Below are 57,671 nucleotides of genomic sequence, written 5' to 3'. Positions count from 1 at the left end.
TGTTCGTTTGTCTCATAATCCGGGAAATCAATGTGTTTGGAAATGGACCCGATCACATCCATCCGCCAGCCGTCAACGCCTTTATCCATCCAATATCTCATCAGATCGTATACTTCCCGGCGGACGGCTTCATTTTCCCAGTTTAAATCAGGCTGCTTTTTTGAAAAGTAATGCAAATAATATTGACCTGTCCGCTCATCAAACTCCCAAGCCGAACCGGAAAAGATCGACCCCCAGTTATTCGGCTCTCTGCCGTCCGGCTTGGGATCTTTCCAAAAATAATACTCGCGGTATGGATTTTCCTTCGCCTTTCGGCTTTCCATAAACCATGGATGCTCATCTGACGTATGATTCACGACCAAATCCATGATGATTTTCATCCCGCGTTGATGGACCTCATCTATTAACTGACACATATCTTCGTTTGTCCCAAACTTTTCGTACATCTTTCGGTAGTCCCGGATGTCATAGCCGTTGTCATCCTGCGGAGAGTCAAACACCGGGCACAGCCAAATGACATCCGCCCCGAGATATTTGATATAATCCAGTTTTTGAATGATCCCCTGCAAATCTCCGAATCCATCGCCGTTAGAATCATAGAAGCTGCGCGGATAAATTTGATAAACGACAGCTTCTTTCCACCATTCACCCATCAGTTGTCCTCCTTTCGCATCGGCCGTTCAGCAAAATCGGTTCATCATATACGGCCAGCTCGAACGGCTCTCCTTTCAACAGTTCAATAACGGTTTTTTCCTCTGTCACATTGATGCTGATTAATCGGCCCCGAAAATTGATGGCGAACGTATAGCTGTCCCATTCTTTCGGCAGAAACGGAGCAAATGACAGCGTCCCGTTCAAGACCCGCATTCCTGCAAACCCCTGCACGAGGGCGAGCCAGCTCCCCGTCATTGATGTAATATGAAGCCCTTCTTCCGTGTCATGATTATAATTGTCAAGATCAAGGCGGGCTGTGCGCTTAAATAATTCAAGCGCTTTCTTTTCCATTCTGAGTTCGGCTGCAAGCACCGCATGGACGGAAGGTGAAAGGCTAGATTCATGAACGGTCATCGGTTCATAAAATTCGAAGTTGCGCCGTTTTTCTTCCAATGTAAAACGGTGATGAAAAAGATAAATGCCTTGCAGAACGTCCGCCTGCTTAATAAAACTGGAGCGGAGAATTTTATCCCATGACCAATGCTGATAGAGCGGCCGTTCAGCCGGATTCAATTTGTCCGCCGTTTGCAGGTCTTTGTCCAAAAATGTATCATGCTGGATGAAAATATTCAGTTCTTCACTGTATGGATAGTACATCCGCTCCATGATATCCTTCCATGTCTCCATTTCATCTTCCCGTACATTCAGCTGTCTGCGCTTTTCCGCCGGAAGGGTTGCGAGGTTTTCAAGTGTGTATTCAAGCGTCCAAGCCGCAATCAAATTCGTATACCAGTTGTTGTTGACATTGTTTTCATATTCATTCGGCCCCGTGACGCCGTGGATCATATATTTGTTTTTCCGCTTGGAAAAATGAACGCGGTCAGCCCAAAACCTGCTGATTTCGACGAGAACGTCTATCCCGTATTCCCTGATATACGCCCGGTCGCCCGTATAATTGACATAGTTGTAGATCGCATAGCAAATGGCACCGTTGCGGTGAATTTCTTCAAAGGTGATCTCCCATTCATTGTGGCATTCATCACCTGTGAACGTCACCATCGGATACAGGGCGCCCTTCAGGCCCAATTTGGCGGCATTGCGTTTGGCGGCCTCCAAATGGTGGTAGCGGTACAAAAGCAGGTTTTTCGTCACTTCCGGATCTGCGGCGGCCAAATACATCGGAACGGCGTATGCCTCAGTATCCCAATAAGCGGCCCCTCCATATTTTTCGCCTGTAAATCCTTTCGGCCCGATATTCAGCCGTGAATCTGCCCCATAGTATGTTGAGAACAATTGAAAGATGTTGTAGCGGACGCCTTGCTGAAGTTCATCATCACCTTTAATTTCTATATCCGCTTTTGTCCACCTTTCCTTCCATTGTTCAGTGTGCCTCCTTCTCGCTTCTTCATAGCCCTGCCGGAGAATACCGGCCAAAAGCTCCCTGCCTTTGGTGACAAGCTCGGTCTCGGGAAAATCGCGGGAAGTGGTCACAATAATAAATTTTTTCAGCGAAACCTTTGTTCCAGCCTTTGTTTGATAGGTGTAGCGGTTTTCCGCATACATGCCGGCTGTTTGAAAGCTTTCATCGGCAAAGCCTTCTGTAACGTTTGCCATTGCGGCAGAAACGGTAAAACGCGGCGTTCCAAATGGATTGTCAATCGTTTTTGCCACTAAATGGCCTTGGTGGGAAGCAGCTCCCTTCGCTTCTTCCTGCCAAAACCTTTCCTGATAGTTGGCGTCTTCATTTGCGACATTTCCGTCCAGATAAGGGACAAGCGTGATGACGGCGTCATCTGTCAGGCACTCTGCTTCATAATGAATCGCGCAAAGCTTGTCGACGGCAATGCTGAGAAATCGCTCCGAGCTGATCCTGACGGTTTTGCTATGAATGCGGAAAACCGCGCTTCGCCGTAAAATCCCTTCTTTCATATCCAGTTCTAACTCAAACGATTCGATCTCGTTTTGATAGAGATCGACTTTTTCACCGTCGATCCATACATCAATGCCGATAAAATTCATCGCGTTAATCACTTTGCCGAAATATTCAGGATAGCCGTTTTTCCACCAGCCGACACGCGTTTTATCAGGAAACCACACCCCGGCGATATATGTGCCTTGATGGGTGTCTCCTGAATAGCTTTCTTCAAAATTGCCCCTGATTCCCATATAGCCGTTGCCCAGCGAAGTCAGACTTTCCTGCAGCCGTTTATGCTCCTTTTCGAATGTATTCGTTTTGATTTTCCATTCATCTATCTCAAATAGCCGCTGATTTGCCATGGTTTCCTCCTGACTGTAGTTTCCCGTTATGGTGGCGGGTTTTGTACAAATGCCTAAATGTAAATGAAATCATCAAGATGACGCCGCAGGAATGGATCAACAGCACGGCCGTGAAGTCAAAATGGATTAAACCGGCCGTTGCTGCGGCAAAAACCGGAACGGCTGATCCGCTTACCGCAGCTGCGGCTGCTTCCTTGAACGACGCAATGCCGGACATGTTTGATGCTTTTGTGATCCATATGCCTCCTGCGATGACAGCCGTCAACACCAGCTGGATGATGAATATCGCCGAACATGCCAGCATCATGATCATCGGTTTATACTGAGCAAACCACAATCGCCCGATAAAAGCCTCCATATCGGAGATGTCCAGCTTTCCGTCCTTTTTGCCATAGCGGACGGAAAATCCCGTCCCGTTTTGATCACTGATGATCAGATAATCAGGCTGAAAGATGACGGCGTTTTCATAGCCGTTTACCTTGAGACGCCCATTCTCACCGCTTATGTTGTACTCGCGCTTCATATCGACCGCAAGCAAAGTCCGTCCTTTTTCGATCCGATAAAAACTTTTCCCGCCGGTCAGCTTTCCATTCGTTAGTTGATAATCTTTTAATTGGCCGGCAAATCTTTCATTGCCGGCTTGAATGGCCGACGGCATGAGGGATCCGATATGGAACCGATCCATTTTCAAAAATGAAATGGTAAACGGCACCATTAAGCAAGACGTCAAAAAAACAAATAAAAAAAAGATTTCGAACCAGCTGAATGTCTTTCTGTAACGGCAGACGCCGGCCGGCGATACTGCCGCTTTAAGAAATCGGGCCATAAAACGATCATTCTGCAAAGCTTTCATTGGCTTATCCCTTCGTTCCGCCGGTTGTCAGACCGGACACAAAGTTCTTTTGGAGAAAAAAGAACAATACACATATCGGCAGCGCCGCAAGTATCGCTCCGGCCGCAAACAGCGCGACTTTTTGCTGCTGCGGGTTGGATATAAAGGACTGCAATCCGACGGCGATCGTCATTCGTTCAGGCGAACGGAGCAAAAACTTGGCCAGCAAATAATCGCCGAACGGCCCCATAAACGCCCAAAGCGCCTGCACAGCAAGCATCGGCTTCACCAGCGGCAGCACAATCGAGGCGAAAATCCGCAAATGTCCTGCCCCATCAATCCGTGCAGCTTCATCAATTTCTCTCGGCACGGTATCAAAATAGCCTTTCATCAGCCATGTGTTCATCGGAATTCCTCCGCCGATATAGATTGCTGTTAAAAACCAGTACTGATCGAGAGCGCCGATCAGCATGGCCAAGACGTAAAAAGCTGTCAGCGCCGCCATCGTCGGCACCATCTGAATGATCAAAAAGAATATTAAACTCTTTTTTCTGCCCGCAAAGCGATAGCGGCTGTACGTATAGCCCGCAAGCGTCACGACGGTAACCTGCAGCACCATGACCGACAACGCGATTATAAGTGTATTGCCATACCAATGAAGATAAAGCGTTTCTTCAAACAGCCGCTTGAAATGATCCAATGTCCATGAACCGGAAAAATCAAGCTGAAAAGACGTCACATTTCCCACACGAAACGCGGAAGAAGCCGTAATCAGCAGCGGATATATAATGACAATGCTTAAAAGCGCCAAAAAGAAATAGGTGCAGATTTTGGTAAGGATCCTGGCGGTTCGCGCATTCATCACATGACCTCCTCATTGCCAAACGCATTCGATTTCTTAAAAGCAATCAGGGAAACTCCAATGACAATGAAAGAAATTAACAGCGTGACAGCGGCAGCGACGGAATATTGCGGCGAAGTCCCGGTTGTCAGCTTATAGATCCAGGAAATTAATATATCGGTTGACCCGGCTCCGGCTCCCGCGCTTCCCGGTCCTCCTTCATTAAATAAGTAGATGATCGAAAAATTATTGAAATTAAACGTATACTGCGTAATCAGCACGGGTGCGGTCGCAAATAAAATCATCGGCAATGTGATATATTGAAAACGTTGAATAAAAGTGGCCCCGTCAATCTTTGCCGCTTCATACATTTCACCTGGAATCGCCTGAAGCACGCCCGTCACCATGACATAAATATACGGAAATCCGAGCCAGGTCTGTATCATAATCAGAGCCGTCTTCGTCCAGAACGGGTCGGTCTTCCACGAGACCGCCGGCAGATCCACAAACGGCAGATGATTCAATAATGGAATAACCTGTGCGTTCATAGCGCCGATGCTGTCATTGAAGATATTAGAAAAGCTCATTATCGTAATAAAAGCCGGAACAGCCCACGGGAGCAAAAAGATCATTCGAAATATCCGCTTGCCCTTAATAAAATCCTGATTGACGATAAGCGCGGTCGCTATGCCGAGAACAATTTGCAGCGTTGTCGCGCAGATCGTCCAGATGATGGTCCACCCCAGTACATCGGTAAATGTCTCCCGATAGGAACCGAGGAGTAAAATATTCATGAAGTTTTTAAACCCGACCCAGTCAATCAGGCTGTTAGGCGGAATATGATAAAAATCATAGTTGGTAAATGCGACAAACAGAGTCACGAGAACCGGAAAAATAATGACAAACACCATCATAAAGTATGCCGGCAGTGTAAATAAATATGGAAACCCTTTATCTCCTGCATTCCTGATCATGTCCCGGGCCGTCGTGCTGACCTTTAAGCCCGCCGCTTTCATCGCGGCGGTCTTGCGGGCATCATAAATATTAAAGATGTAGAACATCAGAAACAGCAGCGTCACAATCAATTGCAGCGTGCCTTCGATGAGCAGAAACAGCGAATGATCTTCACCGGGAACACTTCCGAGCGTAATCAATCCGGTGAGCGCCTTTATGCCGAAAATCCCTAATTCACAAACAAACAACCCTGTAATGGCGAGAAAAAAAATTCCCTTTGAAATCTGCCGGTTCGCGATCTGTCCGACTCCCGGAATGATGGATAAAAGCCCTGCTTTCCGCCTCTCTTTTGCAAGTGTTTGATCTTTGTTCATTTTTTCGCCCTCTATTCTTCCGGACGCTAAACCGCCGTTTTATTTCGCGTATTTTTCTTTAATGTTTTCTTTGATCACGTCTACGGCATCATCCGCTGATTGCTGTGGTGATTTTTTTCCTGAAGCTGCGTCAAATATCAAGCTTTCCGCTCCGGTCCACACTTCCGCCATTTCCGGAATATTCGGTGTCGGTGTCGCCGTTTCATATTGGTTGATGACGGCCGTGGTCAATTCATTGTTTTGTTCTCCCGCTTTTTTGCGGGCGGCTGTATTGGCCGGCACTTCATTTGTATCCTCATAAAACTTGTAAGCATTCTTGTCATTTGCGGCATATTCAAGCCATTTTTGAGCAAGCTCCGGCTCTTTCGTATATTTTGAAGCAACCCAGCCTTTCCCGCCGGCAAACGGCGCATATTCTTTTCCATTTGGCAGCGTCGGTATCTTGGCCGCTCCGTAATCCAAACCGGCCTCTTTATAGTTGGCCGCCGACCATGGACCGCCGATTATTGCCGCCGCTTTCCCGTCTATAAAGGTCTGCTGGATAAAGTCGTCGGCGCTTGAGTTGTCCTGCATGCCTTTTGGCCAATGTTCCTGAAACCATTTCATCGCATATTCAACAGCTTCTACCGAGCCTTTATTGTTAAGCCCGATGTCCCCGGAATCTGATCCGTCTTTGCCAAATACATAGCCGCCGTAACCGGCCAATAAACCGTACGACATATAAAAGTCGGTCCATTTTGCCAGAAACGCGGTCGATTTTCCTTTTTCCGAAGCAAAAGCAAACCGCGGATCGTCTGTTAACTGTTCAAGCTCTTTAAATGTTTTTGGCGGCGTCTTTACTAAGTCTTTGTTGTAGTATAAGACAAGCGTTTCAATGACTAACGGCATCCCGTACACTTTTCCGTCAACCGTCACCTGCTGCATTTCTTTGTCTCCGAAACTGTCTGTGCCGGACGGTTTGATTTCAAGCAAATGGCCTTGCTTCCCTAAACCGCCGATTCGATCGTATGCAGCAAGCATAACATCAGGCGCGTTTCCCGCCGGTCCATCGAGAGGAAGCGCCTCTAGCTGGTCAAACATTTGTTTTTCCACAATTTTGATGGTGACATCATTCTCTTTTTCAAATTCGTCTTTTATGCTTTCGACATCATTCTTATAGGTTTCTTCAACAGACACGGTCAGCACCTTTTTTCCGCCGGAGCCTGCCGTATCCTTTGACCCTGAACAGGCCGCGAGACCGAATGTAAGGACTGCCGCCAGCAATAATGCAAAACCTTTTTTAACATGTGCCATCTCTTTTTCCCCCTTCTATCAAGAATCTCGTAACAATTGTAATCCTCGACAGAAAGCGGTTACAACACCTTTCGCCTTGTTACCGGTAACAGAATTTACAGGGCGGCCGCGGCTCCCAAAACGAAAAATTCGCCAGGATTCACATCGATCACATCAGCATGATCAAGCGTCTGTTCTGTCCATGCATCATATACTTTCGTACTGCTATCAATCTTCAAGTCTTGCAAACTGACCCGGCGCGGAGCGCTTCCCTGATTAAAGAAATAGATCAGCTGTTTGTCACCGGCAGCCCGTGAAAAGCTGATAAAATCGTTTCGATCATCCAGCAGATTCCACTCGAGGCTCCCATAAGTCAATAACGCATTTTCCTGTTTGCGCAAAGCAATCAGCCGCTTCATAAACTTGAGCATTTTTTGATTTTGCTTGTCTTCCTCCCAAACCATGCATTTCCGGCATAACGGATCATTTCCGCCGTCAAGCCCGATTTCTGTTCCGTAATAAATGCATGGCGAGCCTGTCTGGGCAAACATAAACGCCAGCAAGGACCTCACCTTTTTCTCATCGTGGCCGCACCTCGTCAAAATCCGTTGTGTATCATGGCTGTCAAGCAAATTAAACATCGCCTCATTGGCCTGCTGCATCCCATTCATCAAATGCGCGTTTACACGGTGTGCCAATTGCGAAGCCGAAATTCCACTGTCCGCGAAATAATCAATCATCGGCGCTGTGAAGGGATAATTCATCACTCCGTGAAATTCGTCTCCTCTCAGCCAAGGCTCTGCATTGTGCCAGATTTCGCCCAAAATATAAAGGTCCGGTTTTTCATTCAATACGGCTTGGCGGAATGTCTTCCAGAAAGCATGATCCACTTCATTCGCCACATCCAAGCGCCAGCCGTCAATATCGAATTCGCGGATCCAATATAAAGCAATATCAAGCAAATATGTCTGCACTTCAGGATTGGCCGTGTTTAGCTTCGGCATGTCGCTTGTAAAGGCGAACGTATCATAACCGCCTTCTTTAACAGGGAAAGAATGAATATGGAACCAGTCTTTATAGCGGGATTGTTCGCCGTTTTCCAAGACATCCTGCCACTGCGGCGATGCGCTGCCGATATGGTTGAAAACGGCATCAAGCATGATTCTCATCCCCCGCCGGTGAAGCTGGTCGACCAATGTGCGAAAAAGCGCCGGATCTCCAAAATGCTGATCAATCGAATAGTAATCCAATGTGTCGTATTTATGGTTGGAAGGCGCGGAAAAGATCGGCGTCAAATAAATCCCGTTTACTCCCAGCTCCTCCAAATAATCAAGCTTGTCGATAATTCCCTGCAAATCGCCTCCGAAAAAATCATTCACGTCAGGCTCCTTGCTCCCCCACGGCAATACGCCTTCAGGAGACAAGTCCTCACGGCCGTTTGCAAATCGCTCCGGAAAAATTTGATACCAGATCGTTGATTTGACCCATTCAGGCGCTTGAAACGTATCAATGTCATGAACAAATGGAAATTTAAAATAGTCGTTGATCGGCCCCAGCGTTTTAGCGTGATATGGGCAGACGCCCGAGCTGCCGTAAAATCTATCTTCATGATCACGGTCTGTTAAAACAAAAGCGTATTGTAACCGTCTATATGGCGGTGTCACTTCGGCAAACCAATAATCGTGCACCTCTGTTGAAGCGATTTTTTTCATTTGCGCCTCGTTGGCCGACTCTATCGTGTACGCGTAAGGATCTCCCCACATCAGCCGGACTTGATCGGCGTCGCCTTTTTTGGTGCGGATCTTGATATGCACTGTCCGCCCGTCATAAGAATAAGCATAAGAGCTGAAAGGCTGATGGTGTATTGCTGCATATTCCATCTAAAAACTCCTCCTTTTTCATTTGCGGTTTATGTTAACCGGTCCATACGTTGAAATTATCATGCCGGCGTTAGGAGGAACAATCGTTTTCCTGATGTTAACGGTAACAGAATCATTCTCTTACAAAGTCGATTCGCGAACGATTAATTCCGGCTCAAAAAATTGATTTCCCTGGACGGCTCCATCCTCATGAATTTTTTTCAGCAAGGTTCTCGCGCAAGCTTCTCCCATTTCAACCACAGGCTGCCGTACCGTTGTCAAGCGGGGCGATGAGATGCGGTCAAGAAACACGCCGTCATACCCGGTCACCGCCACATCGTCGGGAATTCGCTTCCCAAGCGACTGCACCGCACGGATGACGCCCAGCGCGATCCGGTCGGAAGCGCATACAACCGCAGACGGATCATCATGCGACTCCAGCCATTCCCTCGCAAGACCCTCGCTTTTTTTCGAGCTGTTTTCCATTCGAAAAATATTCGTTTTTCTAAAACCTTCATTCATCGCCTTCATATAGCCTTTTTCTCTTGAACGTTCAAAGGGCTCATCCAAGTCAATCCCAAAAAAGGCGATCTCCCGGCTCCCCAGCCCCATGACATGGCGCGTCGCCATAAAAGCGCCCTTTTCATTATTGACATCGATGAAGTCATAGCCCATTTCATTCTGTCCAAATACGACGACAGGTTTTTCAAAAGCCTTGACTACCCCTTCAAAATCAGTCCGTCTCACCCCAGTTGCAATAATGCCGTCACATTGGCCGATGTTGAGAGACTTCCTTGTCACAAGCTGCAAAGCATAATGGTGGCGATCCAATTCCCGGCTGATCCCGGTTAATAAGTTCATGTAATAAGGTTCTGTCGTATCCATTTCTTCAAGAATCAGAAGTTTCACTACCTGTGTTCTGTTTTGAACGAGCGCCCTTGCCGCATAGTTAGGAATATAATTCAGCTCTTCCATCGCGGAGTAAACCAGCTTTTTCAATTCATCCGTCACCGTCTCAGGATGATTGATCACCCGCGATACCGTCATTTTTGAAACGTTTGCTTTTTTTGCCACATCTGATAACGTTGCCATTTTCATCCCCGCCTCACCTGCGCTTATTCAAACTGCCATCAAGTCCTACCCTGGACTGATAACAATTCGTTAAAATTCATTATAGTACGGAATGAAAGAGATTTTATAAAGCGCAGGAAATAAAAAAGCGGATTTCCTATAGGAAATCCGCCCCTCTGATCTTTCTATCGTTGGACATAAATCGAAACCGAACCGCCGTTTACATAAAACTCTCCCCAGCCGTCCGAATTGATCACGACGGAATCTGAACGGTTCCCAGTGATGTCATGCCATGTCTCACCGGCATGCTGCCTGCCCACATACATCCGCTTTGATCCGCCCGGTCCGTCTGTGATTAAAGCGGCCAAGCCTGATGCAGCGACGGATTGATCGCCTTCCCTCGTCCAGCCGATGGCATCTGGATGATCGAAATAATCATGCTGTGTTCCATAAGCATAATACTTGCGCGCTTTCAAAATCGGCTCCAGTTTACTTTTAAGAGAAGGAATTTCCCGCGATGTAGGACCTTTTGTCCCATACATATCTCCATAAAAAACCTGCGGGTACCCGGCCTCTCTTGTCAAAATAAAAGCGTAGGCAAGCGGCTTGAACCATGTTTGGACGGTCGACTCCAATGATTGCCCCGGCTGTGTGTCATGGTTGTCGACAAATGTAACCGCTTTCAAAGGATGTTTGGAAACAACCGTTCCGTTCAGCAAATTCCTCATATCATAGCTGCCTCCGTGTGAAGATGCGGCCTGAAGGTTAAAATGAAGCGGCACATCGAATACAGAATGTTGAAAATCGGTTTTTTGCAAGTAGTTTTCGATTTCTCCAAGGTTATTTTGCCAGTATTCCGCAACCGTAAACATTTCCTTTCCGGTTGACTGCCTGACCGCTTTCAGCCAGTCGCTCAAAAATGAAAATTTAATATGTTTTACGGCATCAAGCCGGAAACCGTCCAATTGAAGCTCTTTTGCATACCAGGTTCCCCACCGTTTCATTTCTGCCACAACATCGGGGTGGTCATAATCGACATCCGCATACATTAAATAATCGTAGTTGCCGTTTTCGCTGGAAACCTCCCAATCCCATGCCTTCCCATCTCCGCGGAACTTGTAGATGCGATTCAGCTTTCGGGATTCGTCCCAATCCGTCCCATCAAAATGATACCAATGCCATTTAAAATCACTGTATGTGCTGCCGCGTCCAGGGAAATTGAATCCTGTCCACGCTTTGATTCGATATTCTCCAGATATTTCCTGATTTCGATTGCCGGGATTCACTTCAACCGCGGTGACATCCTCCGTCAGATCCGCCCCAGCCTTATGATTAAGGACAACATCGCCATACACTTGGATGTTCTGGGAATGAAGCGAACCGACAGCTGACTGAAGCTCTGTTTTCATCCCGTATTTCGTCCGCACCGTCCCTTTTTGCAGGAACTCCCCTAAATCGTACAAATCGTATGGGCCGTATCCAACGTCAGCCTGGCTCGTTCCCTTGTAGGCGGGCGGAATCCAAACAGCCGTTATCCCAATGTCGGATAAATATCCCGCATCATTTTGTAAGCGCTTCCAATGCTGGCCGTCATTAGGCAGATTCCATTCAAAATACTGCATCAGCGTGCCGTTCAGGCTTGCCGCATATGTTTTAGAAGCCGGCAGCACTATGAAAAACAGCAGCACACAACATAATATCCGTTTGCATTTGTAAACCATTTCCCTCTCTCCTTTCTAACATACTGAAAGATCAACAAACATTCTATAATCAAAAGAAAATTTTCACAAATACCTTTATACCTATAATGATTACAATATAAAAAAGAGAAAGCAGTAAATGAATGCTTTCTCTAATGTCCTCTTTGTTTTTGAATATCTTCAAGCTGTGTTACCGTGACCAATTTATAGCCTTGCTTGGTCAGTCTTTTGATAATCTCTTCAGCGGCGCTGGCCGATGTGGCGTAAATATCGTGCATCAGTATGATTTTTCCGTCTCCTGCGTGGCTCATCACATGATTGACGATTCGGGCTTTGTTTTTGAATTTCCAGTCTTCAGGGTCCACGTCCCATAAAGCGATTTTTAAATTTGTGAGCCCGCGGATGGAATCGTTGATCCCGCCGTACGGAGGCCTTAAGTGTGTCGGACGGTGGCCGCTGATTTTCTCGACTATGTTTTGCGTATCATTGATTTCTTTATAGGCTTTTTCCTTTGATAGCCTTGTGAGCAAAGGATGGTCCCAAGAATGATTGCCCACTTCATTTCCTTCCCTCAGCATTCTCTTGATTGTTTCAGGGTAATATTGGGCCCTGCTTCCCAAAACGAAGAAAGTCCCGCGTCCATCATAAGTTTTTAATGCATCCAGGATTTTATTGGTTGAGGCCGGATTGGGACCATCGTCAAATGTCAGGGCGATCACTTTATCATCTGGGCCGACGCGAATTTTTTCTTTTGGAATGGGAACGGCCGCTTTATGCTTCGGTTTTTCCTGAGTCTTGCTTTTTTTCATGCTTTTATATTGATCTTTTAATATATCTTTTAATTCATCTTTTTTGATGTTGACAGATTGCTCTAAACCGGTTTTCTCTTTCTCAAAATAAAATTGTATCTCATCTTCCAGAAGAACGAAACGGCTGAAGTTCTTTGCCAGAGGGCTTGTCCCTTCCCTTAACAGCTCATCATCGGCCGCGGGATTTTTCCGTTTTAATTGTTCATAAGATAGATTTGAGATCTTATAAAGAAAATCGGAATTCTTATCAAAAAGATCATCCAATGCAAGCAGCTTCTTATGTTTTAAATCGGCATTAAATGTTTTGACCACCGTTTTTCCCGGAGCGCCTCCGGCCTCTATGTATTCGTTTAATACAACCGCGGCAGCCTGCTTTGAATAATAGGCGATTTTATACTGGATGTTCAATTCAAACGGGCCATTGATCTGCCGGGCGCGCGCGCTTTTATTTTCTTCTTTAAAGCGGTTCAGTTCCTTGCTGACATATTTTTTTAATGGTTCATCGATTTCTTTCATATGAAAAACCGGATAATGGACGGCATATCTCTCTTGTTTCCCGTCGCTGACAAAAGATTCAACCCCGACATTGGAATATTCCCGGTCTTTTCCTTGTTTATGGGTCTCTTCTGCATTAGTGGATACTTTATTGAAAGAGTATCCCGCCAATCCTATGAATATAGTGATAAATATTAAGATTTTGATCGTTCTAGCCGATGGCTTGACAGACATCTGTTCTCACTCTCCTGCTCCTGCTCATTCAATCCGCTGATCCTGCCCTGAAGAAAGATGCCTGCCTGCAAAACCAAGACTAATATAGATAGGAAGAAGGAATTTTAATTTCTTGGTTGCCGGCAGCAGACGGCGCAATATCATACTGCTGGAACACTATGGAAATCCCACTGTTTGTAAAATAGAATGCAGTATTTTGGTTTAAACGGATATCGCTCTTTTTAAGGTCAGAATAAAATTGTTCCGGATGCTCGTTAATATAGCTGATAATATAATTTTTCGTGTTTTCGATTTTTGCTTGATTACTTAAAACGTCCAGCAGCTTGACCCGCTTGTGATCATTTAAATCATAGTTATAGGAAGTGACAGTATACACCCCGTGCGCCCCGCCGGAAAACTGGTAGTCGTAGATTAAAAAGCTCAATTTCTTCCCGTCATTATATTTGACTTTATAGGAAGTCTCATATGCGCTTTCCTCTCCTTTTTGATCCGCTTCTTTTTTCAGTGACTGGGCTTCTTTATAGGAAGCTTCCATATGACGTTCAATTGCATCATTAATCAGTGTTAAATCCTTGCCCTTTATATCGCTGAATGTCGGATAGGATAAATGATCGTTGCCTTTGTAAATTTCAGTATGGACTGCAGCCTTTTCAGCAGACGACGCATTGGTTTGGGTTGAATATTTATTTATGATAAACAGCAATAAAGACGTTAGGACTAGAAATCCTAAAATCGCCATTGCTTTTTTTATAAACATTTTTTTGACTTAAACCTCTTTCAATCTCATAATTTTTACCTTTGTAACATAAATGTAATATTTATATCACATTTGTAATGATACTCACTTTTAAATCCCGCGTCAATGTTTTTGGACAAAAATTTCGCAATCAGGAAAAAAAGACACTCTCAACCTTTGAGAATGTCTTACTTTGTCTGCTTTTGCAAGTCTGCAATGCTTTTAAACTGTCAAAATAGCGGAAACCGCAGGCATTACTTCTTTTTCAGCACCGTTTTTTTCTTTTTCCACGGCTTTAACACAGAAATACAAATGATAAAAAGCGTTATCGTGATCGTGATTTGAACGATGGCGGCATATTGTCTTACAGTATGATTGTGGATAAAATCAGGATTGTTTAAAGCAGCGATGCTTCCCGCTTCCAGCATCGCCATGTTGACCGTCATCAATTGGTCGACAATAAAAATTCCGATGAACGTTTGAATGATGAAAAGCGCCCATTTCACCGCGATCCATCTATGTCTAAAAAAACCCCAGTTCGTAAAGATTCCGTATATAAACCCTATCAGCAACGTGCCGACAGCTCCGATTTATATAGTCGCTGATGACCACGGCATGCCGATAGAACGCAAACGTTTCTTCATATGCAGCCGGGTTCACAGCAAATTGCAGCGCCATTGAGCTCATAATTCCGCCAAAAAACAGCGCCGCCAATAAAATTCAGCCACTTCATCCCTGCCGCACCTAATTATTCCTCTCCTTTTAGCAATCAGTCCTGTCAAGTGTAGCAGGGAATCCGGCAGACAAGCATGAGCCCCGGTCTTAATGCGCGGTTGGCCCCGGTTCGTATTTTTTGACATCAGCTGTATTGGTTTAACATGTCAATCAGCACTTCTTTTGTCTTTTGAATTAATTCAGAAGGTTTTTTAATGACGGCTTCCCGGCCGTATGAGATCAAATGGCCGGAAAAGAAGCTGAGATCACGCTTTGAAATATACCCGGACAAAACCCCTGACCCGTCTTCTCTCCGGTGCAATTCAATATACGGCCATTTGACTGAGCCGAATTGCTCCACGCCCTTTTCCGTCAGCTCTATATATAATTCCAGCATGTCCTCTGGCGGAGCGAGAACTGAAAAACGATTCTTTAAATCAACATCGGCCAAATCAATCGGCTCTGTTTCCTCATCCGGCTCTGCAGAACCGATGCGGTCGCATCTAAACATTCGGTAATCGCGTCTTAAAAAACAATAAGCCGGACAATACCATTTTCCTTGATTGGCGTAAATGCCGATCGGCTGAATGCTCCTTTTGCTGCATACGCCATTCGCCTCATAGCTGATCATCACCACTTCCTGCCGGATGGCCGCATCCAGGAGCACTCTTAAAAACGGGATTTCGTCTTTTTGCTGATAAGCCGAGAAAAAATCAACGCGGTCTTTCATGCTGTCGATCGTTTCTCTAATATCCCCGGCAAGGTTCAAGTAAAATTTTTTTTTGATCGATTCGTATTGGGCGTCAAACGGCAGAGAGATGTAGTGCCGCAAAGCGTGAATCGCAAAAAATATCGAGACCGCTTCATCCTCGCTGAATGCGATGGGAGGAAGGATTCTTTCGTTTATCACCTGATACCCGCCGTGAGGCCCCGTCTCTGAATAAAGCGGGACGCCCATCTCGCTGAGCTCCTGCAAATCCCGCAACACGGTCCTTTTGGAAACCCCGAAATCTTGCGCCAATTCCCCAACCGTAAACCTTTTCTTTCGGTTGACCATCATCATCATTTCATTTAATCTTTTAGCCTTTGACATGAATTCCTCCATAACCATGACATAAGTTGTCACCATTATAATATACAATCGTCTCAGATCAATAAAAAAGGAGATGTTTTTTATAATGTCATTACAGTTTACCCCTTACATCCTGATGGATGGCAGAGCAAAAGAAGCGATTGAATACTACCGGGAGACGCTGAACGCCGAGGTGAAATTTCAGCAGACGATAGGAGAAGGGCCTAAAGAAGAAGCGGCTAAATTTAAAGAAAATGAACAGGATTTTATCGCACATGCCGTATTAAAAATCGGAGAAACCAATATGATGATCGCCGACATCATTCCGGAGCTGCCATTTCAAAGCGGAAATCAACTGTCGATTTGCATGACGGTATCGAGTGTGGCTGAAACAAAACAGCTTTTCGAAAAACTGCGGGAACAAGGCACAGTCGTCCTTGAACTTGAACAAACGTATTTCAGCCCGGCCTACGGCATCATCACCGACCCGTACGGCGTGACCTTTCAAATTTTTGCGGCGAGAACTTGATATGAAATTGAACAGGCCTTTCTTTTCTAAGAAAGGCCTCTGAACTCAATCAGCCGCTTTAGCTTGGATTCCGTTTCGGTATTGTCAACCGGTGTATAGATGCTGCATCTTAAATCTGCATCCCCCTGCACCTGCAATGAAGTCAGGTTGAACAGCATTTTTCCGGCTTTGGCATGCCTGAATTCAATTAACACTTCCGGTGCAGAGCTTACCTCGCTTTCATTCCACATTTTATGAAATTCCGGGTAGGCCTGCTCCATCTCTTCAATGAATTGCGAGTACCAGTCATCAGCCACATACTGTCCGTAATATGTTCTGAAAATCGCAATAAATCCTCTTACAAAATGCTCCCAATTTACAGCTAAGCTTCTGAATTCCTTTCTGGAGAACAGCAGTTTGATCAGATTTCTCTCTTCAGGCGGAATTTGGTCGAAATTGATGAACACGTGGGCTGCCGCCTGGTTCCACCCGACGATATGGCATCTTCTATCAGAAATGATCGTCGGGCAGTAGCGAAGCTCCTGCAGAATTTTGGTTAAAGCTGGGCTGATCTCTGTTTCCGTTTCAATCGGGGACGCTTGTTTCACCCCTTCTTCCAATGCAAGGGCATATAAATAATTCCGCTCATCCTTATTGAGCTGCAATGCATCTGACACAGCATCCAGGACTGCGGCGGACACTTTTATATCCCTCCCTTGTTCCAGCCACGTATACCATGTTGTGCTGACACCGGCCAGTTGGGCGACTTCCTCCCTTCTTAAACCCGGTGTTCTTCTGCGGGTGCCCGCCGGCAGTCCGACCATTTGCGGATGAATCTTGGCACGCTGGGTTTTCAAAAATTCTGAGAGCGCTTGAAGTCTGGTTTCAGGTTTCATGTCCGTCTCCTTTCTTATCGTAGTACTGATTATACTATGATAAACGACAACTTGTAATAGGATCAAAAACGGCTAGAATTAAGAATATATTCAAGGGAGGAATTGCTATGAAAAGAGTCGTCATCACCGGAATGGGGATTATTTCTCCTCTGGGCAATGATGTCAATACGTTTTGGAACCGATTAGTGAACGGAGAATCTGGAATATCTTTAATCGACACTTTTGATACATCTCAGCTCAAGACAAAAATCGCGGGATGTGTTCAAGGGTTTGACGCAGAAGGAAGATGGGGAAAGAAAGAAGCCAGACGATTGGATCGTTTTGCACAATTCGGCCTGGCTGCCGCCGAACAGGCGCTGGAACAGTCCAAGCTTCAATTGGATAAAGTTGACCGTGAACGTATCGGTGTATATGTCGGTTCTGGAATTGGCGGCATCCATTCACTCATTCATCAAGTAAATGTGATGAATGAACGAGGCCCTGGGAGAGTCAGTCCAAGCCTGGTGCCGATGATGATCTCAAATGCGGCGGCAGCGCAAATCAGCATCAGATTGGGCGCGCTCGGACCGTCATTATCGCCGGTAACCGCATGTTCGATCGGAAATACATCGATTGGCGAAGCATTTTATGCCATTCAGAATGGGGCCGCAGATATTATCTTTGCCGGAGGAACTGAAGCCGCCATTACGAAATTGTCCGTGGCCAGCTTCGGAAACGCCCAGGCCTTATCTGCAAGAAACGATGAGCCTGCTAAAGCAAGCCGGCCGTTTGATATAGACAGAGACGGTTTTGTCATGAGCGAAGGTGCAGGTGTATTAGTATTGGAATCATTGGAAAATGCCGTCCGTCGAAATGCTCCTATTCTATGCGAAGTCATCGGATACGGGGCCAGCTCTGATGCGCATCATATGGTGGCATCGGACCCTGAAGGAAAGGGTGCGTATCTGGCGATGAAGCACGCTTTGGCAAAAGCAAAAGTCGCAACAGATGAAGTTGACGTGATCAGCGCTCATGCTACAAGTACACAGGTAGGAGACCGCTCCGAAATGTTAGCGGTGAAAAGGCTGTTCGGAAACCGTGCCGATAAAGTCTCGATTACGGCCAACAAATCAATGTTCGGCCATATGCTCGGCGCCGCAGGCGGGGCAGAAGCGATTGCTTTAGTCGAAAGTCTAAGGCACGGCATCATACCGCCGACGATTAATATAGACACTCTTGATCCGGAATGCAACCTGGATATTGTCGCAAACAGCGCCCGCAAAGTGTCACTCGATTATGGACTGTCAAATTCATTTGGCTTTGGCGGGCACAATTCGGCCATTGTATTGAAGAAATATGAATAGAAAAATTTTAAAAAAGGAGTGAGCTGTGAATGCCCACTCCCTTTTTTATTAATTCAACCCCGTTTTGATGCCAAACCCCACCAGCACCAAGCCTGCGGTTTTTTGAAAGATCTTTTGAAACTTTGAGTTCCTCAGCCATTTTTTTGCATAATCAATAAGATAAACAAGGATCAGAAACCAAAACACGGCGATGGATGTAAGGATTAAAGCAAGCACAATCAATTGCTGATTCACGCTTTCCTTTAAATTGACAAATTGGGGCATGATTGTAATATAGACCAAAACGGTTTTTGGATTGAGAATATTGCTTAACAAGCCCTGAATAAAAGAATCTTTATAATGGCGATTCGCAGAACTTTTTGAGTCCCCGTTCTGCACTTGAATGTCCTCTAAAGACATCGCGTTTTTGGCAAAAAAACTTTTTGCGCCTAAATAAATTAAATATGCCGCCCCCAAATATTTAATCGTGCTGAAAAGAATCACCGATTTCGCAATGGCAACGGCTAAGCCAAGAATGGCAATCATCGTCCAGAAAGAAAGTCCGGTCGCCAACCCGAGAACATTGCAGCGGCCCGCGTTTGGACCGTACCGAAGCGTGTTTTTTACCACCAGCATCGTATCAGCTCCCGGTATGATGACCATCATGGCGGCAATCGCTATGTATGACACAAGGCTATCCATACGATGTTCTCCCTCCATTACATACTTCAATTGTTCATGCAATCACAAATAGTGACTACCAGGGTAACTACTTACAAAAAGTGTATCAGTGCACTTGAAAAAAATCAATACGTCCGGCTAAAATATGAGTGACAATGGTAGCGACTATTTCCTTTAGGTCAGGAGGAGCTATGAAAAACAACCTTTTAAAAATATTAAAAAACTTGAATTTCACCGAATATGAATCGAAAGCATATCTTGCGCTATTGGAAGAATCGCCGCTGACGGGCTATGCTGTGGCAAAAAAATCAGGCGTTCCCCGTTCGAAGATATATGAAGTATTGGAGAGCCTCGTGATTCGCGGTGATATTTTTGTAAGCTACGGCAGCACTCCGCAGTACATTCCCGTTCCCGCCAAGGAGCTGATTAAAAACCGCCGGCTGAAAGCGGAAGAGACGTTTGAACAGGCCGAAAAATACTTTAAAAAGTTTGAGCGCTCAGCAAACGACCGTGAAAATATTTGGAATATCACAGGGCGAAGCGAAATACTCGATAAGGTAAAGGCGTGTATATTATCAGCCCAAAAAAGAATTCTCCTGGAAATTTGGAAAGAAGATTTTAAAGAAATTGAATCTGAACTAAAACAAGCCGCACAGACAGGCGTTATCGTGACGATTATTGCCTATGGCGACATTGAGGCTGATTTCGCGAACGTGTACCTGCATGACAGGAGCCGTGAAATTACCGAAGAATATGACGGCCGGTGGCTCGTTTTTAGCGTGGACGATTCTGAAGTCGTAGCAGGCATCGTCTCCCATGGGAAAGACAGCCGCGCGGCATGGACGATGCATGTAGGCTTGGTGATGCCGATTACGGAAGTGATGATCCACGATCTGTACCTCATGGAAATCATGGAAAAGCATAGAGACGTGCTGGAAGAAAGTTTCGGGGAAAACCTCATCAGCTTGCGGCGCAAATTTTCGATCCATCCCGATTTGAAAAAGCATTATATGAAATAAAGGGCCCGCATAACCTGCGGGCCTTTTCAACAGCATGGTTCATGATGTCCTTTGTGCGGCTTCCCAGCGGGAGACTTCTTCCCTGACAAGCGGCGCCGTTTCCCTTCCAAACAGCTCGATCGCCTTCATGACGTCTTCATGCGGCATTGTTCCAACCGGCACATGCAGCATGAACCTTGTCACCCCTACATGTTTGCGCAGATGAATAATTTTTTCCGCCACGGTCTTAGGATCGCCTACATAAAGCGCTCCCTCAAAGCTTCGCGCAGCATCAAAGCTTGACCGGCTGTAAGGTCCCCAGCCGCGCTCACGTGCGAGCGTGTTCATGGCCTGATGCGTGGACGGAAAAAACTTGTCGGCGGCCGTCTCTGTATCCTCGGCAACAAAGCCGTGGGAATGAGAGGCGACTTTCAGCTTTGATGCATCATGACCCGCATGCTCTGCCGCTTTTTGATAAAGCTGAACAAGCGGCGCAAAGTGCAGCGGATTCCCTCCGATGATCGCAAGAACAAGCGGCAGGCCGAGCAATCCGGCGCGAACGACGGATTCCTGGTTACCCCCGCTCCCGATCCAGACGGGCAGCGGATCTTGCACAGGCCGCGGATACACGCCAAGGTTTTGAATAGCAGGACGATGCTTGCCGCTCCATGTTACTCTTTCTGACTTTTGCAGCTTCAAAAGCAAATCAAGCTTTTCTTCAAACAGCTCTTCATAATCGTCCAAATCGTAGCCGAACAGAGGAAACGATTCGATGAAAGACCCCCGTCCCGCCATGATTTCGGCCCGTCCGTTTGAAAGACCGTCGAGCGTGGCAAAATCCTGGAAGACGCGCACCGGATCATCAGATGAAAGCACTGTAACAGCACTGGTCAACCTGATGCGCTTCGTCTGCGGAGCAGCTGCAGCCAGCACAACGGCTGGAGAAGATGCGGCATAATCTTCGCGATGATGCTCTCCAACGCCAAACACATCCAAGCCTACCTGATCGGCAAGGACGATCTCCTCGACTACCTCACGCAGCCGTTGCGCGTGGCTGATCACTTTTCCGGTTTTGACGTCCGGGGTTGTTTCTGCAAAGGTGCTGATGCCTAATTCCATTTTGTTATCCTCCAGATGTTTTTAAGATGTGTTTCATTCTCTTTGCTTTGATTGTTTTCCTTTTAAACTTCATTTATGTTTGCCGATCCCCTAACATAAAGCGAAATCTCTTGACTATAGAATACGGGCAGCGGACCGATGATGCAATTGATGTGATTTATAAAAAAGAACCAGCCGCCAAATCAGCGCGCCCGGTATCTCAGTGGCCCCTAAACAGGGCCTCCATCTTGACCCCTTAAACAAGTTTCTCCATAAAAGCGTTCCTTAATGACGATGCCCATTGACAAACACATCCAATTAGATTAATATCTAATTAGATGTATATCGAATTTAAAAAAGAGGGGATTAGGCGATGCAACTCAGTAAGTTAGTGGATTATCATAAAGCGGTTGGGGACCCGACCAGAATTAGAATCATTGCCTTGCTAAAAAACGGACCCCTTCATGGGCAAGCCATTGCTTATAAACTGGGGTTACAACCGCCGACGATTACTCATCATATTTCAAAGTTAAGAGATGTTGGGTTAGTTTATCAAAGAAGACAAGGGAATATCATTTATTTTTATCTAGATCGTGAACGGCTGGAATATAATTCAAAGGCTATCTTAAACATCGGGGTAGAGTCGATGGAGAACCAGGAAATCAAAATCAATGATAAAGAAAAGCTGTCTATTGTTAAAAATTTCATAAACAGCGACGGGACATTGAAACAAATCCCAAGTCAAAGGAAGAAAAAGAACGTGGTCTTGGCGTATTTAATCCGCGATTTACACCACGGGAAAAGATATAAAGAAAAAGATCTTAATGAATATATAAAAAACTATCATGAAGATTATGCGACGATTCGCAGAGAATTAATTATGCAGCACTTCATGTATAGACAAAACGGAGAGTATGAATTAAATCCAAAAGAGATGTGGCCCGTTGTCTTTTAAAAATGAACGTTCTTACGTTCATTTTTTCATCCGATCTAATTCGATATATATCGAATTAGATCGATTTTAACAAACAATGAGGTGGAAATATGATTCCAACAAGTGAAGAAGCTGCATGGCAAACAAGTATTTGGAAAGGAAAATTTATTTATCTATGGGGTGCAAGCATATTTTCAAGCCTTTCTATTTCCATGTATTTAACCATTGAGCAATGGTACGTAGTCCATTACCTGAACTTGAAGAACTCCTTAGGAATCATTTTAATGGCCACTACGATTCCCAGAGTATTATTCATGATGATTGGAGGCATTGCAGCAGATCAATACAGCCGATCCAAAATTATATGCTTCTCATTGCTAACAAGGTGCTTTATTCTGCTTCTCATGGCCCTATTCTATACAAATCATGTCTTAACCCTTTCCGCCTTATTTATATTTGCTTTATTATTCGGGGCATCTTATGCATTTTTTTGGTCGGCTAGAGATTCGATTGTTCCGGGGATGATTCCTAAAGAGCAACTGGTCAGAGCGAATTCAGTCATCCAAACAACAAATCAGCTTTCTGTCATGCTTGGCCCTGTCTTAGGGGCTGCTCTCCTTTCCCTATTCTCATATTCGACCATCTTTCTGATCATTGCCTTTGCCCTTCTCATCAGCATCCTCTTGCTGCGATTCGTCCAGGAAAAAAAGGAACTAACCCCCAAGAAATCATCTCTCTTAAGAGATTTGGCCGAAGGTATTCATTATGTTAAAGGTTCTTCTTTTCTGCTCACTGTCATGGGCACCTTTATTATTGTGAACCTATTCTTTATCGGGCCTCTCATGGTAAGCATCCCTATCATTGCGGAGGATCGTTTTGAAGGAAATCCCTTCAACTTAAGCATGCTGCAAAGCTCGTTTGCCGGCGGGATGCTGTTGGGCGCTATAATCATGGGATGGTTGAATATGAAAAAACAAAGAGGAAAACTTGTCATTGCTCTCATACTCATAGAAGGATTATTACTGACGGCATTTAGCCAAGCGACCAATCTCTGGCTTGCCGCTGTCAGCTTGCTTATGATTGGATGTTGTGTATCAAGTATTAATATTCCTTTAGTAAGTGTAATACAAGAGAAAACCCCTTCAACTATAGTAGGCAGGGTCATGAGCATAAATACAATGGTTTCTATGGGGCTTATCCCTGTTTCCTATGGACTGGTTTCTGCTCTCCTAAACTTACAAATCAGTGTTCAGTTCATTCTATTATGCGCCGGAAGCATCATTGTGTGGTTTAGCTTCATCCTTTTTCTAAAAGCATCTGACTTAAAAAGAGCGTGAATGTTATTAAAGTGATCATTTCGCCTTTTTCGTCTATATAACGCCGCTCCACAGACTAAAAAGCAGGCGTTCGAACCTGCTTTTTGCTGAATGAGTTTGTGTGCAATGATCACTGTTAAACCCGACATTTTTCCCGAGCAGAAAGAAGCGATAGGGAAAGCGCGAGGAATGGATGAAAAAGCGTCTATCAAAGAGCTGTTTACGAATAAAGCGAACCTGCATGCGATGGTTCTGTTAATCGGAATCTATGCTTTCTGGAATCTTGTCGCCGGCACCATGGGGTATTTCATGCCTTATATTTATGAAACTGTAGGCGGCTTAACAGCCGCTCAAGCCAATTTGCTGCAAGCCTTTTTATGGATTTTAACCGTCGCGGCCACATATTTTGTCTTCATCCGTTTAGGGGACAAAGTCAATCGAAAACGATTATTCGGCATCGGCGCGGCAATGGTGACGGCTGCATGGATCGTTCTCACCTTCGGCAGCATGCGAATGACGGAGCTTCTGCTGTTCGTCAGCCTATGGGGGATTGCTGCAGGCTTTGAAGCCCAGGCCTTTTACGGATTGTGGGCTGCCGAATTGTTCCATACGAAATACAGGGCAATGGCCCAAGGCTTTATGTTCTTTGTCGTGCGGATCGGCGTCGGCTTGATTTCCTTGGTTGTCCCGGCCATGATTACCATACTTGGCTTTAAAACGGCCGGAGGCGTGATTATCACATTTCTCGCCGTTCATATGATCATCGGCCTTCTCATGGCCCCGGAGACGAGGGGAAAATCTTTGGAAGACATTCAAAATGAACGGTATCAGAAAAGCGGCTGATTTGATGATGATTCGAGGCTTTAGAACCTCCCTCATGACGAGGGAGGTCAATCATCAGATCTTCAGTTTTTTTCTCTTTTCAGCATCAGGATCTTCTTCTATTAAAATAGTTGTATTGAAAATGAGCGTTTTTCGTGTGTCCTTATCATAGTTCGGCCAGCTGAAGGCTTCAGTGGACGGACTTCCCGTATGTGCAAATGAAAGCCAGGCAGCCTGAATATGTTGCGAAAGCTGTTTCGTTTCTTCGCTTGCTTTCGTATTCGTGATCATGTCAAGGGCATCCATGTTGCCGAACACAAAGGGGATGTCCAAACCGTGTGCCGCTTTATGGAACGGCGGATGTTCGGAATGCCAGTCAAACCGGTACATCCATACGGGCGAATGCGCCGACTGCCCTGCGGCAAACGCGACGGCCGGACGCCAAAAAAGGATGTCTGTCATCATATTGATTTGGCCTTCCAGCGATCCCGGATACAATTCGGCAGCTGTTTTCGCCAATTCGCCCCCTACATGTTCTCTTAGAATCTCAGCCTTTTTTTGTTCCGGCAACAGCTCCGATTCCGGCGTGAAAAATAGCACGCCTTCATCCCGGTTTGTCCCGATCAACAGCTTGATGTCATCCGCCGCTCCTTGTGCAACGGCTGTCACAGGCTCCAGCGGCAGCGTCTCCCTGTCAACGACCGGTAAAAACAGCAATTGAAAAATATTTTCCCCCATGACATCCCTAAGCTCATCCGCTGCTTCAAGGAGCTCTTTAGCAGATACATCGTGCAGCTGTTCCGAATGGTCCGGATCGATATTGAGAATGTGTAAAAATGTTTCTGCCGCAGTTTCCGCTTTTTCCTTCGGCATGGTTTCGGAAGCTCCGCTTTGCATAATCGCTTTTTGGAATAAGCCTTTTGCATCTGGCATGGCCAATAGCGAGGCGATGCTCATCGAACCGGCCGATTCTCCAAAAACCGTGATGTTGTCAGGATCTCCTCCGAAGGATGAGATATTCTCCTTCACCCATTTCAGCGCAGCAATTTGGTCAAGCAGACCGAGATTGTTGCTGTAGGATTGATTGACAGAAGAAAGGTGCAAAAATCCAAACGGACCGAGGCGATAATTGATCGTCACTACGATGACATCTCCATCAGCCGCGAGATGAGATCCATCATATAGAGGCTCGCTGCCTGCGCCGAGGTAAAACGCGCCGCCATGAATCCACACCATCACCGGCCGGTTTTCGCCGGACGATTGTGGAGCAAACACATTTAAGCAAAGGCAGTCCTCAGACTTCTCCACCCTCTCTAATTGAAACAATATCCCTTCAGGCTGGGGGCAGATGGAGCCGAATTGAGTCGCATCCCTGACTCCTTCCCATGCATCGGTTTCTTGCGGAGCTTTAAATCTCCACTTTCCGACAGGCGGCTTCGCATAAGGGATGCCCTTCCATACGCGGACGCCGTTCTGCATCGTTCCTTTCAGCGCTCCATAACGGGTTTTCACTGTGAGACCAGACATTTTATACCACTCCCTTCATCATTTCATGATAAAGGAAGCGTTCCTATTCCGTCTAATGGCGACACTTGCAAACTGAGGATATTTCAATCATCATAGGATATGGAGCAAGTCCCGGTATAGAATGATGGAGGCTGTCCATTCTATAAGCGGAACGCTTCGAAAAAACAAGAAATGAGGGATCTGCATGGAGCTGTCAGGGAATACCATACTGATTACAGGAGGAGCAACAGGGATCGGATTCGCTTTTGCCGAACGATTCGTGAAGGCTGGAAATACGGTCATCATATGCGGCAGACGCAAAAACAAGCTTGAAGAAGCAAAGCAAGCATTGCCGGGCATCATCACGCGTGTGTGCGATGTAGCGGATGAAGCTGAACGGCTTGCGCTGTTTGAATGGACAACCGAGCACCACCCGGAAGTAAACGTGCTTGTTAATAACGCAGGAATTCAGCAGCGCTATAATCTGTTAAAAACCGCTGCAAAAAACGACTGGGGCCGCTACAATAAAGAAATCACCGTCAATTTGGAGGCTCCGCTGCATCTTTCCATGCTCTTTGCTCCATATTTCGCCGAAAAGCAAACAAACGCTGCGATTATGAATGTAACCTCAGGCCTCGCCTTTACACCGATGGCGATCACGCCGATATACTCGTCGACGAAGGCCGCTCTTCACTCCTTTACTATGAGTTTACGGCATCAGCTATCAGATACCGGCGTACAGGTCATTGAAGTGGCGCCGCCGGCGGTCAATACTGATTTGGGCGGAGCCGGCCTGCACGATTATGGTGCTCCGGTCGATGATTTCGCCGATGCGATTTTCAAAGGATTGAAAGAAGGAAAGCTCGAAATCGGCTATGGACGGGCTGAAAAAGCACGGCTGATGTCAAGAGACGAGATTGACGAAAGTGTTGCACAAATGTACAGCGCCCAAAAAAGCGCGATCGAATAAAACCAATGGGTTTCCTCACGTATGCAAGCGGGAAGCCCTTTTTCATGAAGCCATATCGGTTGTTTTGTCTAATCCAATCGTTTTTTCATGAATAAAAAAGGAGGTATGGCCAACATGCCGATCGTTCTGCAGCGGATTTATCATGAACATCCCGAATCTGAAGGCCGGCGAATTTTAATTGACCGCGTCTGGCCGCGCGGCATATCCAAAGAAGATGCGCGGCTTGATGAATGGATGAAGGAGATTGCGCCGAGCCCGGCATTAAGAAAATGGTTCAATCACGATCCGGCGAAATTCGAACAGTTTAAACAAGCATATAAAGACGAACTGACACAAGACACTGAAAAACAGACAAAGGTAAAGGAGCTAAAAGAAAGGATGGCAAATGAGCGCGTTGTCCTGCTGTACGGCGCGAAGGACGAGCTCCACAACCATGCCGTTGTCCTGAAAGAAGTATTGGAGACGTGAAACTTTTATGCGCCATCCCCGTATTACGGGGAAAAAGAAAGGATGGTACACATGGATTCCGGCTTGATTTGGCTTGCCATTGGCTTAGGGCTTATGGGTTATTTTATTGGCGAAGGGTTGAAAAACTTTCAGAACCCAAAAGGGGATGTTTCCGGCTATCCTTATTTAATTAAGGAAAAAGATTTGCACTATTATTTAGGTTTAACTAGAGAAGAAACGAAGGAAATGCTTAGCAAATATCATGATCGAACTAAAAGGAACGACGTATTATCCATACCAGCACTTGCTGGACTGGATGTCGTCCCCCGAGTTTTATAAAAAACAGTCATAGAAAAAGCTACCATTGAAAGTTGCGCTTTTTTGCTGCGGCCTCTCCGCTGCTGAAAAGCCAAGATCCCTCGGTATACTTTAACAAAAACCGCAGATATAGCAGCAGAAATAGCTATCCGCTCCGCTCCTTATACATTCTCTGTAGCATGGGGAATCAAACAGGGAAGGCAGGCCATACATATATGGGGAACCTCCTGGATAAGTCCCGGGATAGACATTATAATACTGGCGCTGATCCGAATGATAAGACGGGTAAAAATACATCGTGTTCATCTCCTCATTTCGTTTTCCAATATTATACTGTCTCAACCCCTTATAGGTGATTGTCCGTGCCTCAAAGTCTGACTGCCGATGAAATGTACGTAAAAACACGCTCAGGTTCTTTCTAATGAAAACCTGAGCGTGATGTTGAATACATCATTTACCGGCATCTACTATTTCAACATACCCTTCCGCACCGTTGATCCTGATCCGCTGGCCATCTTTGATGGCTTTCGTTGCGTTCTCAACGCCTACGACTGCCGGAAGTCCGTATTCCCGGGCGATCACGGCGCCGTGGGTCATCAGACCGCCGACCTCTGTCACCAGACCTTTGACAGAAACAAACAAAGGCGTCCAGCTCGGATCAGTGAAAGCTGTTACGAGAATATCCCCCTCTTCAATATCGGCTTCCTCCAATTTTAAAACGACTCTCGCTCTTCCTTCGATGACGCCTGCCGAAACCGGAATGCCCGGCAAGGCTCCTTCCGGAAGGCTTCCGCTATGGTATTCACCGAATATGACTTCTCCCTCGGAGGTCATCAGCCGCGGAGGCGTCAATTTCTCATAAAGCTCATATGCCGCCTTTCGTTCTTCAATCATCCTGTAATCGAGCTGCCCTGTTCTGACCGCATCCCGGAGTTCGTCAAAGGATAGATAATAGATATCTTCCTTCGCTTTGATGAGCTTCTTTTTCTGTAAAACAGCGGCTTCTTTCATCAACGCCTTCTTGTAAATAAAGTAGCGCTTGATGAAGGCATACTTCGGATATTCCCGATAGCCGATAAAATTTCGCAAAACGCTGATCATTTTCTTTGTCTTTTTGGCCTTTTTCCTGCCGCCTTTTAATTTCTCCAGACGCTTTAAAAGGTCCCGCTCTTTTTGTTCAGCTTCGAGCCTTCCTTGCTCAAACTTGGCCTTTCGCGCACCCGGTTCAAAGTTTTTGATATTGCTGACAATCAAGGGGATGAGGGCGGTCGGCCGTTCACTCCACCTTGTTTTCGTCAAGTCGATCTCACCTGTGCAGCGCACGCCGTATTGATTGAGAAATTCCCGCAGAGCCGTTCTGACGGCGGGCCCGCCTTCCAGCTTTTCAAGGTCTTCAAAAAAGGTTTCGTCATTGGGCTGTTTAAAATAATCGAGCACTTCCGGATATTTCCTGGCGACATCTGACACATCCAGAAGAGCCAGCCCCATTTCTGATGTGACATTGTTCGGCACCGACTGGGAAAGGGTATCGGCCGCGCTCTTTTCCCCCAGCCATTTCTCCATTTTTTTATTGATCCAAAACGCCGCATATATGCCGACCATAATGACGGCCATGCTCTCCTTGTCATGGAGGACTTTCTTGAGCTCCTTTTGATCCTCCAACAAAGCTTCAAACAGCTCATCTCCTGTGAGATGCTGTATGTTTCGCTCAGCGTTTTTGATGGATTCCTCGGCTTTGGATATCAACCGTTTGACGATCCCGATGTCGTTTTTCCGGTAAATTTTGGCCATGTCGGCCGGCAACGACCAGGAAAATCCTTCAGCGCCAAACTTGAACATCCGTTTTCCATTGGGAAGCGATTTCACAAGTTCCTTTCTTTTCATAAAATTGGACAGCGCATTGTGCATTAACGGATCATTTTTTCCCAATGCAGCAAGGACGATTTTCCGCCCGGCGGCTGATGCCAAATCATGTGACAAATCAATAAACAGCCTTCCGCCGGCGCGGCTCAATTCGTATTCCGACATCAGGCTGAAAAACGAGATTCCGAGCGGCTTGATCGGCTCTGTCATCATCTGCTGGTGGCCGACTGACATATAAAGGCGAAATCGGCCGTCGCTTTTTTCCGGAAGCGGAAACAATGTTGTAATCGGGCGGCTTTGAACAAAGAAAAATTTGTCATCAGCCAGACACCACTCAATATCCTGCGGAGCATTGAAATGCGCCTCGATCGTTCTGCCGATTTTCTCAAGCTGAAGGATCTGCTCATCGGTCAATGTTTGCATTTTCTGCCGTCCGGTTTCAATGGCCCGCTCCTCCGTACCGCCGTCTTTTAATCCATAATCCGCTACTTTTTTCGCAGAAATCGTTTTTTCTATCACCTTTCCTTCGCGAACCTTATAGTGATCAGCGGACACAAGTCCGGATACGAGCGCCTCCCCCAAGCCGAAGCTGGCATCGATCGACAGCACTTTCCTGTTGGAAGTGGCCGGATCAGCGGTAAACAAAATTCCTGATGCCTGTGGAAACACCATCTGCTGGATCACGACCGATAATTGGACTTTGCGGTGGTCAAAGCCATTTTGAATCCGGTAGATCACGGCCCGTTCTGTAAACAGGGATGCCCAGCATCTGGCGACATGCTTCAATATGTCATCAATCCCGATGATGTTCAAATAGCTGTCCTGCTGTCCGGCAAAAGATGCATTCGGGAGATCTTCAGCCGTGGCGCTGGAACGGACGGCATATGCCTCCCTTTCCCCAAGCTTTGAATGAAAGCGGCTGATGGCTTCTTTAATCTCTGCATCGATCTTCACGTTTTCGATTTCATTGCGTATCTCTTGGCTGATGTCAGCGATCTGCTCCCTATCGGCCGTTGTTAACAGGGACAGCCGGTCGAGCAGACTGCTGATGTTCCCGTTTTGTCCGGCCATGCGCTGATAAGCCGCGGTTGTAACGCAGAAGCCTGCAGGCACGCGGACGCCTTCAATCCTTGACAGTTCTCCAAGATTTAAGCCTTTTCCACCGACGAGCAGCAAATCCGTTTCGTTTATTTCATCAAAGCCCAATACATCTGTTTGCATAAGGCATCCCCCTCTTGTATTTATCGTTCAATGCCGAAACGAATCATATTCAAAAAACGGTTCCTTTCATCAAGGAGGCGCTTGTGATAAGCCTCATCAAACTCATGCTCGTCAGACGCTTCTGATAAAAATCTATGCTCGAAATGTTTGATTGCCAGCATGATCAGTTCGAAAGCCTCTTCACGGTTCACTCCTTCCCGCAGAGGCACTTTGGCAAATAACTGCTTCCAAAAACGATCTCTGAAAGCAAACTGCTCCCCATACCTTTCGGCTATCTCCTCCTTCAATTCAGAAGGCGGTGTATGGAACGTTTCCATCGTCACTTTATACACATCAGGATACTTCCTGAAAAACTCAAGCTTTGCCAAGCTGAGTTTTTCTTTCGCCTCAAAAAAATCCTCATCATGCGGCAGATCATCGATGGAAAGGTGTTTTTTCACTTTGTCTAAGCAGTAGTCCAGCAAAGAGAGGTACAAATCCTTTTTGCTCTTGAAATGATGAAAAATAAGCGCCTTTGAAATCCCCGCCGCTTCCGCCAACATTCCGGTCGACGTCTTTGCATAGCCGTGCCGGGCAAAAACGGCCAAACAGGTCTCCAATATTTGCTCTTTATCATAAAGCTGTAAAGGCACATGAATCATTCCTTTTGATTTATTGACCAATTGGTTAGTAAAAATTGTAACGCTTGCTGACCACCCAGTCAACAAAATTTAAAAAACCTGTATAGCATTCTATACAGGTCCTAGCTTTATTTTTCCATATGAAACTGCTCTTTCAACTTTTCAGGCAAATCTTCTGCTTTTATGACGTTAGGCTTGCCTGTATACCCGTCATATCTTCTTGGAACCCGTACGAGCGTTCCCTCTTGACAAGGCTTGTCAACAAAAAATGACACGACTTTTTTCTTTCCGTCCTCATTGATCCCCTCTACGTTATAGACATAATCCTTCTTATTTCCCGCTTGTTCTGCTTTCCCATGAATCTGCACATAAAAATCGCTTTCCAGCACAGCGCCCTTTTCCGCGCACCCGCCTAGTATAAAAGCCGATAAACAGCCTAATATCATCACAAAAAACGTTATGTTTTTCATGTTTTCTTCACTCCTTTTCATACTCTTATTTTAAAAGATCCGGTCATATTGAATAAATGCGGTTTTCTTACACCAGGCTTACTTTTTTGTAAGAACCCGCAGAAAAGAAAAAGCCCACCTGTTCAGGTGTGCTTTTTATCATACAAACTCTTTATGAAGATCCCCGGCTGTCAGTGAAGAACCCTTTTGCAGGATATCGGACTGCAGGCAGTACGCAATTACTTTTTTCTTGAACTGTTTGACAACATCTACACGGTCATTGTAGGTGTAGACATATATCTTAACATCTTTTTTGCCGTTTTTCGCATCGATGACCACCGGAGTTCCACTGTTCTTCGGATGCAGATATAAATGCTCATCCCCAGGGTAGATATAATAGCGCTCCATAAATACCGCTTCGTTAAAATACTGGATCACTTGTTTTTTCTCTTGACCTTCCAAGCGTTTTCCGCCGACCGTGACGGTGGCATTTTTGTCATTGAGCTTTGAATGAACTTCAAATTTTGCAGAAATCCGTTCGACAACAGCGGTTGGAAGACACGTCACCAATATTTTAATAAGGCTTGCGAGTACAAGCAGCGTTACAAAAAGCCATGTCATTTTTCATCATCTCCGCTACATTCTTATCTTCATCATATTATCATAAGGGAACGGCTGTTTTTTTGTACATTTCGTGACAATCATACTCTACTGGGGTATTGTATATCATTTTCTATAGCAAGTCAGTATTTGGAGAGGATAAAAAATTCCCTATCCCAGCCTATCCCCTGCCAAAATTTTAAAGCGGTTTGATTCTCTATATCAACAGAAACGTGAACGAAAGAAACGTCCTTCCGTTTAAACCAATTCATTATGTCATCCACCAGGTTTCCCGCAATGTTCTGTCTCCGGTATCTTGGCGACACATAGATTTCATCGATTTGGCCGTATAACGTGTTACTAACAAGATCCTGCTTCATTGAAGCAATACCGAACCCAACGGCCCGGCTTTTTTCATTCGTCACTGCGAACACGACACCATATGTGGATTGAATATATTGTTGGATTTGTTCCTGAACCGCTTTCTTCTCTTCCTCATCCAATTCACAATTCGCAGTCTCAACAGCATTTCTGTTCCACAATTCCACCATTTCTTTCATGCATTCAAGATGTTCTTCATCATTGGTAAGCTGGATGATACTCGTATCCATTCTATCTCCCCCTTTTATCCGTTATTTCGTATCATTGTTCGGCAAATAACCAGAAATTCCTGCGGTGTTTATGCTTCTTTCATAACAACAGTCATTGTCAGCGGGCATATAAAAGACAGGCTTCAAACCGGACCAAAAATAAAGACCATAGAACAAGCACATTTAATTGAGGCACAATCCCTCTTCTCCTCTTTATTTTTCCTATTAAATTGATGAAATAGGCTGCAGTCGTTACTTAAAAATCTGATCAACATAGAATACTATGATTAACTCGCTAGATAAAAAGGAGAATTTGACTTATGAATTTAGATCAAATAAAAGGAAACTATGATGCTATTTTCGGACTGGGGCATCTTTGTTTAACAGCCCTTCAACTTAGAAAAAATAATTTAAGGCATTATGCGGGCCCTTTAGATTGGGTCGGAACCCCTTATCTGACAGATCTCAACCGCCTTTTAAGAAATCGCTTTTCCAATTTTTTAGAACCTCAAAATCTCAGAATAACAGGCTACTCGACCGGAGTTGATAGCCATGAACGCTATATCTCATTAAGAGATGATTATTACTATGTAGATTCTGCCCATGATTTTAAAGCAGATCAAAACACATTCGATGATATTGTCACTTATCCGGAAGTAAAAGAGAAATTTAGTAGAAGAATTAACAGATTTTTAAATCAAATGGCGACAGCTAATCGAATCCTTTTTATCAGAACGAATGGAACATTTGAAGAAGCGCAGGAACTTGAAACCGTATTATCTGACTTGGTACAAAACGAATTCAGCGTTTTACTTATCAATCATACGAATGTTAAAGGGATTGTTGAACAAAATTGGCCGTTACAACGAGTTTGCGCAATTGAACTTCCGGATAAAGAAATATGGGCAGCTAACGATTCTCTTTGGAAACAAATACTTAGCGGCGTGAATTATGTCCCTTCTTCTCATTAACCATTTAGATATCGGCTGTCCCGGCAGGAAATATTTCTGCTTCTTTTTGCCCGTAAAGGGCGGGGATAGACTAATATAGGAAAACCAAACGCATATGGGGCCTACAGCCCTTCTCATTAGGAAGGGCTGGTCATTAACAGATACTTGTAAGGGTAATAACTTCTCTCTATTGATATAAATGATATGCTTTAAAAAGCGGCTTCCGGGGCTCGGGATAGGATATGATCCCTTGCCGCGACCGCTCTCTTTCTTACATCCTCAAGATCGACATCAACCAATTTCCCCTGTTGTTTGACTGCTTTTCCAGCAACATATACGGAATCTATATTACCGGGATGAGCGGTCTGTACAATAGCCCCTGTCACATCAGTAAGAGGGAGCAAATTAAGGCTGTCGGCTTTCAGCATGATGAAATCAGCTTCTTTGCCAGGAGAAAGAGAGCCGATTTTATGATCCAGCATTAAGGCTCGTGCGCCGTCAATCGTAGCCGCTTCAAGGATTTGCTCGGCGAAGATGCCCAATTCCGGCCCAGGCATGATCCCTTCTTTAAGCAATGCCTCATTTTGTTTAGCGCGCTCTGCCTGAAGGGCAAATTTCATTTGGGCAAATAGATCTCCCCCCGTTGATGTGACAACATCAACGCCAAGCGAAGGACGCACTCCGTGTTTGAGGGCCAATCCTGTGACAGGGTAGCCATGTCCCATCATCATCTCAATTTCAGGTGTAACAGAAATCGAGCTTCCATGGGCAGACAGCATTTTCATCTCCTCTTCACTAATTGCATTGACATGCACCATATTCAAATCAGGACCGAGCAGCCCGGCTTTATGCAGCTTTTCAATGGAACGGTCTTTCGCTCCCCAATTGCCGAAGCCGATATGCATGCTGCACAGGACGTCGAGTTCGCGGGCTGTCTTGATTTCAAAGGCAGATGTATCCCATGATGAAAACTCAGGGCCGCGAATCGCCAGCCCCATGGTCAGAAGCTGATCTTTTGACTGAAAGTAAGCTTTTTTTACCCGCTTGGCCTCATCCATATTGGACAGATTGCTTTCTCTGTCCCAATATGCGGCATCACCTGATGTTCCAAAAGCAAAGACTGCACGAATTCCCGCTTTTTTCAAACCGGCAATCAGCTGATCCGTGTGATCCGGCGACTCGATCATCGTCCAGTCCAGCAATGTGGTCACGCCCGCATCGAGCGCCTCAAGCGCTCCCAAATAATTTGCGATCCAATCATCCTCAGGCCTGCGCATCGAACCGTAATTCCCATAATAAATCCGGCTCAAATAGGTTTGCAGCGACCAATCGGCGCCGATTCCCCGAATGACAGACTCCCAGACATGGCGATGCGTGTCGACAAGACCCGGCATGATCACCATATTAGAGGCATCGATCACCTCTGCGTCTAGTGCAACGATAGACCCGGCAACCTCCACTATCGTTGAACCCTCAATCAGCATGTCCCCTTTTTCGATGTTTTTCAGCCTCGGATCAAGAGTAATGATTGTCGCATTTCGAAAAAGTGTTTTCCGCATGGCGATTCTCCCTTCTTAAAGGATGGTAAAGGCTTAAGGTATAGTAACATCATCTTCAATATCCATTTTAAAACAAAAAAGGGGTGTACCATACAAATAAGACTCGACGGGCGGAAGAATCATAATATGTTCATGGAAAAATGAAAGCTCACACAGATCTTCCCGGGCAGACTGACAGATTTTTTTTAAAAATTGCTGTTGTACCCCATCTAACTGATCACCTCATCAATATCACCTTTTTACCATTTTTACATGAAACGGCCGGCTGGCGGAGGATTTTTTATGAATACGGAGAATTTCAAATTATACATCCGTGAAAAAGACGTCATGTGACCACATTGTGGGGATGGTTGGTGAACAAGCCTTCCATGTTTTCTCCCAACTACTTTTTAAAAGGAGGAAAACGATGGCTGTTGAAAATTATGGCGTTTTAAAGGGAACTGTACACGATACGAGAAGAGAGGTTGATTTTGATACCCCCCATTATCAAGTGGATGTGATTGGAGAGGATGGCACGCATTACAGATGTGCCATTAATGTGATGTCGAGCTCAGCCGAATCAGAAGTATTGTATTATGCGGATGATGATTTTAATGCCAGTGAAATCACCCATTTGCAAAACCTGCAGAACGGATATACTCCTATTCGAGAAAATGAAGCAAATCAACGTATCGCACTTGACTATGTAAGAGGCAATCTTTTCGATCCCACCAAAATGATACCTCTGCCTCATGAAGTTACTGGCGAAAATAATGACTTGAATGATTTTATTGAAACATACATGAACGAAGCCAAAAAAGAAAATGCTGCTATCTATGTTTACGGCTCACGATTCGGACCTGAGAATAAGAAAGATAAAATATTCGGGTTCGAACCAACCAACGGTATGCATAATATTCACATGAACCAGGGGAATTCAGGAAAATGGAAACAGGACAACGGAGTTTATCACGACGGCGGGATACTCATTCAATTTAAGGACTATTGGGTTGCCATTTTTTTAGCTTTCTTAACGCAATCTTGGTGCACGGATCAAAATGGAGATCCGATCAGGTTTTGTGCGTTTACAGAACCTGATAAAGAGTTTGAATGAAATTGCCCCCTTCTCGATGAGGAGGGGGTAAACATGTCCAAAACTTTTGTCCGGCGGTCGGCGGAATAAAAGGAAAAACCCCTTGATTACTCAAGGGGTTTTAGTTGCGGGTGGGCTTACATCATTCCGCCCATGCCGCCCATGCCGCCCATGTCAGGCATGCCGCCGCCTTTGTTTTCTTCAGGCTTGTCGGCAACAACTGCTTCAGTTGTCAAGAACATAGCCGCTACAGATGCAGCGTTTTGCAGAGCTGAGCGCGTTACTTTTGTAGGGTCTACGATACCTTTTTCGATCATGTTGACCCATTCGCCTGTTGCAGCGTTGTAGCCGATGCCGATTTCTTCGCCTTTCAGGCGCTCAACGATGACAGATCCTTCAAGACCAGCATTGTGCGCGATTTGACGGATCGGCTCTTCAAGAGCGCGAAGAACGATGTTCACACCAGTCAATTCGTCGCCTTCTGCGTCGATTGCAGCTACTTTGTTGTATACGTTGACAAGAGCTGTACCACCGCCGGATACGATTCCTTCTTCTACCGCAGCGCGAGTAGAGTTGAGGGCGTCTTCGATGCGAAGTTTGCGTTCTTTCAGTTCTGTCTCAGTCGCTGCGCCGACTTTGATGACAGCTACGCCGCCTGCAAGTTTCGCAAGGCGCTCTTGTAATTTTTCTTTATCGAATTCAGATGTTGTTTCTTCAACTTGAGCGCGGATTTGGTTGACGCGTGCTGCGATTTGTTCTGCTTCTCCGGCGCCTTCAACGATTGTCGTGTTTTCTTTTGTAACGACGACTTTAGAAGCGCGTCCCAATTGGCTGATTTGAGTTGATTTAAGGTCAAGGCCTAAATCTTCTGTGATCACTTCAGCACCTGTCAGGATAGAGATGTCTTCAAGCATCGCTTTGCGGCGGTCACCGAATCCAGGAGCTTTAACAGCCACTGCGTTGAATGTTCCGCGGAGCTTGTTGACAACAAGTGTTGCAAGAGCTTCACCTTCAACGTCTTCAGCGATCAGAAGCAATGGTTTGCCTTGCTGAACGACTTGCTCAAGCACTGGAAGGATTTCTTGAATGTTTGTGATTTTTTTGTCAGTGACCAGGATGTACGGGTTGTCAAGAACCGCTTCCATCTTATCGGAGTCAGTCACCATGTAAGGAGACGCATATCCGCGGTCGAACTGCATACCTTCAACAACTTCAAGCTCTGTTGTGAATCCTTTTGATTCTTCGATTGTGATGACGCCATCGTTTCCGACGCGTTCCATTGCTTCTGCGATCAGGCTTCCGACTTCTTCATCGGCAGCAGAGATAGAAGCAACCTGTGCGATAGACTCTTTGCCTTCGATCGGTTTAGAGATTTCTTTCAGGTTTTCAACCGCAACGGCAACAGCCTGCTCGATTCCTTTGCGCACACCGACAGGGTTGGCGCCGGCTGTTACGTTTTTAAGGCCTTCGCGAATCATTGCTTGAGCCAGAACAGTCGCAGTTGTCGTACCGTCACCGGCAACATCGTTCGTTTTGCTGGCAACTTCAGCAACAAGTTTGGCACCCATGTTTTCGAAAGCATCTTCAAGCTCGATTTCTTTCGCGATTGTTACACCGTCGTTTGTGATTAATGGAGAACCGAATTTTTTCTCAAGAACGACGTTGCGTCCTTTAGGTCCCAACGTTACCTTTACAGCATCCGCCAATGCATCTACACCGCGCAGCATTGAACGGCGGGCTTCTTCGCTAAACTTAATATCTTTTGCCATGTTATTCGAACCTCCTCAGGATTGTTTAAAGATTTTATTTATGTCTTAGCCGATAACAGCTAAAATGTCGCTTTCACGCAAGATTAAGTAGTCAGTACCTTCATATTTCACTTCGGTACCTGCATATTTTGAGAAGATGATGCGGTCGCCTGTTTTGACTTCTAATGCAACGCGCTCTCCGCTCTCTAACACACGGCCTGAACCGGCAGCAACCACTTTACCCTCTTGGGGTTTTTCTTTTGCGGAGTCAGGAAGTACGATTCCGCTAGCAGTTTTTTCTTCAGACTCAACGAGCTCAATGACAACGCGATCACCTAATGGCTTTAACAATGAAACAACCTCCTCAATATTTTCATATGTAATTTTAGCACTCGCACTCAGTGAGTGCTAACACAATTCTTATAATAAAGAATCTCCAGGGCAATTTCAAGTGATAAGGTTAAAAATTTTTTGCGCTTACATATTTCCCGTTATCCTTCCCGCCCAATAATTTGAATGGAGTGTGTTACAATAAACATAGTCTGCTTTAGATCTTTAGAAAAGGAGTACATACGGCTTGAGAAAACAATACTGGTTTATTATTTTGACATACGTGCTCATGCAATTGTCGTCCGTTGTCGGTCTGCCGCTGCTTTATTTTCTTGGCGTCGGAAAGGGGCAGCCACCCGCCGAAACTCAGCTCACACTCGTCGGAGTATGGTCTGTCATCGCCTTTACACTATGTCTTGTGATCGTGCTGTTGATTTTAAGGACCGCTCCAAAAACAACGCTTCGAAACGCCCCGAAAGCATCGATCGGTGTCTCTATCGCCTGGGCGGTCCTCGGCGTTTTTCTCGCGCTTTTTGCCCAATCGATTGCCGCCGCGATCGAAATGAAACTGTTCGGTGTAAATCCCGAATCGGAAAATACACAAAGAATCATGGATATCATTCATGCATTGCCGCTCATGATGTTTGTTTCATCTGTATTCGGTCCTATTCTGGAGGAAATCATTTTCAGAAAGATCATTTTTGGGGCATTTTATGAAAAAACAAATTTCTTTATCGCCGCTTTAATCAGTTCCATTTTATTCTCGGTTGTCCACCTGGATTTCTCACACCTTTTAATCTATACGGCAATGGGCTTCACATTCGCGTTTTTATACGTCAGGACAAACCGGATCATCGTACCGATCTTCGCCCATGTCGCCATGAATACGCTTGTCGTCATTATCCAGACTTTCCAGGGGCCTATTGAAGAATATTTGGAACGAGCCGAAAAAATGCAAATGATTATTGGAGGATTTTTATGATAAGAAGCCCGAAATTTTGGGGATTGATTTATTTTTTGACCGGTGTGCTGTTTACGTATCTGGCAGCTACCACTCCGGGGAATATGTGGTCGTTCTACACGATTCTTCTCATGCTTTTCGCTGCTTACAACATCAGCATTTCCTTTAAAATGTTCGCCCTTTCAAGCAGGTTGAAAAGAAAAAAATAAAACAACTCGTTTTAAAGATAAGAGCCATTCTCGTAAAGAGAGATGGCTCTTTATTTCTGCAGAAATGCCTGGTTTTCCTCCCGAATTGCATTTTTTTGCGCCTGCCGGTAGGCGATTCGCGAAATCACGATGCTGATCTCATAAAGAATTAATAAAGGCACTGAAACCATTAAATGAGACAACAGCTCCGGCGGAGTGATAACCGCCGCAATGACGAACAGAACAAAGTAGGCATACTTTCTGATCTTTGACAAAAACATTGGCGTCACCAAGCCGAGCCTTGTCACAAACATAACCACCACAGGCATCTGAAACAATAAACCGAAAGGAAGCGTCAGCTGCAGAAGAAATTGAAAATATTCGTACACTCCGATGACTTGATTCACATTGAGATCATCGGATAAGTTCATCATAAAATCAACGACAAACGGAAACAAAATAAAGTAAGAAAAGGCAATGCCGCCTAAAAAGAGAATAATCGATACAGGAATATAGCTTAGCGTCACTTTGCGTTCTTTTTCATACAGCCCCGGGCTGATAAACGCCCACAGCTGATACAAAATGAGCGGCGAGGTCATGACAGCGCCGATGATGAAAGCGAACTGCATGTATACCAGCAAAGGGTCCGTCAGTTTAAACGCATTGAGCGTAAGCAGTTTGGCTTCCTCCGTCTGCTGCAGATAAATAATGATCGGCTTTGCAAGAAAGAAGCCCGCCATGACAAAAACGGCAAAAAAGAAGGCAGTGAACATGAGCCGTCTTCGCAATTCTTTAATATGTTCCAACAGCGACATTTCTTTTCCCTTCATCAATGTCATCCCATCCTACTGATCTTCTTTCTTTTTGTCGTTATCGTCATCCGCCAGACCTTTTGTCGCGTTTTTAAACTCCCGTAATGTATTGCCTGCTGCTCTTCCCAGTTCAGGAAGTTTTTTCGGACCGAAAATCAAAATCGCCAAAATAACGATTAAAATAAAGCTTCCAGGACCGATTGTCGGCATATAAAAGCCTCCCCCTTTCCGTCATTTTTCTTCCGTCATTGAATAATGCTTCAGAAAATACACCAATGACTGAAGTTCAACCGCTAAATCTATATGATGAATTCGAATGTGTTCCGGCACATTCAAACGGGCCGGCGTAAAATTGAGAATACCTTTGATACCGAGCGCAACAAGCCTGTCCGTAATCGATTGGGCGGCATGGGCCGGGACCGTCAAAATGGCGACGGGGATGTCATCTGTCAAATGCTCTTCAAGTTTATTCAGGTCGTATACGGGAACGCCTCCGACTTCTGTTCCGATTTTGCTTTCATTGACATCAAAAGCAATCGCAATTTTCGTGTTGTTGTTTTTAATGAAATTGTAATGGAGAAAGGCTGTTCCTAAATTTCCTACACCGATGAGCGTTACGTTTGTCATTTCATCCTGATCGAGCGTCTTTCTGAAAAAGGACAGCAAATAATTCACATTATAGCCATAGCCTTTTTTGCCGAGAGCTCCAAAATATGAAAAGTCCCTGCGAATTGTAGCAGAATCAACTTTTACGGCATCGCTCAGCTCAGCAGACGAAACACGCTGCTTTCCTGATGCATGAAGGTTTTTTAAAAAACGATAATATAACGGCAGCCGTTTCGCTGTCGCTTGCGGAATTTTTGAATGATCCAAGTTCATAACCGATCCTCCATGTTTACTTCAGCTTTTTCCCTTTTATAGTCGCCGTTTTTCCCGCCCGTCTTTTCTGCAAGATAGGTCGGGCCTATCACCATTCCCTTATCCGCCGCCTTGCACATGTCATAAACAGTCAGGGCGCATACGGAAGCTGACGTTAACGCTTCCATTTCCACACCTGTACTCCCTTTTGTCTTGACTTTTGCCTGAATATGCAGGATGCTGTTCTGTTCTTTTTCTTCCCATCGAAAGGCGATATCGACTCCCTTAAGGGCAATCGGATGGCACATCGGGATGATGGCGGACGTTTGCTTCGCCGCCATGATTCCGGCTACCTGGGCCACCGCCAGCACATCGCCTTTCCCCATTTCCTGGTTCTTGATTTTTGCATGCACGTCTCTTGTCATGGACACGCTTGAGAGAGCCACAGCAGTTCGGACTGAAGCTTCCTTTTCGCTTATATCAACCATTTTGGCTCTGCCTTGTTCATTAAAGTGTGTAAATTGGTTCATGATAAAAACTCTCCTTATAAAGATCATACACTATTTTTTTCAATCTGTCTTTTTCTTTTGGTTAAAATCTTCCAGACTTCACTTAATTGTTTGCTGACTGCTATCTGATAGGCTACACTTAAAATAGCAAACAAGAGGTGAAATAGATCATGATGATTTTACAAGTCAATCAGCTCTCAAAATCGTTTGGGGCCGATTCCATTTTAACGAATATAAAGCTTGAAGTCAGATCACGGGACCGGATTGCGATCGTCGGCCGCAACGGAGCCGGAAAATCGACTTTTTTAAAAATTATCGCCGGCCGCCTGTCTTATGAAAAAGGGGACATCATTAAGCCGAAGGATTTAACCATCGGCTATCTTGATCAGCATTCAGGACTTGATTCCGAGCTGACGATTAAAGAGGAATTGCTTTCGGTCTTTGATCATTTGAAAACGATGGAAACCGTGATGCGCTCGATTGAAGAGGAAATGGCGCATGCTGATCCGGACAAGCTGGAATCTTTAATGAAAACGTACGATAGACTCCAGCAGACGTTTAAAGACAAAGGCGGCTATCAATATGAAGCTGACGTCAGATCTGTGATCCACGGAATGGGATTCGCCGGACACGGCGATTCCGCGCGCGTGCAGGATTTAAGCGGCGGACAAAAAACGAGGCTCGCACTCGGAAAAATGCTTTTGACAAAGCCTGATCTGCTGATTCTTGATGAACCGACAAACCACCTGGACATCGACACGCTCACATGGCTGGAACAATATTTGCAAAACTACAGCGGCGCCATTCTGATCGTCTCCCATGACAGGTACTTTCTTGATAAGGTCGTCACCCAAGTATATGAGATTTCCCGCACCCAGAGCAAAAAATACATCGGAAACTACAGCTCATATCTTACATTAAAAGCGGAACACCTTGAAAGAGAGACCAAGCTGTATGAAAAGCAGCAGGATGAAATCGCCAAGCTCCAGGACTTCGTTGACCGCAACCTGGCAAGGGCCTCAACGACAAAGCGCGCCCAAAGCAGAAGAAAACAGCTCGAGCGGATGGAAGTCATGACAAAACCGCTCGGCGATGAAAAATCAGCCAACTTCCGCTTTGAGATTTCGCGGCAAAGCGGAAATGACGTTTTACGCGTCGAAGATCTGACGGTCAGCTATCAAGATCAGCCTCCGCTCCTCCGTTCGCTCAATTTTCATATTACACGCGGGGAAAGCGTGGCGCTTGTCGGCCCTAACGGTATCGGAAAATCGACGCTGTTAAAAACGCTGATACAGAAGCTGAAGCCTGCCGCCGGAACGATCACAACGGGCTCACATGTCTTGATCGGCTATTACGATCAGGAACAGGCTGAATTGACTTCGTCAAAACGCGTCATTGACGAGCTGTGGGATGAGTATCCAGAGATGAATGAGAAAGATATTAGAACATGCCTGGGAAATTTTCTATTCTCCGGAGATGATGTGCTAAAACCGGTTCACGCCCTGAGCGGGGGTGAAAAAGCCCGGCTCGCGCTCGCCAAGCTGATGCTTCAAAAAGCCAATTTTCTCATTCTTGATGAGCCGACAAACCATCTGGACTTAGACAGCAAGGAAGTATTGGAAAACGCTTTGATTGACTATCCCGGAACGATTCTATTTGTGTCTCATGACCGTTATTTTATCAACCGCATCGCAACAAAAGTATTTGAGCTCTCCCCTGAAAAGGTGGAAGAATATTTAGGGGACTACGATTATTACACAGAAAAAAAGGCGCAGCAGCTTGAGCTCGAAGAACTGGAAAAGCAAAAAACGCAAGAACGGCGAAAAACCGCTTCAGAAAAAGAGGCCGGAGCAAAACGCAGCTATGAGGAAGAAAAAGAATGGAAAAGGAAAGAACGCCAGCGCCAGCGCCGCATTGAAGAAATAGAAACACGGATCACGGCCATTGAAGACCAAATCGAAAAAAATGAAGAATTGCTTTGCGAGCCTGAAGTATTTCAAGATCATGAAAAAGTGCAGGAGATCAACTTCGAAAATGAACATCTGAATGACGAGCTGGAACAGTTATTATCCGAATGGGAAGCACTTTCTACAAATGAATAAATACCGAAAACCACTTCATTCTTTGAAGTGGTTTTTTATCCACAACACAAATCCTTTATTTAAAGGGAAGAAAGCGATTTACCCACAATATCCACACCATTTCTAATATTTATGCACATTATTAACAGGTAAAAAAGCTCTATATAATAGGTTTTCTAGATGTTATTCACAGTCCTGTGGATACATGTTAACAATTTGTTTATAACTTTATATGTACTAAAAAACCTCACAGCTGTGAGGTTTTCAAAAGGATGTCAGCTCCAAGCCGGGCTGGCCGTTCATATCATATTTTCCCCTGATTCCTTTTTCAAAAGCAACGGTTCCTGCGGCTGCAATCATCGCCGCATTATCCGTGCACAGAGAGAGCGGCGGTATCAGCAGCTCGATATCCGGATATGCGGAGAACGTCTCTTCAAGGGCTGTTCTAAGTCCTTTATTTGCCGCTACTCCGCCGGCAAGCAACACTTGTTTGACACCATAGGCTTTAGCGGCGCGCTCCGTTTTTGTCACCAGCACATCGATGACGCTCTCCTGAAAGCTTGCCGATAAATCTTCAGGAGATATCGTTTCCCCTTTTTGAGAAGCGTTGTGAAGCGTATTAATCACCGCTGACTTTAAGCCGCTGAAACTGAAGTTGTAAGACCCCTCTTCAAGCCATGCGCGCGGAAGCGGTACATTTGCTTCACCTTGGTGGGCGAGCTTATCAATATGAGGCCCTCCAGGATAAGGCAGCCCCATCGTTCTGGCTACTTTATCGTACGCTTCGCCTGCAGCATCATCGAGCGTTTCCCCGATCACTTCAAATGAGCCGTGTTCTTTCATATACACAAGCTCTGTGTGTCCGCCGGAGACGACCAAAGCGAGCGCAGGAAAGCGGATCTCTTGTACAAGCCGGTTTGCGTAAATATGGCCTGCAATATGGTGAACGCCCACCAGCGGAATATTGCGGGCAAAACTCAGTGCCTTGGCTGCATTGACGCCGATCAGCAATGCGCCGACAAGTCCCGGTCCTTCTGTTACCGCAATGGCATCAATATCATCAAAGGACATGCCTGCCTGTGAAAAGGCTTCCTCAAGCACAATCGTCATCTGTTCTACATGATGCCTTGAAGCGATCTCGGGAACCACCCCTCCAAACCGTTTATGGCTTTCAATTTGTGACGCGACCACGTTTGTGACAATATCTGTACCGTTTTTAACGATGGCGGCGGCGGTTTCATCACAGCTTGTCTCAATTCCCAATACATACAAATCTTTTTTATGATTCATTTAGTCTCACCCACATTAATAAAGCATCTTCTCCATTATCAGTATAATAATGTTTGCGAATTCCCCCCGGCTGAAAACCGAGTTTTTGATATAAGCTTTGGGCAATATGGTTCGATACCCTGACTTCTAAAGAAAGCTGGGCCGCCTTCTTTCTTCGGCACAGTTCCATAGCTTCTCTTAAAAGGGCTTCCCCAAAATGGCGTCCCCGATAACCGGGTAAAACGGCAATGTTGGTAATCTGCGCATCATCCAGCACAATCCAGATCCCGCAGTAGCCGATGATGTTTTCGTCGACTTCAAGAACGAGATAATGAGCATAAATATTATGGTGAAGCTCCTGATAAAATGATTCCTTTTTCCATGGAGATGAAAAAGACAGCTTTTCAATTTCATACACTTGATCTACATCTTTTGGACTCATATCACGTATGACCATTTGAGTATTCATGGTTTCACCCGTTACTTTTGTTTTTCCAGCCATACGGCTTCCGCCTCGGCCAAACGAATATAATTCGGGACAAGGCTGTGGACAGGCTCAGGTTCTTTGCACTCTCCGATTAAAGCCAATTCGGATGGCCGCGGAAGGTGATGAGAAGCGCCTCCGATCACGGCTTGATGATTTAGAGTCTTTTCAATCATTTCCTTGTGGATGTCGGTGTCATTGCCTAAAAACAGCACTTGCTGCTTGCTTTCCTTCAGCTTTTTCAGCCAATCCTCAAGCAAAATATTTTGATCCTCTTCCAAAGCTAAAAGCCTGTTATTGCCGTCATATTGGTACAATCCAGTATAAACCTGTCCCCGTCTTGCATCAAACAGCGGACAGATGACTCCTGAGAAAAAACGGCCGTTGGCAGCCAGCACTTCAAGGCTTGAAACCGCTGCAACGGGAATATTCAAAGACCAGGCCAGCGTTTTCGCAATCGTGACGCCGATGCGCACTCCGGTATAAGAGCCCGGTCCCCTTGCAACTGCGATTTTGCTCAAATCACGGGGGGGGAGGCCGCATTCTTTGAGCAATTCATCGATCGCCGGCATCGCCCGGACCGAATGGTTTTTTTTCAGATGGGATATATGCTCGGCTATCACTTTTCCATCCCGGACCAAAGCAACGCCAAGCGTTAAATTAGATGTATCAATCGCAAGTATCGTCATGTTCGCTTATCTCCCTGCAAAGATTTTCATACCGATTGCCTTTAGGTGTAAAGACCAGCTGTCGTTCATCTCCGCCAAGCCTTTTGATGACAATCTCAAGACGTTCTTCAGGAAGCTGTTCTCCAATCAGATGCGCCCATTCCACGAGGCAGACCCCTTCTCCTTCAAAGTATTCATCCAAACCGAGGTCTTCTGTTTCATCTTCCATTCTGTATACGTCCATATGATATAAGGGAAGGACACCTTCCCGATATTCTTTTATGATGGTAAAGGTCGGACTGTTGACAACCCGCTGAATGCCGATTCCTTCTGCGAAACCTTTCGTAAAAGTCGTCTTCCCGGCTCCCAGGTCCCCCTCCAATGTAATGACGTCCCCAGGCTGAACATAACGCGCCGTCAACTTGGCGATGTTCTTTGTTTCCTCAGGATCCGCCGTTATCCATTCCAATGTTTTCACCTTTATGTCACCTGTCTTGTTTAAAATGATTATATCCTTTTTTCTCAAGGAGAATGCGGTCTTGTCCACTGTGGTAGAAAACTTTTGCTTCTCCGGATTGAACGACTTGTCCGATTTTATATACCGGTACCCCGCAGCTGGAACATTCCTGAGCAAAACGCTCCCATTGATCACTGGAAATTGTACCGGCAAGCTCAAAGTCTTCTCCGCCGAACAAGACCCACTCTTCCCAATCTGAATGCAGCTTATGTAATTCCGAATGTGTTGGGATTGAATCTTGATATATATCTATAGATACACGGCTTGCTTCAGCAATTTCATTTAATTCACTGGCAAGTCCGTCGCTGATATCATTAAGCGCAACACGTTGATAACGGGAACAGATCAAACCGGCTTTCACCCGGGGCTCAGGTCTTTTATGCCGCTTCATAAAATGTTGGACAAGACCTTCATCGTTAGTAAACCGGTCTCCCAACAACAATGACAGCCCGGCTGCGGAAGAACCAAGTTCTCCTGTGACAAAGACGACATCACCAGGACGGGCATGGCTTCGCAAACAGGCCCTGCCTTTTTCAACCTCACCGATGACCGTTACGGTGATGACCATCTGTCCGCGGGTCGATACAGTGTCACCGCCAATTAAATCCATTTGGTACAGTTTCGCCAGTTTAGTCATTTCTTCATACATGGCTTCAATATCAGATTCGCGCCGTCCCGAAGGTACAGCAATCGAAACGAGATAAAATTTCGGATAGCCTCCCATTGCCGCAATATCGCTAATATTAACAGCCAATGCTTTATAGCCGATATCAGCTGGCGTCGAATGTGAAGACAGAAAATGAACGCCGTCTACCATCGTATCGACGCAAACGATTTCCTGATATCCTTTTTTTGGATTATAAACGGCGGCATCGTCTCCGATACCGATTTCGATTTCCCGATGAGAAAGAGAGCGCGGCGCAATCCTGCGAATCAGCTCAAATTCATCCATAAAATAACATGCTCCTTTGCTGTTACAAGCGGCAATTAAAAACACTAACACTAGTTTATCGAATTATCATCAAGAAATAAAGAAAGCTTGGCTGAACCAAGCTGAAAAATCAATATAAAAAGACATAAAAAAAAACGAAACATCATAATTTCGTTTGTGTACAACATGGCGGTCCGGACGGGACTCGAACCCGCGACCTCCTGCGTGACAGGCAGGCATTCTAACCAACTGAACTACCGGACCATTTTTATTTAATCTATATATATTTTGGTTGCACCCTTCGGGCACTCCATATTTAATCTGTATTGGTTGCGGGGGCAGGATTTGAACCTGCGACCTTCGGGTTATGAGCCCGACGAGCTACCGAACTGCTCCACCCCGCGATGATATATAATTAAAACAACAGCTTGGCGGCGTCCTACTCTCACAGGGGGAGACCCCCAACTACCATCGGCGCTGAAGAGCTTAACTTCCGTGTTCGGCATGGGAACGGGTGTGACCTCTTCGCTATCGCCACCAAACTATGCCTTCAGGACAAAGGTACTGGGCGTTCCTCACAGGATATGAGGGCCTTTAGCCGAGTTTCCTTGCCTTTGGCTTTTGAGAGCATTCTCTCAAAACTAGATAACGGGTAAAGACCATTCACAAATATTTAGGTTAAGTCCTCGATCGATTAGTATCTGTCAGCTCCATGTGTCGCCACACTTCCACCTCAGACCTATCAACCTGATCATCTTTCAGGGATCTTACTTCCTTATAGGAATGGGAAATCTCATCTTGAGGGGGGCTTCATGCTTAGATGCTTTCAGCACTTATCCCGTCCGCACATAGCTACCCAGCGATGCCCTTGGCAGAACAACTGGTACACCAGCGGTGCGTCCATCCCGGTCCTCTCGTACTAAGGACAGCTCCTCTCAAATTTCCTGCGCCCGCGACGGATAGGGACCGAACTGTCTCACGACGTTCTGAACCCAGCTCGCGTACCGCTTTAATGGGCGAACAGCCCAACCCTTGGGACCGACTACAGCCCCAGGATGCGATGAGCCGACATCGAGGTGCCAAACCTCCCCGTCGATGTGGACTCTTGGGGGAGATAAGCCTGTTATCCCCGGGGTAGCTTTTATCCGTTGAGCGATGGCCCTTCCATGCGGAACCACCGGATCACTAAGCCCGACTTTCGTCCCTGCTCGACTTGTAGGTCTCGCAGTCAAGCTCCCTTGTGCCTTTACACTCTGCGAATGATTTCCAACCATTCTGAGGGAACCTTTGGGCGCCTCCGTTACCTTTTAGGAGGCGACCGCCCCAGTCAAACTGCCCACCTGACACTGTCTCCCTGCCCGATAAGGGCAGCGGGTTAGAAGGTCAATACAGCCAGGGTAGTATCCCACCGATGCCTCCACCGAAGCTGGCGCTCCGGTTTCCAAGGCTCCTACCTATCCTGTACAAGCTGTACCAACATTCAATATCAGGCTGCAGTAAAGCTCCACGGGGTCTTTCCGTCCTGTCGCGGGTAACCTGCATCTTCACAGGTACTATAATTTCACCGAGTCTCTCGTTGAGACAGTGCCCAGATCGTTGCGCCTTTCGTGCGGGTCGGAACTTACCCGACAAGGAATTTCGCTACCTTAGGACCGTTATAGTTACGGCCGCCGTTTACTGGGGCTTCAATTCGCACCTTCGCATACGCTAAGCGCTCCTCTTAACCTTCCAGCACCGGGCAGGCGTCAGCCCCTATACTTCGCCTTACGGCTTCGCAGAGACCTGTGTTTTTGCTAAACAGTCGCCTGGGCCTATTCACTGCGGCTCTCTCGGGCTTGCACCCTAACAGAGCACCCCTTCTCCCGAAGTTACGGGGTCATTTTGCCGAGTTCCTTAACGAGAGTTCTCTCGATCACCTTAGGATTCTCTCCTCGCCTACCTGTGTCGGTTTGCGGTACGGGCACCTCTCACCTCGCTAGAGGCTTTTCTTGGCAGTGTGGAATCAGGAACTTCGCTACTATATTTCACTCGCCATCACAGCTCAGCCTTATATGGGAAACGGATTTGCCTATTTCCCAGCCTAACTGCTTGGACGCGGATATCCAATACCGCGCTTACCCTATCCTCCTGCGTCCCCCCATTGCTCAAATGGTGAGGAGGTGGTACAGGAATATCAACCTGTTATCCATCGCCTACGCCTTTCGGCCTCGGCTTAGGTCCCGACTAACCCTGAGCGGACGAGCCTTCCTCAGGAAACCTTAGGCATTCGGTGGAGGGGATTCTCACCCCTCTTTCGCTACTCATACCGGCATTCTCACTTCTAAGCGCTCCACGAGTCCTTCCGGTCTCGCTTCACAGCCCTTAGAACGCTCTCCTACCACTGTTCGCAAGAACAGTCCGCAGCTTCGGTGATACGTTTAGCCCCGGTACATTTTCGGCGCAGAGTCACTCGACCAGTGAGCTATTACGCACTCTTTAAATGGTGGCTGCTTCTAAGCCAACATCCTGGTTGTCTAAGCAACTCCACATCCTTTTCCACTTAACGTATACTTTGGGACCTTAGCTGGCGGTCTGGGCTGTTTCCCTTTCGACTACGGATCTTATCACTCGCAGTCTGACTCCCAAGGATAAGTCTTTGGCATTCGGAGTTTGACTGAATTCGGTAACCCGGTAGGGGCCCCTAGTCCAATCAGTGCTCTACCTCCAAGACTCTTACCTTGAGGCTAGCCCTAAAGCTATTTCGGAGAGAACCAGCTATCTCCAGGTTCGATTGGCATTTCACCCCTACCCACACCTCATCCCCGCACTTTTCAACGTGCGTGGGTTCGGGCCTCCATTCAGTGTTACCTGAACTTCACCCTGGACATGGGTAGATCACCTGGTTTCGGGTCTACGACCACGTACTCATACGCCCTATTCAGACTCGCTTTCGCTGCGGCTCCGTCTTTTCAAACTTAACCTTGCACGGGATCGTAACTCGCCGGTTCATTCTACAAAAGGCACGCCATCACCCGTTAACGGGCTCTGACTACTTGTAGGCACACGGTTTCAGGATCTCTTTCACTCCCCTTCCGGGGTGCTTTTCACCTTTCCCTCACGGTACTGGTTCACTATCGGTCACTAGGGAGTATTTAGCCTTGGGAGATGGTCCTCCCGGATTCCGACGGAATTTCACGTGTTCCGCCGTACTCAGGATCCACTCAGGAGAGAACGAAGTTTTGACTACAGGGCTGTTACCTCCTATGGCGGGCCTTTCCAGACCTCTTCATCTACCCCGTTCTTTTGTAACTCCGTATAGAGTGTCCTACAACCCCAAGAGGCAAGCCTCTTGGTTTGGGCTGTTCCCGTTTCGCTCGCCGCTACTCAGGGAATCGCATTTGCTTTCTCTTCCTCCGGGTACTTAGATGTTTCAGTTCCCCGGGTCTGCCTTCTCATATCCTATGAATTCAGATATGGATACTGCTCCATTACGAGCAGTGGGTTTCCCCATTCGGAAATCTCCGGATCAAAGCTTGCTTACAGCTCCCCGAAGCATATCGGTGTTCGTCCCGTCCTTCATCGGCTCCTAGTGCCAAGGCATCCACCGTGCGCCCTTTCTAACTTAACCGTTAAAAAGAATCACTACGTGATATCTTGCATTACAATTGAATGTGAATGTCTACTTTCGTTATCTAGTTTTCAAAGAACAACGTGCAGTGCCGCACAGGATGTGCAAACACTTGCGTTGCCACATGATGTGGCGTTATTAGCAAGTGATCCTTTAAGAAGAAACACTTGTTTGAAGGAATGATCCTTCAAAACTAAACAAGATCCAAACGCACCTGCCTATAAGACCGCAAGGTCTTATATTCCGTATAATATCCTTAGAAAGGAGGTGATCCAGCCGCACCTTCCGATACGGCTACCTTGTTACGACTTCACCCCAATCATCTGTCCCACCTTCGGCGGCTGGCTCCAAAAGGTTACCTCACCGACTTCGGGTGTTACAAACTCTCGTGGTGTGACGGGCGGTGTGTACAAGGCCCGGGAACGTATTCACCGCGGCATGCTGATCCGCGATTACTAGCGATTCCAGCTTCACGCAGTCGAGTTGCAGACTGCGATCCGAACTGAGAGCAGATTTGTGGGATTGGCTTAGCCTCGCGGCTTCGCTGCCCTTTGTTCTGCCCATTGTAGCACGTGTGTAGCCCAGGTCATAAGGGGCATGATGATTTGACGTCATCCCCACCTTCCTCCGGTTTGTCACCGGCAGTCACCTTAGAGTGCCCAACTGAATGCTGGCAACTAAGATCAAGGGTTGCGCTCGTTGCGGGACTTAACCCAACATCTCACGACACGAGCTGACGACAACCATGCACCACCTGTCACTCTGCCCCCGAAGGGGAAGCCCTATCTCTAGGGGTGTCAGAGGATGTCAAGACCTGGTAAGGTTCTTCGCGTTGCTTCGAATTAAACCACATGCTCCACCGCTTGTGCGGGCCCCCGTCAATTCCTTTGAGTTTCAGTCTTGCGACCGTACTCCCCAGGCGGAGTGCTTAATGCGTTTGCTGCAGCACTAAAGGGCGGAAACCCTCTAACACTTAGCACTCATCGTTTACGGCGTGGACTACCAGGGTATCTAATCCTGTTCGCTCCCCACGCTTTCGCGCCTCAGCGTCAGTTACAGACCAGAGAGTCGCCTTCGCCACTGGTGTTCCTCCACATCTCTACGCATTTCACCGCTACACGTGGAATTCCACTCTCCTCTTCTGCACTCAAGTTCCCCAGTTTCCAATGACCCTCCCCGGTTGAGCCGGGGGCTTTCACATCAGACTTAAGAAACCGCCTGCGCGCGCTTTACGCCCAATAATTCCGGACAACGCTTGCCACCTACGTATTACCGCGGCTGCTGGCACGTAGTTAGCCGTGGCTTTCTGGTTAGGTACCGTCAAGGCACCGCCCTGTTCGAACGGTACTTGTTCTTCCCTAACAACAGAGTTTTACGATCCGAAAACCTTCATCACTCACGCGGCGTTGCTCCGTCAGACTTTCGTCCATTGCGGAAGATTCCCTACTGCTGCCTCCCGTAGGAGTCTGGGCCGTGTCTCAGTCCCAGTGTGGCCGATCACCCTCTCAGGTCGGCTACGCATCGTCGCCTTGGTGAGCCGTTACCTCACCAACTAGCTAATGCGCCGCGGGTCCATCTGTAAGTGGTAGCTAAAAGCCACCTTTTATAATTGAACCATGCGGTTCAATCAAGCATCCGGTATTAGCCCCGGTTTCCCGGAGTTATCCCAGTCTTACAGGCAGGTTACCCACGTGTTACTCACCCGTCCGCCGCTAACCTAAGGGAGCAAGCTCCCGTCGGTTCGCTCGACTTGCATGTATTAGGCACGCCGCCAGCGTTCGTCCTGAGCCAGGATCAAACTCTCCATGAAATGGAATGCAGATTAACATCTGCATGACCTGCATCGTGCAGGCCCGTTTGATAATGACTACGCACACTCGCATGTGCGATTTATTTAATGAATTAACAGGTACGTTTTGTCTTGTTTAGTTTTCAAAGATCATTCTAAAATTGGAGCGGGTGATGAGAATCGAACTCACGACATCAGCTTGGAAGGCTGAGGTTTTACCACTAAACTACACCCGCATATATGATGTGTTATGGCGCGCCCGAGAGGAGTCGAACCCCTAACCTTTTGATCCGTAGTCAAACGCTCTATCCAATTGAGCTACGGGCGCTTCATCAGGCGACTTAACTATAATACTATGAAAATCAGTTAAAGTCAACATCTTTTTTAAAAACAGTGTAATGAATCAAATCATTGTGCTACGACCTTATTCATTATACACATTTTAAAACATTTGTACACCCTTCAGATCGAAAACTTTTTCTGAAGTGTCTTTCGCTGTCATCAGCGACGAATAATAATATATCACGTTATCGAAAAGCGGTCAACACTTTTTTTCGTTTTTTTATTCAAAATAAAAACGGCGTCTTTCATCATTATATATATTTAAACCCCAGCCTTTTATTTTATGTCATCTGATAATGAACGTTCCATTCTTTCATATTAAAAATACAGGTTTAACGGCACCATTTTTCTCTGATCATTTTAATGAAGCTTTTATACTTCGGTGTCCATGATTGGTATTGATATCTTCTATTTAATAACCGCAGAACAGCGCTTATTTTCGAAATGGGCTTGAATGCACGAAAGCCCTTTATCCGTTTCATATCCGCACTCGGACTTTGATAAAACCCGGTTCACTCCGTCAAGAAAACGAAATGAACCGGGTTTTTAGCAGGCAACGGCCAGTCAGGCTTTATTGCCGATTGTTTATTATTACATCTTATCATTGACGGACGGAAGACTCTTCCAGAGTCTTCGAATGCACGCTCCTTCAAGCCGTACCCGCTCCTATCTGCCGGATATATTCCAGACGGATACAGAACAAAGTTTTTATGATTGCACTTTCTTTTCGTTGCACAAACCACTCTATTCAGAAGCATTTTCAGCAGACCGTCCACACTCATCAGCAGCTACTTCACGTCCCGATACCGACTATCAATTCTGCAACCCTTCGGCCGGATCCTGTTTAAACTAGTCCTGTTTTTTCATCTGTTGAGTCCGCACTTACACCGTTTTGGATATTTCCGGATTTATAGTTGCGGAAATTGTTTTCCAGCTGTTCAAGGGTAAGCCCTTTTGTTTCCGGAAGGAATTTTTTCACGAAGGTGATGGAGACGAGTCCCAGACCGACAAAGATATAAAACGTCGAGGACAGTCCGATTGATTCGAGCAATATCGGGAATGTAAGACCGACGAAAAAATTAGCGATCCATAAGCATAACACCGTAACACCCATGCCGAGGCCCCGCAAACGCAGCGGAAAAATTTCCGAAAGCATCAGCCATGTAACAGGAGAAATGGCTCCCTGCTGGAATCCAAGGAATGTAACAGTTAATGCAAGGACAACATACGGAAGCGCGGCTGAACCTTGCAGCAACGTCGAGAAAATACCGATCAGCAGCAACGCCGACGTCGTTCCGATTAAACCGGTCAACAGCATAGGCCTGCGGCCGACTTTGCCCAGCAGCCAAATTCCCACGAAAGTCGCCAAAACGGAGATTAACCCATTGGCAATATTCCCGATAAGCGCGGCTTTTGTTTCAAAGCCGGCATTTTTAAGAATTTCTGTTCCATAGTACATAATCGAGTTCACACCGGTGATCTGTTGTACGATGGCGATGCCGATTCCAATAAATACGATGCGGCGCACCCACGGCACTGTCAAATCTTTAAAGGTCGCTTTCTTAATTTCCGACTCCCTGTTGAGCGCTGCTTCAATTTCAGCCAATTCTGATTGGGCGCGTTTTTCTGGTCGGATTTTTTTGAGGACGCCCAAAGCATGTTCGCTTTTCCCCTTCGATACAAGCCAGCGCGGACTCTCAGGAACCCTCAGCATACCGAAGAACAACAATACGGCCGGAACCGCCGCAATCGCAAGCATGTAGCGCCAGACATGGGAGCTGTCTCCCATCGTGGTACCGAGAATGGCGTTGAATGTAAAAGCAAGCAGCTGTCCGGACACAATCATTAATTCATTTTGAGTCACCATCCGGCCTCTTTTTTCAGCCGGCGACATTTCCGCCAAATAAGTCGGAACCGTGACAGACGCGCCTCCTACAGCGATCCCCAGCATAAAACGAGAAAAGACCATGACAGATACATTCGGCGCTAAAGTACATCCAAGTGTCGCGAAAAAGAACAGCACTGCCAGAAAAATAATATTTTTGCGCCGTCCGACATAATCTGAGAGCCGGCCTCCAAATACCGCTCCAAGCGCAGCGCCAAGAAGAAGCGAGCTTGCAACAAGGCCTTCGGTAAATGCATTGAGGTTAAGCTGGTCTTTTTCAGCCATATAAGGCAATGCACCATTGACGACACCTGTATCATATCCAAAAAGGAGTCCGCCAAATGTCGAGACTAAAATGATGGTGCTTAAAAACGATTTTTGACTTTTCTGTTCATTCATGTCTATTCCCCGCCTTTATTAAAGAATGTTCAACGAATTGTTTCCTTTGTTTATTCCCTCGGGTATTGAAGCATAAATCCAACGGAGTGCAAATTCTGCGCCGTGATTGCCATGTATCACCACATCATGTATAAGTTCTAATACCTTTCCGCTTTCAGCCGCTACTCATCGAATTGTGTCCGCCAGGCTCCCTCCTCGATCATCACCTTTTTGAAAATTGGGAATTTTATGTTGGCAAAAACGCAAATCAATCTCAAGCCAAGACCGAAATGCAATCGCTTTCATTTATGAGTTTGCAGCCATCCCTTTTTTCATTGTTATGTTATAGTTATATTTTTGTTATTTTTTTGTGATGTCTGCTATTATCATAATTATAAAAGCGCTTACAGTCAATATAAAAATTCAGAAATCTTAATTGAATCTATATAATTTTTTCGATAAAACCTTGATATATCCGGCATAAATCCTATTTCTTTTTACAAACCGACTGCCCCTCGTCCATTTCTCGAGGGTGGATGTGCTTTTTCACTTTTTGTCATGTTATAGTTATGTTTTAGTTATCTATTTGTAAACTTTAATATAACAAAAAGTAAAAAAAAAGCCGTAGGTTTAAAACCTCCGGCTTTTTAGATGCATTCATATTGTATTCCTTGGTCCAATAACAAAGTATTATTGCGAATGAACAGTGATATGAATCAGTTTTCCTTTCACCGCAAGGCGTCCTTCGGTTCTTTCCGGTTTGTCACATGTAATCAGCGTAATGTTCTTTTCTTTTGTCTCTTGAATGACAGCTGCATCCATTTCTGAAATAACGTTTTTCGATGTCACCGCATAGATGTAGTCTTTTTTAAAATCTGTGATCACGATCCTGTCCCCTTTCTTGATCTGGACCAGAGGACCGAATAGAAGGCTCTCCCGCCTCATATGATGGCCGGCTAACGGGTAATTACCCTCGCCCATTTTCTGCTCGGGACGCATTGTCGTCGCTCCGAAAAGCAGGTTTTGATTGGTTGTGCCTTTCAAAATCGGCAGCCGAATCCCGACACTGCTAATGGTGATGCGGCCGATCACCGCTTTCGGATCGCGTTCGATGCCCGCTTTTACCGCTTCGAAAAAAGAAGGCGGCTGAATCGCATCGAAGTCGAATGATGCCTGTTGTTGATTATTTCTTTCCGCCTGCCCCGCAGTCAATTCAGAACGATGGCCATTGCTGAGATTGATGATGATGCTTTCTTTAATGAAAGGGGACAATATGAGCAACAGACCTGAAAAGACAAGCACCGCAATCATTATTTTTTTATACATGCTCATGATCCCTTTCTCACTGATCAGCCTTTTAGCGGCGTCGCGTCGTTTTTTCTTTAAAAAAACACCTGATCGATTCTTCCTTGATCAGGTGCCATAACAACTATTTACGCCTTTTTCCGCCTCTTTCTGGAGAGAGCCAAGGCTCCGCCTGCCAAGAGCATCAGAATGCCGGTCACAATCGGAATCATGCTGTCTGTATCACCGGTTTTCGGAAGTGTTTTGTCAGTTTTCGTATGACCGTTTGAGTCATTGGAATTGGAATGGTGTCCTTTTCCATTGACATTGTCATTCGGTGTGTCTTTGTCAGGCGGTGTTGTTTTTAATTTTGTATTAAAAGCCGTTATTTCCACT

General features: G+C 46.0%; 49 protein-coding genes, 4 tRNA genes, 3 rRNA genes and 2 pseudogenes (2 of these 58 only partly in view). 14 read left to right on the top strand and 44 right to left on the bottom strand.

Translation table 11 applies throughout. The annotated features are described in order from the left end of the window. From R5H20_RS03725 to R5H20_RS03665, 13 genes are all read right to left on the bottom strand, one after another. A protein-coding gene (locus tag R5H20_RS03725; protein WP_006637300.1) for a glycoside hydrolase family 13 protein crosses the window boundary here: on the bottom strand, positions 1-653 show its 5' end (the start). The gene continues 1,045 nt to the left of window position 1, outside the view; the window shows 653 of its 1,698 coding nt (coding positions 1-653); the start codon lies at positions 651-653; its stop codon lies off the left edge, out of view. Continuing rightward, positions 646-2,931 carry a glycoside hydrolase family 65 protein gene (locus R5H20_RS03720; RefSeq protein ID WP_006637299.1) on the bottom strand — a complete coding sequence of 762 codons (2,286 nt, stop codon included), beginning with the start codon at positions 2,929-2,931 and terminating at the stop codon, positions 646-648. The genes R5H20_RS03725 and R5H20_RS03720 overlap by 8 nt, the downstream gene beginning before the upstream one ends. Then, entirely contained in the window at positions 2,909-3,784 is an 876-nt protein-coding gene (locus R5H20_RS03715; protein WP_006637298.1) for a DUF1189 domain-containing protein, read from the bottom strand. Before R5H20_RS03715 ends, R5H20_RS03720 begins: the two co-directional genes overlap by 23 nt. 4 nt (positions 3,785-3,788) lie before the next feature. Beyond that, positions 3,789-4,625, bottom strand: coding sequence for a sugar ABC transporter permease (locus R5H20_RS03710; RefSeq protein ID WP_006637297.1), 837 nt, complete (start codon positions 4,623-4,625; stop codon positions 3,789-3,791). Beyond that, positions 4,625-5,932 carry a carbohydrate ABC transporter permease gene (locus R5H20_RS03705; protein WP_006637296.1) on the bottom strand — a complete coding sequence of 436 codons (1,308 nt, stop codon included), beginning with the start codon at positions 5,930-5,932 and terminating at the stop codon, positions 4,625-4,627. Before R5H20_RS03705 ends, R5H20_RS03710 begins: the two co-directional genes overlap by 1 nt. A gap of 39 nt (positions 5,933-5,971) precedes the next feature. After that, positions 5,972-7,225: an extracellular solute-binding protein gene (locus tag R5H20_RS03700; protein ID WP_006637295.1), complete on the bottom strand. Its 1,254-nt coding sequence runs from the start codon at positions 7,223-7,225 to the stop codon at positions 5,972-5,974. Positions 7,226-7,320: 95 nt separating this feature from the next. Further along, positions 7,321-9,084, bottom strand: coding sequence for a glycoside hydrolase family 13 protein (locus R5H20_RS03695; RefSeq protein ID WP_006637294.1), 1,764 nt, complete (start codon positions 9,082-9,084; stop codon positions 7,321-7,323). Between the two features lie 120 nt (positions 9,085-9,204). Beyond that, the gene (locus tag R5H20_RS03690; RefSeq protein ID WP_006637293.1) at positions 9,205-10,155 is read right to left on the bottom strand and encodes a LacI family DNA-binding transcriptional regulator; all 951 of its coding nucleotides are present in this window, start codon (positions 10,153-10,155) and stop codon (positions 9,205-9,207) included. A 164-nt stretch (positions 10,156-10,319) separates the two neighbouring features. Then, positions 10,320-11,855, bottom strand: coding sequence for an alpha-amylase (gene amyS / locus R5H20_RS03685; RefSeq protein WP_006637292.1), 1,536 nt, complete (start codon positions 11,853-11,855; stop codon positions 10,320-10,322). Between the two features lie 131 nt (positions 11,856-11,986). Beyond that, a complete protein-coding gene (locus R5H20_RS03680) occupies positions 11,987-13,372 on the bottom strand; it encodes a polysaccharide deacetylase family protein (protein ID WP_006637291.1) in 1,386 nt (461 codons plus the stop codon). 79 nt (positions 13,373-13,451) lie between these two features. Then, the gene (locus R5H20_RS03675; protein ID WP_006637290.1) at positions 13,452-14,129 is read right to left on the bottom strand and encodes a DUF3298 and DUF4163 domain-containing protein; all 678 of its coding nucleotides are present in this window, start codon (positions 14,127-14,129) and stop codon (positions 13,452-13,454) included. Positions 14,130-14,362: 233 nt separating this feature from the next. Then, positions 14,363-14,614: a hypothetical protein gene (locus R5H20_RS03670; RefSeq protein WP_006637289.1), complete on the bottom strand. Its 252-nt coding sequence runs from the start codon at positions 14,612-14,614 to the stop codon at positions 14,363-14,365. Between the two features lie 353 nt (positions 14,615-14,967). Further along, entirely contained in the window at positions 14,968-15,915 is a 948-nt protein-coding gene (locus R5H20_RS03665) for a helix-turn-helix transcriptional regulator (protein ID WP_088272710.1), read from the bottom strand. An 85-nt stretch (positions 15,916-16,000) separates the two neighbouring features. Here R5H20_RS03665 and R5H20_RS03660 point away from each other — a divergent pair, with 85 nt between their 5' ends. Continuing rightward, positions 16,001-16,423, top strand: coding sequence for a VOC family protein (locus R5H20_RS03660; protein ID WP_006637287.1), 423 nt, complete (start codon positions 16,001-16,003; stop codon positions 16,421-16,423). A gap of 26 nt (positions 16,424-16,449) precedes the next feature. Here the strand turns inward: R5H20_RS03660 and R5H20_RS03655 are convergent, their stop codons facing one another. Continuing rightward, positions 16,450-17,298, bottom strand: a complete 849-nt coding sequence (locus tag R5H20_RS03655) for a helix-turn-helix transcriptional regulator (protein ID WP_006637286.1) — start codon at positions 17,296-17,298, stop codon at positions 16,450-16,452. 107 nt (positions 17,299-17,405) lie between these two features. Here R5H20_RS03655 and fabF point away from each other — a divergent pair, with 107 nt between their 5' ends. Next, positions 17,406-18,641: a beta-ketoacyl-ACP synthase II gene (fabF, locus tag R5H20_RS03650; protein WP_006637285.1), complete on the top strand. Its 1,236-nt coding sequence runs from the start codon at positions 17,406-17,408 to the stop codon at positions 18,639-18,641. Between the two features lie 48 nt (positions 18,642-18,689). Here the strand turns inward: fabF and R5H20_RS03645 are convergent, their stop codons facing one another. Then, the gene (locus tag R5H20_RS03645) at positions 18,690-19,322 is read right to left on the bottom strand and encodes a homoserine/threonine efflux transporter (RefSeq protein ID WP_088272709.1); all 633 of its coding nucleotides are present in this window, start codon (positions 19,320-19,322) and stop codon (positions 18,690-18,692) included. A 170-nt stretch (positions 19,323-19,492) separates the two neighbouring features. On the opposite strand from R5H20_RS03645, the gene R5H20_RS03640 reads away from it, so the two are divergent. Next, complete coding sequence (locus R5H20_RS03640; protein ID WP_006637284.1) at positions 19,493-20,320, top strand: TrmB family transcriptional regulator; 828 nt, start codon at positions 19,493-19,495, stop codon at positions 20,318-20,320. A 39-nt stretch (positions 20,321-20,359) separates the two neighbouring features. On the opposite strand, the gene R5H20_RS03635 is transcribed toward R5H20_RS03640, so the two are convergent. After that, complete coding sequence (locus R5H20_RS03635) at positions 20,360-21,418, bottom strand: LLM class flavin-dependent oxidoreductase (RefSeq protein ID WP_006637283.1); 1,059 nt, start codon at positions 21,416-21,418, stop codon at positions 20,360-20,362. A 352-nt stretch (positions 21,419-21,770) separates the two neighbouring features. Between R5H20_RS03635 and R5H20_RS03630 the strand changes: the two genes are divergently transcribed. From R5H20_RS03630 to R5H20_RS03620, 3 genes and pseudogenes are all read left to right on the top strand, one after another. Further along, entirely contained in the window at positions 21,771-22,352 is a 582-nt protein-coding gene (locus R5H20_RS03630; protein WP_006637282.1) for a DUF2087 domain-containing protein, read from the top strand. 89 nt (positions 22,353-22,441) lie between these two features. Beyond that, positions 22,442-23,668 (top strand): MFS transporter, encoded by a 1,227-nt coding sequence (locus tag R5H20_RS03625; protein ID WP_006637281.1) that lies wholly within the window; start codon positions 22,442-22,444, stop codon positions 23,666-23,668. Between the two features lie 135 nt (positions 23,669-23,803). Then, a pseudogene (locus R5H20_RS03620) lies at positions 23,804-24,490 on the top strand (MFS transporter); the annotation flags it as partial. Positions 24,491-24,544: 54 nt separating this feature from the next. Here R5H20_RS03620 and R5H20_RS03615 read toward each other — a convergent pair. Beyond that, entirely contained in the window at positions 24,545-25,996 is a 1,452-nt protein-coding gene (locus R5H20_RS03615) for a carboxylesterase/lipase family protein (protein ID WP_006637279.1), read from the bottom strand. Positions 25,997-26,180: 184 nt separating this feature from the next. Here R5H20_RS03615 and R5H20_RS03610 point away from each other — a divergent pair, with 184 nt between their 5' ends. The 3 genes from R5H20_RS03610 (at position 26,181) to R5H20_RS03600 (ending at position 27,731) form a co-directional block, all read left to right on the top strand. Continuing rightward, on the top strand, positions 26,181-26,945 hold the full coding sequence (locus tag R5H20_RS03610; RefSeq protein ID WP_006637278.1) for an SDR family oxidoreductase: 765 nt from the start codon (positions 26,181-26,183) through the stop codon (positions 26,943-26,945). Between the two features lie 114 nt (positions 26,946-27,059). Next, positions 27,060-27,413, top strand: coding sequence for a DUF488 domain-containing protein (locus R5H20_RS03605; RefSeq protein ID WP_006637277.1), 354 nt, complete (start codon positions 27,060-27,062; stop codon positions 27,411-27,413). Between the two features lie 51 nt (positions 27,414-27,464). Next, a complete protein-coding gene (locus R5H20_RS03600) occupies positions 27,465-27,731 on the top strand; it encodes a DNA-binding protein (RefSeq protein ID WP_224254459.1) in 267 nt (88 codons plus the stop codon). Between the two features lie 429 nt (positions 27,732-28,160). Here the strand turns inward: R5H20_RS03600 and ppsA are convergent, their stop codons facing one another. The 5 genes from ppsA to R5H20_RS03575 form a co-directional block, all read right to left on the bottom strand. Continuing rightward, positions 28,161-30,794, bottom strand: a complete 2,634-nt coding sequence (gene ppsA / locus R5H20_RS03595; RefSeq protein WP_006637275.1) for a phosphoenolpyruvate synthase — start codon at positions 30,792-30,794, stop codon at positions 28,161-28,163. 20 nt (positions 30,795-30,814) lie between these two features. Next, complete coding sequence (locus R5H20_RS03590; RefSeq protein ID WP_224254519.1) at positions 30,815-31,435, bottom strand: TetR/AcrR family transcriptional regulator; 621 nt, start codon at positions 31,433-31,435, stop codon at positions 30,815-30,817. A 107-nt stretch (positions 31,436-31,542) separates the two neighbouring features. Then, positions 31,543-31,884 (bottom strand): DUF1093 domain-containing protein, encoded by a 342-nt coding sequence (locus R5H20_RS03585; protein ID WP_006637273.1) that lies wholly within the window; start codon positions 31,882-31,884, stop codon positions 31,543-31,545. Between the two features lie 138 nt (positions 31,885-32,022). Beyond that, entirely contained in the window at positions 32,023-32,484 is a 462-nt protein-coding gene (locus R5H20_RS03580) for a YfmQ family protein (protein ID WP_006637272.1), read from the bottom strand. Between the two features lie 122 nt (positions 32,485-32,606). Beyond that, positions 32,607-33,074: a GNAT family N-acetyltransferase gene (locus tag R5H20_RS03575; RefSeq protein WP_006637271.1), complete on the bottom strand. Its 468-nt coding sequence runs from the start codon at positions 33,072-33,074 to the stop codon at positions 32,607-32,609. Positions 33,075-33,373: 299 nt separating this feature from the next. On the opposite strand from R5H20_RS03575, the gene R5H20_RS03570 reads away from it, so the two are divergent. Continuing rightward, positions 33,374-34,024, top strand: coding sequence for a DUF1796 family putative cysteine peptidase (locus tag R5H20_RS03570; protein ID WP_006637270.1), 651 nt, complete (start codon positions 33,374-33,376; stop codon positions 34,022-34,024). A gap of 188 nt (positions 34,025-34,212) precedes the next feature. On the opposite strand, the gene R5H20_RS03565 is transcribed toward R5H20_RS03570, so the two are convergent. Beyond that, positions 34,213-35,562: an amidohydrolase family protein gene (locus tag R5H20_RS03565; RefSeq protein ID WP_006637269.1), complete on the bottom strand. Its 1,350-nt coding sequence runs from the start codon at positions 35,560-35,562 to the stop codon at positions 34,213-34,215. 406 nt (positions 35,563-35,968) lie between these two features. On the opposite strand from R5H20_RS03565, the gene R5H20_RS03560 reads away from it, so the two are divergent. Further along, positions 35,969-36,655, top strand: coding sequence for a YukJ family protein (locus R5H20_RS03560; RefSeq protein WP_006637268.1), 687 nt, complete (start codon positions 35,969-35,971; stop codon positions 36,653-36,655). 116 nt (positions 36,656-36,771) lie between these two features. Here the strand turns inward: R5H20_RS03560 and groL are convergent, their stop codons facing one another. Together groL and groES are read right to left on the bottom strand one after the other, a co-directional pair. Further along, complete coding sequence (gene groL / locus R5H20_RS03555) at positions 36,772-38,403, bottom strand: chaperonin GroEL (protein ID WP_006637213.1); 1,632 nt, start codon at positions 38,401-38,403, stop codon at positions 36,772-36,774. A 45-nt stretch (positions 38,404-38,448) separates the two neighbouring features. Further along, positions 38,449-38,733: a co-chaperone GroES gene (gene groES / locus R5H20_RS03550; RefSeq protein WP_003179248.1), complete on the bottom strand. Its 285-nt coding sequence runs from the start codon at positions 38,731-38,733 to the stop codon at positions 38,449-38,451. A 226-nt stretch (positions 38,734-38,959) separates the two neighbouring features. On the opposite strand from groES, the gene R5H20_RS03545 reads away from it, so the two are divergent. Continuing rightward, positions 38,960-39,694 (top strand): CPBP family intramembrane glutamic endopeptidase, encoded by a 735-nt coding sequence (locus tag R5H20_RS03545; protein ID WP_006637212.1) that lies wholly within the window; start codon positions 38,960-38,962, stop codon positions 39,692-39,694. Next, positions 39,694-39,882, top strand: a complete 189-nt coding sequence (locus R5H20_RS03540; protein WP_029419829.1) for a YdiK family protein — start codon at positions 39,694-39,696, stop codon at positions 39,880-39,882. Before R5H20_RS03545 ends, R5H20_RS03540 begins: the two co-directional genes overlap by 1 nt. Before the next feature lie 50 nt (positions 39,883-39,932). Here the strand turns inward: R5H20_RS03540 and tatC are convergent, their stop codons facing one another. The 4 genes from tatC to moaC are packed head-to-tail and all read right to left on the bottom strand — an operon-like array spanning position 39,933 to position 42,061. Beyond that, positions 39,933-40,700, bottom strand: a complete 768-nt coding sequence (gene tatC / locus R5H20_RS03535; protein ID WP_087962495.1) for a twin-arginine translocase subunit TatC — start codon at positions 40,698-40,700, stop codon at positions 39,933-39,935. 6 nt (positions 40,701-40,706) lie between these two features. Then, positions 40,707-40,883, bottom strand: coding sequence for a twin-arginine translocase TatA/TatE family subunit (tatA, locus tag R5H20_RS03530; protein ID WP_006637209.1), 177 nt, complete (start codon positions 40,881-40,883; stop codon positions 40,707-40,709). Between the two features lie 21 nt (positions 40,884-40,904). Further along, complete coding sequence (locus R5H20_RS03525) at positions 40,905-41,552, bottom strand: redox-sensing transcriptional repressor Rex (RefSeq protein ID WP_006637208.1); 648 nt, start codon at positions 41,550-41,552, stop codon at positions 40,905-40,907. Continuing rightward, positions 41,549-42,061, bottom strand: a complete 513-nt coding sequence (moaC, locus tag R5H20_RS03520; RefSeq protein WP_006637207.1) for a cyclic pyranopterin monophosphate synthase MoaC — start codon at positions 42,059-42,061, stop codon at positions 41,549-41,551. The genes R5H20_RS03525 and moaC overlap by 4 nt, the downstream gene beginning before the upstream one ends. Before the next feature lie 149 nt (positions 42,062-42,210). On the opposite strand from moaC, the gene R5H20_RS03515 reads away from it, so the two are divergent. Then, complete coding sequence (locus R5H20_RS03515) at positions 42,211-44,142, top strand: ABC-F family ATP-binding cassette domain-containing protein (protein WP_006637206.1); 1,932 nt, start codon at positions 42,211-42,213, stop codon at positions 44,140-44,142. Positions 44,143-44,385: 243 nt separating this feature from the next. On the opposite strand, the gene tsaD is transcribed toward R5H20_RS03515, so the two are convergent. From tsaD to R5H20_RS03440, 15 genes and pseudogenes are all read right to left on the bottom strand, one after another. Continuing rightward, entirely contained in the window at positions 44,386-45,411 is a 1,026-nt protein-coding gene (tsaD, locus tag R5H20_RS03510; RefSeq protein WP_006637205.1) for a tRNA (adenosine(37)-N6)-threonylcarbamoyltransferase complex transferase subunit TsaD, read from the bottom strand. Then, positions 45,401-45,859: a ribosomal protein S18-alanine N-acetyltransferase gene (rimI, locus tag R5H20_RS03505; protein ID WP_006637204.1), complete on the bottom strand. Its 459-nt coding sequence runs from the start codon at positions 45,857-45,859 to the stop codon at positions 45,401-45,403. The genes tsaD and rimI overlap by 11 nt, the downstream gene beginning before the upstream one ends. An 11-nt stretch (positions 45,860-45,870) precedes the next feature. After that, entirely contained in the window at positions 45,871-46,563 is a 693-nt protein-coding gene (gene tsaB, locus R5H20_RS03500; protein ID WP_006637203.1) for a tRNA (adenosine(37)-N6)-threonylcarbamoyltransferase complex dimerization subunit type 1 TsaB, read from the bottom strand. Continuing rightward, positions 46,544-47,020 carry a tRNA (adenosine(37)-N6)-threonylcarbamoyltransferase complex ATPase subunit type 1 TsaE gene (tsaE, locus tag R5H20_RS03495; protein WP_006637202.1) on the bottom strand — a complete coding sequence of 159 codons (477 nt, stop codon included), beginning with the start codon at positions 47,018-47,020 and terminating at the stop codon, positions 46,544-46,546. The genes tsaB and tsaE overlap by 20 nt, the downstream gene beginning before the upstream one ends. Positions 47,021-47,027: 7 nt before the next feature. After that, complete coding sequence (gene thiL / locus R5H20_RS03490) at positions 47,028-48,011, bottom strand: thiamine-phosphate kinase (RefSeq protein WP_006637201.1); 984 nt, start codon at positions 48,009-48,011, stop codon at positions 47,028-47,030. A 166-nt stretch (positions 48,012-48,177) separates the two neighbouring features. Then, a tRNA-Asp gene (locus R5H20_RS03485) sits at positions 48,178-48,254 on the bottom strand. A gap of 63 nt (positions 48,255-48,317) precedes the next feature. Next, a tRNA-Met gene (locus tag R5H20_RS03480) sits at positions 48,318-48,394 on the bottom strand. A 22-nt stretch (positions 48,395-48,416) separates the two neighbouring features. Then, positions 48,417-48,532, bottom strand: a 5S ribosomal RNA gene (rrf, locus tag R5H20_RS03475). Positions 48,533-48,664: 132 nt separating this feature from the next. Beyond that, positions 48,665-51,597: ribosomal RNA gene (locus tag R5H20_RS03470) — 23S ribosomal RNA — on the bottom strand. A gap of 260 nt (positions 51,598-51,857) precedes the next feature. Beyond that, positions 51,858-53,407 (bottom strand): 16S ribosomal RNA (locus R5H20_RS03465). Together the 16S, 23S and 5S rRNA genes with 4 tRNA genes alongside form the textbook arrangement of a ribosomal RNA operon. 141 nt (positions 53,408-53,548) lie before the next feature. After that, positions 53,549-53,622: transfer RNA gene (locus R5H20_RS03460), tRNA-Gly, on the bottom strand. 15 nt (positions 53,623-53,637) lie between these two features. Beyond that, positions 53,638-53,714: transfer RNA gene (locus R5H20_RS03455), tRNA-Arg, on the bottom strand. Between the two features lie 858 nt (positions 53,715-54,572). Further along, positions 54,573-56,012 (bottom strand): sugar porter family MFS transporter, encoded by a 1,440-nt coding sequence (locus R5H20_RS03450; RefSeq protein WP_006638845.1) that lies wholly within the window; start codon positions 56,010-56,012, stop codon positions 54,573-54,575. A 669-nt stretch (positions 56,013-56,681) separates the two neighbouring features. After that, positions 56,682-57,317, bottom strand: a complete 636-nt coding sequence (locus R5H20_RS03445; protein WP_006638844.1) for a class A sortase — start codon at positions 57,315-57,317, stop codon at positions 56,682-56,684. Between the two features lie 107 nt (positions 57,318-57,424). Next, positions 57,425-57,671 (bottom strand): annotated as a pseudogene (locus R5H20_RS03440) (SpaA isopeptide-forming pilin-related protein) (its annotated part continues 1,382 nt past the right edge of the window); the annotation flags it as partial.

Origin of the sequence: Bacillus sp. KICET-3, assembly GCF_033261025.1 — a bacterium.
In the GTDB taxonomy this organism is placed as follows: Bacteria; Bacillota; Bacilli; order Bacillales; family Bacillaceae; genus Bacillus; species Bacillus sonorensis.
The sequence above is the reverse complement of the archived record's forward strand: the minus strand, read 5'-3'. Positions and strand labels throughout refer to the sequence as shown.

Coding starts and splice junctions, on each gene's coding strand:
- R5H20_RS03720 (WP_006637299.1), bottom strand. CDS start 2,931: ATGGCAAATCAGCGGCTATTTGAGATAGATGAATGGAAAATCAAAACG.
- R5H20_RS03715 (WP_006637298.1), bottom strand. CDS start 3,784: ATGAAAGCTTTGCAGAATGATCGTTTTATGGCCCGATTTCTTAAAGCG.
- R5H20_RS03710 (WP_006637297.1), bottom strand. CDS start 4,625: ATGAATGCGCGAACCGCCAGGATCCTTACCAAAATCTGCACCTATTTC.
- R5H20_RS03705 (WP_006637296.1), bottom strand. CDS start 5,932: ATGAACAAAGATCAAACACTTGCAAAAGAGAGGCGGAAAGCAGGGCTT.
- R5H20_RS03700 (WP_006637295.1), bottom strand. CDS start 7,225: ATGGCACATGTTAAAAAAGGTTTTGCATTATTGCTGGCGGCAGTCCTT.
- R5H20_RS03695 (WP_006637294.1), bottom strand. CDS start 9,084: ATGGAATATGCAGCAATACACCATCAGCCTTTCAGCTCTTATGCTTAT.
- R5H20_RS03690 (WP_006637293.1), bottom strand. CDS start 10,155: ATGGCAACGTTATCAGATGTGGCAAAAAAAGCAAACGTTTCAAAAATG.
- amyS (WP_006637292.1), bottom strand. CDS start 11,855: ATGGTTTACAAATGCAAACGGATATTATGTTGTGTGCTGCTGTTTTTC.
- R5H20_RS03680 (WP_006637291.1), bottom strand. CDS start 13,372: ATGTCTGTCAAGCCATCGGCTAGAACGATCAAAATCTTAATATTTATC.
- R5H20_RS03675 (WP_006637290.1), bottom strand. CDS start 14,129: ATGTTTATAAAAAAAGCAATGGCGATTTTAGGATTTCTAGTCCTAACG.
- R5H20_RS03665 (WP_088272710.1), bottom strand. CDS start 15,915: ATGTCAAAGGCTAAAAGATTAAATGAAATGATGATGATGGTCAACCGA.
- R5H20_RS03660 (WP_006637287.1), top strand. CDS start 16,001: ATGTCATTACAGTTTACCCCTTACATCCTGATGGATGGCAGAGCAAAA.
- R5H20_RS03655 (WP_006637286.1), bottom strand. CDS start 17,298: ATGAAACCTGAAACCAGACTTCAAGCGCTCTCAGAATTTTTGAAAACC.
- fabF (WP_006637285.1), top strand. CDS start 17,406: ATGAAAAGAGTCGTCATCACCGGAATGGGGATTATTTCTCCTCTGGGC.
- R5H20_RS03645 (WP_088272709.1), bottom strand. CDS start 19,322: ATGGATAGCCTTGTGTCATACATAGCGATTGCCGCCATGATGGTCATC.
- R5H20_RS03640 (WP_006637284.1), top strand. CDS start 19,493: ATGAAAAACAACCTTTTAAAAATATTAAAAAACTTGAATTTCACCGAA.
- R5H20_RS03635 (WP_006637283.1), bottom strand. CDS start 21,418: ATGGAATTAGGCATCAGCACCTTTGCAGAAACAACCCCGGACGTCAAA.
- R5H20_RS03630 (WP_006637282.1), top strand. CDS start 21,771: ATGCAACTCAGTAAGTTAGTGGATTATCATAAAGCGGTTGGGGACCCG.
- R5H20_RS03625 (WP_006637281.1), top strand. CDS start 22,442: ATGATTCCAACAAGTGAAGAAGCTGCATGGCAAACAAGTATTTGGAAA.
- R5H20_RS03615 (WP_006637279.1), bottom strand. CDS start 25,996: ATGTCTGGTCTCACAGTGAAAACCCGTTATGGAGCGCTGAAAGGAACG.
- R5H20_RS03610 (WP_006637278.1), top strand. CDS start 26,181: ATGGAGCTGTCAGGGAATACCATACTGATTACAGGAGGAGCAACAGGG.
- R5H20_RS03605 (WP_006637277.1), top strand. CDS start 27,060: ATGCCGATCGTTCTGCAGCGGATTTATCATGAACATCCCGAATCTGAA.
- R5H20_RS03600 (WP_224254459.1), top strand. CDS start 27,465: ATGGATTCCGGCTTGATTTGGCTTGCCATTGGCTTAGGGCTTATGGGT.
- ppsA (WP_006637275.1), bottom strand. CDS start 30,794: ATGCAAACAGATGTATTGGGCTTTGATGAAATAAACGAAACGGATTTG.
- R5H20_RS03590 (WP_224254519.1), bottom strand. CDS start 31,435: ATGATTCATGTGCCTTTACAGCTTTATGATAAAGAGCAAATATTGGAG.
- R5H20_RS03585 (WP_006637273.1), bottom strand. CDS start 31,884: ATGAAAAACATAACGTTTTTTGTGATGATATTAGGCTGTTTATCGGCT.
- R5H20_RS03580 (WP_006637272.1), bottom strand. CDS start 32,484: ATGACATGGCTTTTTGTAACGCTGCTTGTACTCGCAAGCCTTATTAAA.
- R5H20_RS03575 (WP_006637271.1), bottom strand. CDS start 33,074: ATGGATACGAGTATCATCCAGCTTACCAATGATGAAGAACATCTTGAA.
- R5H20_RS03570 (WP_006637270.1), top strand. CDS start 33,374: ATGAATTTAGATCAAATAAAAGGAAACTATGATGCTATTTTCGGACTG.
- R5H20_RS03565 (WP_006637269.1), bottom strand. CDS start 35,562: ATGCGGAAAACACTTTTTCGAAATGCGACAATCATTACTCTTGATCCG.
- R5H20_RS03560 (WP_006637268.1), top strand. CDS start 35,969: ATGGCTGTTGAAAATTATGGCGTTTTAAAGGGAACTGTACACGATACG.
- groL (WP_006637213.1), bottom strand. CDS start 38,403: ATGGCAAAAGATATTAAGTTTAGCGAAGAAGCCCGCCGTTCAATGCTG.
- tatC (WP_087962495.1), bottom strand. CDS start 40,700: ATGACATTGATGAAGGGAAAAGAAATGTCGCTGTTGGAACATATTAAA.
- tatA (WP_006637209.1), bottom strand. CDS start 40,883: ATGCCGACAATCGGTCCTGGAAGCTTTATTTTAATCGTTATTTTGGCG.
- R5H20_RS03525 (WP_006637208.1), bottom strand. CDS start 41,552: ATGAACTTGGATCATTCAAAAATTCCGCAAGCGACAGCGAAACGGCTG.
- moaC (WP_006637207.1), bottom strand. CDS start 42,061: ATGAACCAATTTACACACTTTAATGAACAAGGCAGAGCCAAAATGGTT.
- R5H20_RS03515 (WP_006637206.1), top strand. CDS start 42,211: ATGATGATTTTACAAGTCAATCAGCTCTCAAAATCGTTTGGGGCCGAT.
- tsaD (WP_006637205.1), bottom strand. CDS start 45,411: ATGAATCATAAAAAAGATTTGTATGTATTGGGAATTGAGACAAGCTGT.
- rimI (WP_006637204.1), bottom strand. CDS start 45,859: ATGAATACTCAAATGGTCATACGTGATATGAGTCCAAAAGATGTAGAT.
- tsaB (WP_006637203.1), bottom strand. CDS start 46,563: ATGACGATACTTGCGATTGATACATCTAATTTAACGCTTGGCGTTGCT.
- thiL (WP_006637201.1), bottom strand. CDS start 48,011: ATGGATGAATTTGAGCTGATTCGCAGGATTGCGCCGCGCTCTCTTTCT.
- R5H20_RS03450 (WP_006638845.1), bottom strand. CDS start 56,012: ATGAATGAACAGAAAAGTCAAAAATCGTTTTTAAGCACCATCATTTTA.
- R5H20_RS03445 (WP_006638844.1), bottom strand. CDS start 57,317: ATGTATAAAAAAATAATGATTGCGGTGCTTGTCTTTTCAGGTCTGTTG.